The organism is Ruegeria sp. AB7 (assembly GCF_056542625.1).
In genome coordinates, this window is record NZ_JBQGAC010000004.1 from 282,353 (window position 1) to 339,696 (window position 57,344).

The window sequence follows — 57,344 nt, forward strand, 5'->3', positions numbered from 1 at the left end:
AAGGGAGGTGACGAATGAAAACAGCGCTCAGATGGCTGCTGCGTATCCTGTTGACCTTGGCATTGGCAGCGGCGGTTGTCGGATTTTGGAAACGCGAGGAAATCCAGCGCCTGATGGCGGTGAATTCGCTGTTTTCAGAAGAAAAGATCGTCCACAACTTTTCGAATATGGACGAAGCCTTTCTGACGGTCACTCTGCCGCGTGGCAATGGCCCGACCTGGGAGCTGCCGTATGGGCCCGGCTTCGATCTTCCCGATGGAACAGACCAGTGGATCGAAGATCGCTCGGTAACGTCCCTGTTGGTGATGCAGGACGGAGAAATTCGTTTCGAAGAATACTATCTGGACACCGGGCCGGATGATCGCAGGATCTCCTGGTCAATTGCTAAAAGCTATTTGTCTGCCTTGTTCGGTATTTTGCTGGATGAAGGCGCGATCAATTCGCTCGACGATCCGGTTGTGCAATACGCACCTGACCTCAAGGGCAGCGCCTATGAGACCGCCACGATCCGCAACGTGTTGAACATGGCCAGCGGCGTGACCTTTGACGAGGATTATCTGGACTATAATTCCGACATCAATCGCATGGGCCGCGTCGTGGCGCTGGGAGGTGAACTGGACGACTTCGCGGCTTCGTTGAAGGACAGTTTCGTCGCGCCGGGTGAAACATGGCAATATGTGTCGATCGATACTCATGTGATCGGAATGGTCATACGGGGGGCAACAGGACGCAGCGTTGCAGAGTTACTGACCGAGAAGGTGATCACACCGCTGGGATTGGAGCGAGAAGGTTACTATATCACCGATGGAGCAGGCGTTGCATTTGTTCTGGGTGGTCTCAACTTCACAACGCGCGATTTTGCCCGGTTCGGGCAGTTGATTTTGCAGGATGGCGAACGCGATGGACGGCAGATTGTACCCGCGGAATGGATCGACGCAGCTACTTGGCCAAGCGCACCGACCGAACCGGGCAAGATAGGGTATGGCTATCAATGGTGGATCCCGATCGGTGCCCATGAAGGTGAATTCATGGCGCGGGGCGTGTATGGGCAGTACATTTACTTCGACCAGCCACGTGGTGTTCTGATTGTCACGACGGGCGCAGACCGGAAGTTCCGCGATCCCGGTGTCGGTGAGCAAAACATAGAAATGTTCCGCAAAATTGCGCGAAGCCTGTAAGATACCATCATGCAGAAGCAAGACAGCATCAATGTTCTGGGCGGCGTGCTCGCGCCCTGTTCGCGCAAACCATTAACCGGTTTCTTTCGCGACGGTGCCTGCAACACCTGCCCCGAGGATCAGGGGAGCCATACGGTCTGCGCCGTGATGACGGCAGAGTTTCTGGCTTATTCGAAATATGTCGGAAATGACCTGAGCACACCCCGGCCTGAATTCGATTTTCCTGGGCTCAAGCCTGGTGATCGCTGGTGCTTGTGTGCGGGGCGCTTTTTGCAAGCCCATGACGAGGGATGCGCGCCCAAGGCGCACCTTGAAGCCACGCACCAGAGGGCGCTGGATATCGTACCTCTCCATATTCTAAAAATGCAGCGCGCTGAAGACGAGCACTAAATGGCGATCGCCCGATATCCGCGAGACGTGCGCGACGGCGGCCCGGTTGGAAAGCCATGCTCGGCCTGCAGATCCCAGCCCGAACGCGCGAGCATCTCCGCCACAATATCCGGTCGATAGGTTCGGTGCCGCCATTGGAACCAGATGATCGCATTACACCAATGTGGCTTGCTGACTACCAACCAAAGCGTTGCACCCGGTTCAGCCAGATCGCGCATGCGGCGCAAAGCATCTATCGGATCAACGCAATGCTCCAGAACATGCGCAGCCAACAGGCAGTCAAAACGGGATGCCGGATGGAACTCTTCCAAGCGCGATTGGACAGTCTCGGCGTTTCCACCGCGCCGTTGCAACGCTGACCCTGCCAGTTGCAGCATTCGGGCCGAAGGTTCCAAAAGCGTCACATGCCCTTCGCGCCGGATCACGGCGCGTGCTTCGGCAAAGGCTCCCGTACCGCACCCGATATCCAGTGCGTTACGGCCCAATTCGACCTGCGGGTCCGAGGACAGAAAACCCAGATAGGCATCGAAATACCCCAGCAGACGCATCTTGTCTGCCCAGCCCGGGGCGGCCTGATCGTATTTCTGGTCAAGTCGGTCGGGTCCGGCCTTTGAGGAAACACTGCACATGCAATGCAAACTGGCACAGTTCCTCAAAGGCGCAAAGCCTGTTGGGCCTAATCAGTCCGCTGCGCGACCTTCGGTATCCGACATATCAAAGTTCAGGTACCGTGCGACGGTCTGCACATCCTTATCCCCCCGGCCACACATATTCATGCAGATCAGGTGGTCCTTGGGCAATTCCGGCGCGATTTTCATAACATGCGCCAGCGCATGGCAGGGCTCCAGCGCAGGGATGATACCTTCGGTGGCGCAGCACAACTGGAACGCTTCAAGCGCTTCTTTGTCCGTGATCGAGACATAGTTGGCGCGACCGATGTCGTGCAGCCAGGAATGCTCGGGGCCAATGCCCGGATAGTCCAGACCGGCCGAGATCGAATAGCCTTCGAGAATCTGCCCATCATCATCCTGCAGCAGATAAGTGCGGTTGCCGTGCAGCACGCCCGGACGACCTCCGGTCAATGAGGCGCAATGCTCCATCTTCTCGTTCACGCCCTTGCCGCCCGCTTCAACACCGATGATATTCACATCCTTGTCGTCGAGGAACGGGTAGAATAGGCCCATCGCATTCGAACCACCTCCGATGGCGGCGATGATGGTGTCGGGCAAACGGCCCTCGGCCTTTTGCATCTGTTCCTTGGCTTCCTTGCCGATGATCGACTGGAAGTCGCGTACCATCGCCGGGTAAGGATGCGGGCCAGCAACTGTGCCGATGCAGTAAAAGGTATCGCGCACATTGGTCACCCAGTCGCGCAGAGCGTCGTTCATCGCATCTTTCAGCGTACCCCTGCCGGATGTCACCGGGATCACTTCGGCTCCCAGCAGGCGCATGCGGAACACGTTCGGGGCCTGGCGCTGAACGTCATGGGCACCCATGTAGACAATGCACTTCAGGCCGAACTTGGCGCAGACGGTGGCTGTGGCCACGCCGTGCTGCCCTGCCCCGGTCTCGGCGATGATCCGGGTCTTTCCCATGCGCCGCGCCAGAATGATCTGGCCCAGCACATTGTTGATCTTGTGTGCGCCGGTGTGGTTCAGTTCGTCACGTTTCAAGTATATCTTTGCGCCGCCCAGATGTTCGGTCAGGCGTTCCGCGTAGTAGAGCGGCGAAGGGCGGCCCACGTAGTTTGCCCATAGATCGTCCATCTCGGCCCAAAATGTGGGGTCATCCTTGGCTTTGTCATATTCCTCTTCCAGTGACAGGATCAGCGGCATCAGCGTTTCGCTGACAAAGCGCCCGCCGAAGATGCCAAAGCGGCCTTGTTCATCGGGGCCGGACATGAAGGAATTAAAAAGATCGTTGGCCATGGAAGTCTCCCTCGTCGTACCCGATGTTCATAGGAGGTGATGGAGTGATTTGCCATCGCAAAACGTATCATTCCGCCGCCTGAGCGCGCTGTTCCCATACCTGAAGTGCCTGAACTCGACTTGGAACAGCAATGCAGGGAAATTGACAGAACACATTGATATCTGCCAGACGGGTCGACGCGCGTACTACACGGCGATGAGGGCCGGAATGTGCGAATGTCAGCATAGCTTCGACATCATGCCAGACTGTGTATGAAAAATAACAGCCTTGACGCACAAATACCTCGGCATGCAGGCACAGCGCGTCACCGCGTGCCTGCCGCAAGGATTGATGAGCGCGCCAGAAGAACTCGGGCCCGTGATACCATCGTTTAAGTGAAACTCCGCCGATCACTGCCAGCATGCTCTCCCCCATTTTGAGGAGATACGCAGTTTCGTGCTTATCAGATCAACTTGCCGCGTCGATAAAGGCGCGGATCAGCCCGGCATCCTTGACACCCGGAGAGCTTTCGACGCCGGATGAGACATCCACCTGCTGTGCGCCGGTCATTCGCACCGCTTCTGCGACATTGTCAGGGGTCAGACCTCCGGCCAGCATCCATGGCCTACGCCAGTATTTACGACCTGCCAGCAGGCGCCAATCAAAAGACAAACCGTTACCACCAGGCAGCTCCGCGTTTCGCGGTGGCTTTGCGTCGATCAACAGCTGATCCGCCACATCTGAATAGAGATCGATGGCCGCGAGGTCTTCGGCCTCGGCCACACCAATGGCCTTCATTACTGGCAGGCCGAAGTGGTCTCGCACTTGCTGCACACGCTCAGGACTTTCTTTGCCATGCAGTTGCAACATATCCAGAGGCATGATCGAAAGAATGTGGTCCAAATCCTCGTCCGTCGCATTCACTGTCAGCGCCACCTTGGCGACGCCCGCAGGCACCTGCTGTGCCAATGTCGCAGCTGTCTGGGGCTCAACATGCCGCGGGGATTTGGGGAAAAACACGAAGCCAACATATCCCGCGCCCGCATCCACAGCAGCGCGCACGTGGTCAGGGGCGGTCAGGCCGCAGATTTTAACTCGGATATCAGCGGGCATCGTAGGGCCTCAGCTTGCCTCATCCAGAATGGCCAGCACATCATCCTGACCTTCATTCTGCTTTTTCTTGAGCTTCTTAACTTCACGCTCAAGCTTGCGCACTTCGCCTTGCTTCACGGTCACATCCTTGCGGTGTTTATGCTCGCGCAGCCATTCCCACAGGAAGCCGATGACCAGGCCGGCAACAACCCCACCCAGCACGACCAGAAACAGCGGCAAGGAGGTTGACAGGTTGAACCCCAGCAACTCGGACAAAGCATCCGGCATAAGCTTAAGTTCAACAATTTGGCGATTGGCCAGCGAAACCGAGACCAGAACGATCCCCAATGCAGCCAGAAAAGCATAACGAATGTAGCGCATCATGAGGCTAGGCTTTACCGTTCAAACGGTCCCTTAGCAACTTGCCAGTTTTGAAAAATGGAACACATTTTTCTTCAACCTGCACAGTCTCACCGGTGCGAGGATTGCGGCCTACACGTGCGTCACGCTTTTTCACCGAAAACGCGCCGAAACCGCGCAGCTCGACACGGTCGCCGCGTGCCATGGCGTCGGTCACTTCTTCAAAAACGGTATTCACGATCCGCTCGACGTCGCGTTGATAGAGATGCGGGTTTTCGTCGGCAATTTTCTGAATCAATTCTGAACGGATCATACGCAATACCCTCCCAGGCGGACGATGTGACAAGCCTATTGTTCTGACAGTATAGGAAAAAACCCGGATCGGGGGAACGGATACTCTGCCAGCAAAGGCGGCATTTTGCGACAATCTCACGCGAATTCTTGCCCGTTGGCCTGATTTCCACACTTCATGCGCGAACGATAGGCAAATTAAGCCGACTATTTGGAAGATATTGATTCGCAACAAAAACGGCCCCGCACCATGGTGCGAGGCCGAATTTCATGTTTGGGATACGCCCCCGGACTTAGTCGCCCGACTTCAGTGCTGCACCCAGGATATCGCCCAGCGACGCGCCCGAGTCGGAAGAACCGTACTGTTCCACGGCCTCTTTCTCTTCGGCGATCTCGCGTGCCTTGATCGACAGGCCCAGACGGCGGGTCTTGCTGTCAACGTTGGTGACGCGAACGTCGACCTTGTCGCCGACCGAGAAACGCTCGGGGCGCTGCTCAGCACGGTCACGCGACAGGTCCGAACGACGGATGAACGACTTCATGCCTTCGTACTCGACCTCGATGCCGCCATCTTCGATCGCGGTCACTTCGACGGTGATGACCGAACCACGCTTCACGCCGCCCACGGCTTCGGCGAACTTGTCACCGCCCAGGGCTTTGATCGACAGCGAGATACGCTCTTTCTCAACGTCCACTTCCGAGACAACGGCCGAAACCATGTCGCCTTTGCGGTAGTTCTGGATCGCATCTTCGCCACGCTCGTCCCACGACAGGTCGGACAGGTGAACCATGCCATCGATGTCGCCTTCGAGGCCAATGAACAGACCAAACTCGGTGATGTTCTTGACTTCGCCTTCGACCTCGGTGCCCTCGGGGTGAGTTTCTGCAAACACTTCCCATGGGTTGCGCTGAGTCTGCTTCAGGCCCAGAGACACGCGACGCTTGGCGCCGTCGATTTCCAGAACCATGACGTCGACTTCCTGGCTGGTCGAAACGATCTTGCCTGGGTGGACGTTTTTCTTGGTCCAGGACATCTCGGACACGTGCACCAGACCTTCGACACCAGCTTCCAGCTCGACGAACGCGCCGTAGTCGGTGATGTTGGTGACGCGACCCTGATGGACCGAGCCCAGCGGGTATTTCGCAGCAACCAGATCCCACGGATCTTCCTGCAGCTGCTTCATGCCCAGGCTGATACGGTGGGTCTCTTTGTTGATCTTGATGACCTGAACCTTAATGGTTTCGCCGATCGTCAGGATCTCGGACGGGTGGTTCACACGGCGCCATGCCATGTCGGTGACGTGCAGCAGGCCGTCAACGCCGCCCAGGTCAACAAATGCACCGTATTCGGTGATGTTTTTGACAACACCCTCGACGGTCTGACCTTCGGACAGGTTGCCGATGACTTCGGCACGCTGTTCGGCACGCGATTCTTCCAGGATAGCGCGACGCGAAACAACGATGTTGCCACGGCGGCGGTCCATTTTCAGAATTTGGAACGGCTGCTTCAGACCCATCAGCGGGCCAGCGTCGCGCACGGGGCGAACGTCAACCTGCGAGCCGGGCAGGAACGCAACTGCGCCACCCAGATCGACGGTGAAGCCACCTTTGACGCGACCAAAGATTGCACCTTCGACGCGCTGGTCGTCGGCATATGCTTTTTCCAGACGGTCCCATGCCTCTTCACGGCGGGCCATCTCGCGCGAGATGACGGCTTCGCCACGGGCGTTTTCTGCGGCGCGCAGGTATACTTCGACCTCGTCACCAACAGCGATTTCAGGGGCTTCGCCGGGATTTGCGAATTCTTTCAGATCAACGCGGCCTTCCATTTTGTAGCCTACGTCGATGATGGCTTGGCCGGCTTCGATCGCCAGAACCTTGCCTTTGACAACAGAACCCTCTTCGGGCGTGTCCATTTCGAAGCTTTCATTCAGGAGGGCTTCGAATTCCTCCATGGATGCGTTAGCCATTTGGCGTTGTTTTCCTTTACATAACGTTTTTGCTGGCCGAGCGGTTGTCTCCGCCGGTCTTGTTTCATGATGCCTGAATGCGTGATCCAGAACGCGCCCGAGCTAACAAACACAAAGGGCCGAGGTAACCCGGCCCTGCTCAGATACGTCATCCGGACGTTAACCGCCCTTGTTCAGACAGCGCGCGTATAGGCGGATTCCGTGTCATGTGCAAGAGCAAAGCCCTTAAACACTGGCCAATCCCACAAAATCCGAACATCAGGTCCGGGCATCGAAGCAAACGCGATCCGATCCCCGGCCTTCTTTGTCAGTTCTGCCGAATGATACCATGCGGCGCTAGAACAGTTGCAGATCCTTCTTGCCGCTTTGAATCTCAGCGAGGTTTGGCATGTTCTCGATTACCACGGGTGCCGGTTTCGCGCCCGGCATTGCGACAGTCGGCTGCCCCATTGCGGCCTTGCCAAAGGCAGGCTTCTCCAACTCGCCCCGGATATCTCGCAGCAGGGTTTTGTGATCCGGCATGGTCTTGAGGATCTGCGCAAGGTCCATTTTTGCCCCCTTCCACCACTGGAACCAAATCGGTTTCTTCAGCGGTCGCAGACGATCACGGATACCTTCGCCATACCCCGTATCATACACCTGTTTGCCCAGAAGAACCGTCTGATAGACGCGGAAATTGAACAGCGTCGCAAACTCGATATCGTGTTCCATCGGCAGACGATGCTGCCACAGCTCAAGGTTCTCGGCCAACCGATCCGGAATCTTCATCTCGGTGCGGGCGTCGATCCAATATTGATCATCGGTGCGGTTACCCAATCGGTAGTGCAGGCAGATAAAATCCAGTACCTCGTCATAAAGCTTGTTCATCTGCCGGTTATATCGGTTGCGCAGCGCGGGCTCGATATCGCGGGTCGGCAGATGCTCGGCAAACCAGCGGATCGCGTGATCGATCATGTGGATCGCGGTACTTTCAAGCGGTTCGATAAATCCACCAGACAAACCGATCGCCAAGCAGTTCTTAACCCAGGCATTGCGGACACGACCAACACGCATGGGGATCACGCGCGGTGTCAGCCCCTTGCCGCTGTCGCCCAACCACTCAAGATATTCGTCCGCCGCCTGATCATCGGTCCGATGCGCGGATGAATACACATATCCCGTACCTACACGATTGTAGAGCGGCACACGCCACGTCCAACCCGCACCAAGCGCGGTCGAGCGTGTAACGCTTTCGATCTTTTCGGGGTTAGGGTGCTCGATCTGCAAGGCCATGGCACGGTCGTTGGGCAAGTAGTCCGAGTAATCCATGAACGGCTCGCCCAACGCTTGATTGATGATCAACCCCCGGAAACCGGTGCAATCTATGACCATCTCAATGTCATGGCGTCCCTTGCGCTCTAACATCAGGTGGCTGACATTGCCCTGCTCGTCCAGTTCGACCGATTGCACCTCATCCTGAATATGCTCGACGCCGCGCTTGGCGCAGACCTTTGTCAGCATGCCCGCAAATTTCACGGCATCCAGATGATAGGCATAGCCAAACCGCTGTTCGAACTCAGGTGCACCCAACGGGCGCGCACCCTTGCACAACCGGGCCAGATCATCATGCGGTGAGATTGACTGCGTGAAATCCCGATCCCCGTTACCAAAACGCAGAAAATACTCGGCAGCCTCCAACCCCTCCAGCAATTGACCATGGGCAAACGGGTTTACGTAGTCTATCCGATTGCCCTTGGCGTCGTTGTTCCAATTGCAGAACTTAACTCCCAACTTGAACGATGCGTTGGTTTCGCGGAAGAAATCCCGCTCTGATATGCCCGCCTGACGGAGCGTGACCGGCATACGCGGCACCGTCGCTTCACCGACACCCACAGTCGAGATGTTGGGGCTTTCGATCAAGCAAATGCGTGGGCGATCCTTGGGTGCTGACGTGCGGGAGAACACCATGTCCAGGATGAGCGCAGTCATCCAACCCGCCGTACCACCACCCACGATGGTGATCTTACGCAAACGATTATTCATATTTTTTGTCCCTGTTGGCTTGGGATTTTGTAGCTGCCTCCCCTTTTTTTGAGTGTTGGGGATTTAACAGCAGCTTTCCCTTATTTAGCTGTGGGAAGACTATAACAGCTTTCAAGCATCCAGCTAGAGCCTATGACACCCATGGTCGCAGGCACATTCGTCATCAGAATTCAGGCTATGCGCCTACTTTGGACAAGTGTCAGATTTCCTCACCCTTCTTCAGAAGTTCTTCGATCAGCTCACGCTGCAGATCATGGCTGTCGCCCCCTCCGAATTCCGCCGCACCACCGGTGTACAATGTGCCATAGGTGTTGGCGATATTCACAGTCTGGGCCAGCCCCGAGATCAACTGATCCCTTTGCAACAGCGAAAGCGGGTGAATGAACGCAGCCCATAAGGTGCCATTTGCGATCGCATAGCGCGCATCCAGCGTGCTGTCGAAATTTGCCTGCATCATCCGTTGCAAATCGGCTGGCGACAAATCCGCAGCACTGCCGATCGCGACCATCGCCCGCATGCGATCAGCATTGGTATCGGTGACAACCAGCACCGTCACATCAGATATCGTCAACTCAAACCCCGGCCCGATCGGTTGCGCCTCGGGATCTAGCGCAAAGATGATTTTTCCCAGACGCTCGTAAGTCATCGGAGGTTCGGCCTCGGGCACCGGCGCGTCTGATTGCTGCGCAGCTACGCTACCTGCAAGAAAGAACAAAAACAGGGCTAGTCTGATCATGGGCCACTCCTACGGTTGTCCAGCAAGCTTAGGCGGCCATCGGACAGGTGGCCAAACAAAGCTATGTGAACAGTTTTTGCAAAACGCACTGATCTTTGGACGATCTGCAAAATCTCATGACCTATCTGCGATTACCCGTCCGAATAACCTTTTCTAACTTAGTTACATCGGCTTGGGGCGGACCCGAGCCTTGAACCAAAAAGGGAAAGGACCCCTACTATGAAATCGCTCGCACTTACTGCATTAGCCGCAACTCTGGCCCTGGCAGCTCCGGCTTTTGCCGCAGACGAAATCAACGTCTCCAAAGGCCTGTCGGCGGCTGGTGCACCCCTGGCAGCCCATGGCGTCGATCTGGTCGCGCTTGTCAACAATGGCAATCCGGTAGAAGGCTTCGCCAATCATTCGGCGACTTATGACGGCGCATCCTATTACTTCACCAGCGCGGAAAACCTTGAAGCGTTCGAGGCCAATCCGGCGGCTTACTTGCCCCAGCACGGTGGCTATTGTTCGTTCGGGGTGTCTGTTGGCAAAAAGTTCGACGGCGACCCGGATCAGTACCTGATCGCAGACGGCAAGCTGTATCTGTTCCTGAATGCTGATACCCGCGCTGCTTTCCTGAAAGACGTCACCGGCACCGCTAAAACCGCAGATGACCAGTGGGCCAATATCAAGAGCATCGCAGTTGGTGAATTGTAACTGACGGACCCTTGTCCGCAGCCACTTCAGGCTGCGGGCAGGTTCTGTTCTATCGTTTCGAGCGCCCGTGCCAAAGCGGCCTCGATGCTCAGGTTTGACGTATCAAGCTGCACGGCGTCATCTGCAGGTTTCATCGGCGCAGTGTTGCGATCCGCGTCACGTGAGTCACGCTCTTTGACATCCGCAAGCACCTGTTCGCGTGACACGTCCGAACCTTTGGCCGAAAGCTCAAGATATCGCCGTTCCGCCCGGACTTCGGGACTGGCGGTGACAAACAGTTTGACCTCAGCGTTTGGGCAAATCACGGTTCCAATATCGCGCCCGTCCAGCACGGCGCCTCCGGCGCGACGGGCAAACGCCCGCTGAAAATCAACGAGTGCGCTTCGGACTTCAGGAATGACCGCAACTTTCGAGGCCGCCTGTGCGATCTCAGCCGTACGCAGATCACCCTGCTGCAATTCTTCTGCTGTCAGGGACCCTGCCGCTGCAACCGGTTCGTCACCTTGCAGCATACGACGCCCCACCGCGCGATAGAGAAGACCGGTATCCAGATGCGCAAACCCGAAATGCGCGGCAACGCCCTTGGAAATCGTCCCCTTGCCCGCCGCCGCAGGGCCGTCGATAGCTACGGTGAATCTCATGTACGCTCGACCTTGGCACCGAGCGCGGCCATCAAAGGCTCAAAAATCGGGAACGACGTTGCGATCGGTCCGCCGTCATCCACCGAAACCGCCTTTTTAGCCCCCATCCCCATGACCATGAACGACATGGCAATGCGGTGGTCCAAGAAGCTTTCGCAGGTCCCACCACCGGGCACACCGCCGATGCCGCGCCCGTCGACTGACCACCATTCGTCACCCTCGTTCACGGTCACACCGTTGGCGCGCAGGCCACGGGCCATTGCGTCGATCCGGTCACTTTCCTTGACGCGCAGTTCTTTCACGCCGCCCATCATTGTTGTGCCCGTCGCATTTGCGGCCACAACAGACAGCACCGGGTATTCATCGATCATCGACGCCGCGCGCGCGGGCGGGACATTGATCCCCTTCATGTTGGGCGAGTATTTTGCACGCAGATCGGCAACCGGCTCACCCCCTTCTTCGCGCTCGTTTTCGTAGGTCAGATCGGCACCCATTTCGCGCAGCGTGGTGAACAGGCCTGCGCGGGTCGGGTTCAGGCCGATACCGGGGACCAACACGTCCGAGCCCGGTGTGATCAGTGCGGCACAGACCGGGAAGGCCGCACTGGACGGGTCGCGCGGCACGGCGATGACTTGTGGCTTCAGCTCGGGCCGACCGGTCAGCGTAATGACGCGCCCTTCATCCGTGTCCTCGACCGTGATTTCGGCACCAAAGCCCGCAAGCATCCGTTCGGAATGATCGCGGGTCGCTTCCTTCTCGATCACGATGGTCTTGCCGGGAGCGTTCAGCCCTGCCAGCAGAACGGCGGATTTCACCTGCGCCGAAGGCACAGGCACCTCATAGCGCACCGGGGTGGGGTCCGCAGCTCCGACAATGGTCATCGGCAGACGTCCACCGTCTCGGCCGACAGATTGCGTTCCGAACAGCGCCAGCGGATCGGTGACCCGCGCCATCGGACGTTTGTTCAGGCTCGCATCTCCGGTGAAGGTCGCTGTGATCGGAGAAGTCGCCATCGCCCCCATGATCAGGCGCACGCCAGTGCCCGAATTGCCACAATCGATTACCTGATCTGGTTCGCAAAAACCACCAACGCCCACGCCATGCACCGACCATTCACCACCGCCATGATCCGTTACTTCGGCCCCAAAGGCACGCATGGCCTTAGCGGTGTCCAATACGTCCTCGCCTTCCAGCAGGCCCGATATCTTGGTTTCTCCCACAGCCATTGCCCCCAGGATCAGGGACCGGTGCGAGATCGACTTGTCCCCGGGCACCTCTGCGGTGCCTGTCAGCGGGCCGCAAGGCTGCGACGTCATCGGGATGGGCGTGCCGTGTCCGGACATAGGGGCTCCTGTTTTCGCTATCAGTCCTCAGGCCGATTAGCGAATTGGGGCCGGTTGGTCCAGCGACAATCAGTCTTTGCGGCGGAAGGTCAGGTAATGGGGTGTACGGCCTTCGCGCAGCGCCTTCTGTTCGTAGCGCGTGGAAATCCAGTCATCCCACGGCTCACGCCAGTCGGCAGGGCGCTCGACCAGCCATTCGAAGCCCGCCCGCGGCACCTCTTCCAGCGTTTGGCGCACATAGTCAGGGATGTCTGTTGCAACGCGAAAAATTGCGCCCGGCTTTAACGCGCGCGCCAAAGGCTCCAGATGTTCAGGTGTGACAAACCGACGGCGGTGATGCCGTGTTTTGGGCCATGGATCGGGATAGAGCAGAAAAGCGCGCGATATGCTGGCTTCAGGCAAAACGTCGAACAAGTCTCGCGCGTCCCCGGGATGTACGGCAAGGTTTTCAACACCCGCCTGCCGGATTTTACCCAACAGCATTGCAACGCCGTTGATATAAGGTTCAGCCCCGATGATACCGATATCCGGGTTTTGCTGCGCCTGATGCACCAGATGCTCGCCGCCGCCAAAGCCGACCTCAAGCCAGACAGGCTTGCCTCTGAATAGACCGTCGAGATCGAGCGGATCGCGTTCAGGATTACCGTCCCAATCCACCGCACCGGGGGACAAGGCAGCAAGATCTTCCGACAGATAAGTCTTTTGACTGGGCTTCAGGGTTTTGCCCTTAAAGCGGCCATAAAAATTTCTGCGCGGGCGTTGTGGGGTCTTTGTACTCATGGCGCAGCCCTTACTGCGGGGCTGAAATTGTTGCAAGTGGTCGCCGACTTGCAAAAAACGCGCCGAAACCGGCGCGTTTTTCTAATTGTTGATCAGACCGCCTGTTTCAGCGCGTCCACCAGATCGGTGCGCTCCCAGCTAAATCCGCCGTCCGCATCGGGTTCACGACCAAAGTGGCCATAAGCAGCGGTCCTCTGATAAATCGGCTTGTTGAGTTGCAGATGTTGGCGAATTCCGCGCGGAGTCAGGTCCATCACCTGCCCAACTGCTTTTTCGATCACTGCATCGGCAATCTGGCCAGTTCCATGCGTGTCGGCATAGATCGAGAGGGGCTTTGACACCCCAATCGCATAGCTCAACTGAATGGTGCAGCGCTCTGCCATCCCTGCAGCAACGACATTCTTGGCCAGATAACGCGCTGCGTAAGCCGCCGAGCGGTCCACCTTGGTTGGGTCTTTGCCCGAGAATGCGCCACCACCGTGAGGTGCTGCACCGCCATAAGTGTCGACGATGATCTTGCGACCGGTCAGACCCGCATCACCATCCGGACCGCCGATGACGAACTTGCCGGTGGGATTCACGTGCCATTCGGTTTCGGCGGTCAGCCAGCCGTCAGGGAGGGTTTCACGGATATAGGGCTCGACAATGGCGCGAATATCACCCGAGGTCAGCGCCTCATCCATGTGCTGCGTCGACAGCACGATAGAGCTGACACCGACTGGCGTGCCGTCGCGATAGATAACAGACAACTGTGATTTTGCATCCGGGCCAAGGGCGGGTTCACTGCCATTTTTGCGAACTTCAGCGAGACGGCGAAGGATAGCGTGCGAGTATTGGATCGGCGCAGGCATAAGCGCTGGCGTCTCGGTCGTGGCATAGCCGAACATGATGCCCTGATCGCCTGCACCTTCGTCTTTGTTATCGGCAGCATCCACGCCTTGCGCGATATGAGCCGACTGCTCGTGCAACAGGTTGGTCACTTCGACGGTTTCGTGGTGAAACTTGTCCTGCTCGTAGCCGATATCTTTGATACATGCCCGCGCGATATCGTCGATATGCGCCATATAATCATGCAACTTGTCCTGATCCGACAGACCCACTTCTCCGCCAATAACCACACGATCGGTAGTGGCAAATGTTTCACAGGCCACGCGGGCCTCGGGTTCTTCGCGCAGGAATGCGTCTAATACTGCATCAGAAATACGATCGCAGACCTTATCCGGGTGCCCTTCGGAAACGGACTCCGAAGTAAATGTATAATTCTGTCGGGACATGAATGTGCTCCATTAAGTTTACCCCACCACGTCAGGAAGCCGTTGTGACAGGCGTGCGACCGAATACGCTTAGCGTTTGACAGGGTCAATCGGAATTTGGTCGTTTACGCGCAGGGTGTGTCGCCATAGCAGCGCGAATAGCACCAATAGAGCTACTAAAACCGGACTATCACCAATTCGGGAATAAACGGTCGGGGTTTGAGGGCGCGGCAATTTGGCGTCGATAAACCCCGCCTGCCCAAGCGCCAGCGCCTCGGTGATCCGCCCCAATGGGTCAATCATTGCCGAAACTCCGGTATTGGCTGAGCGCAACATCGGTAGGCCTTGTTCGATTGCACGCATCTGCGCCTGGGCGAGGTGCTGATACGGGCCGGAACGCGTTCCGAACCAAGCGTCGTTTGTAATCTGCAAAAGAAAATCCGCACGATCCGGCGCGGATAAAATATCCTGCGTGAATACCGCCTCGTAGCAGATCAGCGGCAGCGCCTTGCCAAGCGTGCCTGCATCCATCAATGCGGCACCCGGTCCCGCGCTAAAGCCATTCCCTGTGGTTGCGGCCATCCCGTAGATGCCGAACTGTGCCATCACTTCACCAAATGGCACATATTCCCCAAAGGGCACCAAGTGGTGTTTATCGTATAGCCCGTCTTGCTGACCCTCCTCATTTAGATAGATCATCGAGTTATAGATCTGCTGCCCATCGGCACGCTGAATGCCCAGGACTACCGGGGTGCCCTGTGCCGCTTCGCCAATGGCTGAAAGATAGGGCTGTGCGCTGCCCAGCCATGCCGGGACCGAGGTTTCCGGCCAGACGATTAGGTCCGGGCGGGGCTCGGCCGCTGTGAATTCAAGTTGGCGTGCGAAAAACACTGACGCATAGGCAGGATCCCATTTCTGGTCCTGGGGTGCATTGGGTTGAATCAGTCGCACGATATGACCAGAGGGCATGACAGGAGGTCGGTTCGCTGCATAGAGCAAAGCCAAGGCCGCACAGCCTGCGGTCAACGCGATCGGTACAACGATGCCGCTTCGGGTACGATTGCTGAACAAGGCTGCGCCCAATGGCAATGTGGCAAGCAGTGTCAGCGCTCCCAATCCATAAGGGCCGACAAGTGACAGAGTCTGGGCAAACGACGTATCCACCCAAATCTGCGCGATGCCTGCCCAAGGAAATCCGGTCAGAATGTAGCCACGCGCAAACTCGACCAGCGCCAGCGTTACAGACAGCAAAGCCCCCTGCAAGACGGGCGCTCCACCGATGCGTTTCGAAACTCCGAAGGCCAACGCCCAGAACAAGGCCAACCCGCCCGACAAGAAGATCAGAGCAAAAGGGGCCATCCACGCATGGCGTTGGACATCAACCAGAAACGGCTCGATTATCCAGCTTAATGCGTGCGCAAAATAGCCCGTTGCAAAGACCCAACCCAGCAAACCCGCTCGACGATTTGTCTCAGCGCTCAGATACAACGGAGCTATCAGCACCAGCGACAGCAAGCTTATTGGCCAATATCCCAATGGTGCCTGACCACTGGCCGCTGCGACACCCAACAGCGCCGCCAGCACCAACCGCAGCCAAAAGGGCCACCCCTCGGCAGGGTTCATGCAACAATATCCGGCAGCATGACACGCAACCGTTTTATGCGGCGCGGATCTGCGTCAATGACCTCGAACTCGGGCCCTTCGGGGTGGCATACAACCTCACCACGCGCCGGAACCCGCCCCGAGAGCATGAAGACCAAACCGCCCAATGTGTCGATCTCTTCTTCGTCTACATCTTCGTGGCTGGTCAGAGAGCGGCCAATCTCGGCCTCGAACTCTTCAAGTGGTACACGCGCCTGAACCACGTAGCAGCCGGGTTTCTCTTGTATCCATAGCTGATCTTCGTCGGCATCATGTTCGTCGGCGATTTCTCCGACAACCTGTTCAATCAGATCTTCGATAGTCAGCAAACCATCGACTCCACCGTATTCATCGATCACCAGAGCCATATGGCGACGTTCTGTCTGCATCTTAGTCAGCAAAACGCCAATTGGCATCGATGGTGGCACGAACAGCAATGTCCGCAGCATCGACCTCAGATCGAACTCGGAGGAGTTGCCGTTAAAGCCATGAGTCAGCGCAAAGTCCCTGAGATGCACAAACCCCAAGGGCGTATCCAAAGTGCCATCGTAAACCGGAATGCGTGACAAGCCGCTGTCGCGGAAAATCTGGACAAGTTCGTCTTTCGGGGTTGTCGAGGGGACCGATACGATTTCGGCTGTTGGGATCGCAACATCTTCGACCCGCATTCTGCGCAGGTTGATCATGCCCCTTGGCTGAGCGCTGACGGCCTCTGCCCCGTTTAGCTGGCTGGTCTCTTCGCCCTGAGAAGAAAATACGTCGATGAGTCGAGAAAAAAGCCCGCCTCTCTCGTCGCTGTCATTGCTGCTGTTCTGAGAATGCGCGCCATGCGCCGCCCTAGAACTGCCGTCTGTTTCGCCCATTATCCTGTTCCAAATGATCGGGCAAAGGTGCCCATGTCATACATTATATGGGTCATCTATACCCAGTTTGCCAAGTATCTCGACCTCGACCCTTTCCATCAAAGTGGCGTCGAGGTCACGAATGTGATCATACCCAAGCAAATGTAGTGTACCGTGAACGATCAGATGCGTCACGTGATCGTCGGTGCTTTTGCCGGCTTCAGCTGCTTCGCGCGCGCAGGTGTCATAAGAGATCGCAATGTCGCCCAGCACGATTTCGCCAGTAAAGTCAGGTTGCGGAGCCGGCGGAGTGTCTCCCGTCCGATCCGGGGCCAGTTCTTCGGCAGGCCAGCTGAGGACGTTGGTCGGCGTGGATTTTTCACGAAATTCAGCATTCAACTCAACGATCCGTGCATCATCGCAGCCCAGCAAGCTGATCTCGCATTGATCCGCCTCAAGATCGCAATACTCAAGAACAGCAGCAATTGCGCGCGTGGCCAAAGGCTCCAGCCCGCGCCAGCGATCATCCTCAAGCGTGATTTCCAGATTCATACCTTTGGCTCCGAGCCCAGCTTCAATCGGCGCCTTGAAAGTTAACCGGTTTCGCGCCCCGCATCGGCCTCATACGCCTCGATAATGGCGGCGACAAGCGGATGGCGGACGACATCTTTCGAGGTGAAATAGTTGAAGCTGATATTCGGGATCGTTTTCAGCAACCGTTCGGCATCCTTGAGACCCGACTGCACACCGCGCGGCAGATCAACTTGAGACCGGTCGCCGGTAATAACCATCCGGCTACCTTCACCAAGCCGGGTCAGGAACATCTTCATCTGCATCGTTGTGGCATTCTGCGCCTCGTCCAGCACCACAAATGCATTTGCCAGCGTACGACCGCGCATGAAGGCAAGCGGAGCAATCTCGATCCGCTTTTCTTCGATCAGCTTGGCAAGTTGTTTTCCGGGCAGGAAATCATTCAGCGCGTCATAAAGCGGCTGCATGTAGGGATCGACCTTATCCTTCATGTCACCGGGCAGGTAACCGAGCTTTTCACCGGCCTCGACCGCCGGACGGCTGAGAATGATGCGGTCAACGTGCCCGCCAATGAACATTGACACCCCGACCGCAACGGCCAGATAGGTTTTGCCGGTGCCCGCGGGACCAATGCCAAAGGCCAGTTCGTTGTTGAACAGCGACTGCACATAGGCCTTCTGGGCGTCGGTGCGCGGCTCGACCAGTTTTTTGCGTGTCTTGATCTCGACCGTGCCACCCTTGAACATCTCAAGCTGGTCACCATCGCGCGTGCCAGTTCCGACCTCGGAATTGCCCATGCGCAACTCGCGGTCGACATCTGCGGCTTCCACATCACGCCCACCTTCGAGCCGTGTATAGAGGGCCTGTAGAACCTCAATCGCCTGCTTTTGCGAATCCTCGTCACCCAGCACGACAAGCTGATTGCCGCGTCGCACAATCTGCACCGAGAGCTTCTGTTCGATATCGGTCAGGTTGCGGTCATATTCACCGCATAAATCGATCAATAATCTGTTGTCGGGGAATTCAACAAGCGCCTCACGCTGGGGCATGTCATCTTGCGGTGGGGTCAGGGCACCGATGGCCAATCCGTTCTCCTGTCTTGGCGTTTCATCTTGAGCGTAGACAAACTGTAGAGGTAGACGCAAGCGGCAGTTTCAAAATTTGCACACCTCATGACAAATGCGCCGATGAACGCTGAAACAGCCAACTTTAAACGCCAATCGCGCGGATATCAGAATGTATAGTTCAACCCGATCCGCAGTCCGCGATAGCTTGGCGTCGATTTGGTCGAGAATGACGGACCCAGTTCGACCGTTTTTGATTCGAACTGCAGATACTCGATCTCGCCGGTGATCGACCAATTTTCGTTCAGTTTGTGTTCAGCGCCCAAGCTGGCCGAGAAACCTTGTCGGCGGTCCTCGCTCTCAAATCGGCTTGTCCCGCTTGCATCAGTTAGTGAGCCTGACGTGGTGATATCGCCGCGGACATAACCCACAGTCACGAAATAGAGGACACTGCCGCTGCGGTTGGTAAGCCCGTTCCGCAGGCGGATGGACAATACATCCGAGATCGCGGATCTGCCGCTGACCTCTGCCCCACCGGATCGGGACGAGGTGATGTCATCGAGCGTGCCAAAGTCATAGCCGACTTCCAGCCCATACACATAGTCGCGCCCACCTCTGGCTGGCAGAATGCCGCGCCAGCCACCGCGAAAACCTGCGAAATTTCCGCTTGGCTTAAGGTCGCCCGCAGCAAACGTGTCTCCGTCGTTCACGCGCAGGCCAAACTCGTCCGAACCGCCCGAGGCATGTCCGGCGCTGACCCCCAGATAGAACGCATTGACGTCGCGCGCGAAACGCTGAGACGAGATTACGTCGGGCTCAGTGACTTCCCCGACGACATCGCCGGCCAAAGTCGGGGCAGCGCAAGATAGAAACACGACAGTCGCCGACAAAACACGGGAAAGGTTTACACTCGGAAAACGTATCCAGCTCACTACTCGTACCCTCCGCAAAGGCGGGCCGTCAGGCGGGGTCGGTGCGTTTGTCGACACCCAAAATTCGGCCCAGAAAAATCTAGCCTTCCTCGGAACATAGTTCCAAGCCATAAATCAAGGGTTAAATTTCAAGGCGAAAACCCTTTGCGGGCAAGCCACAAGGGATCAGACCAACTCACCACCCAGCGAGTTCGCGCCAGACGATTTTATCCTTACCTTACGTAAGTCGCCGCTCGCGATATCAGCGTCCGCGACGTGAACCGCATGCAGATACTCGGATTTTCCAACCATCTGGCCCGGTTGCCGCCCAGGCTTTTCAAACAGGACATTAACTGTCTTTCCGACCATCGAGTCCTGAATCTCGCGCTGGTGGCGCGTGATCAACCCTTGCAAGCGCTGCAGGCGTGCATCCGCCACTTCGGCCTCGACCTGTGGCCGTTCTGCTGCAGGTGTGCCGGGTCGCGTCGAGTATTTGAAGGAATAGGCGTAGCCGTATTTGACCTCTTCGACCAAATCCAGAGTGGCCTGAAAATCCTCTTCCGTTTCTTCCGGGAAGCCCACGATGAAATCGCCGGACATCAGAATATCGGGGCGCGCTTCTCGGATACGCTCGATCAATCGCAGATAGCTTTCAGCCGTGTGGCTGCGGTTCATCCGCTTTAGAATTTTGTCCGACCCCGACTGCACCGGCAAATGCAGATATGGCATCAACTTCTCACAGGTGCCATGCGCTTCGATCAGCGCATCATCCATGTCGTTCGGGTGCGAGGTGGTAAAGCGTATGCGCTCTAGCCCGTCGACCTTGTTCAATTCCCAGATCAGACCGGCAAGGGTCATGTCTCCGTCCGGTCCAGCCCCGTGATAGGCATTTACGTTCTGCCCCAGCAGCGTGATCTCACGCACACCGCGTTCAACCAGATCGCGGGCCTCACGCAGGATGCGATCTGCCGGGCGGCTGACCTCGGCCCCGCGTGTATAGGGCACAACGCAGAAGGCACAGAACTTGTCACACCCCTCCTGCACGGTCAGGAATGCCGTCGGTCCGCGCTTGGCCTTGGGGCGGTTCTTGAGCTTTTCGAATTTGTCTTCTTCGGGGAACTCGGTATCCAGCGCCTTTTCACCCGCGCGCGTCTTCGCCTCCATCTCGGGCAAGCGATGATAGCTTTGCGGCCCCACCACCAGATCGACAAGCGGCTGGCGGCGGATGATTTCCTCGCCTTCGGCCTGAGCGACGCAACCCGCGACACCGATTTTAAGGTCCGGCTTTTCCGCTTTGAGGCCCTTGAAACGGCCCAGTTCGGAATAGACTTTCTCAGCTGCCTTTTCTCGAATGTGGCAGGTATTAAGCAGGATCATATCCGCATCATCGGGCGATTTGGTCTCGACATAGCCCTGTCCGCCCAGCGCTTCGGCCATGCGTTCGCTGTCATAGACGTTCATCTGACAGCCATAGGTCTTGATAAACAGCTTTTTCGGTTCAGACATGGGTTGGCCTTTGCAGTCGCTGGGTCGGCGTCGTCTATACGTATCGAACGCCGCTTGCAATGCTGGCGCAATTACCCGAATTTGGCGGGAATTTCCAGCAAGGCGGCAACGAAACCAACGATGCAGTACGAATCCCTTGATCACCTTCTGAAATCCGATCGGTCGATCCTGAGCAAGGGACCCGTGGCACTGATATTTGCCGAAGATGATGTCGAGCTAGAAGGGACGCTGCACCATCATTTGAAGCTGGGGTTCAAATCCGTGATCACATTCCTGCCCCAGGAATTCACGCTGGATGAAGCGCTGGGGGAAAGGGTTCATCGAGTGACGATGACCTGCGCGCCCAGAACCGTCGTATTTGAGGCCGTCAATCGGATCATTCAGGCGGCTCAAGGCACGTGGGTATACTACTGCTACAACTCTGAATATCTGTTCTACCCTTTCTGCGAGACCCGCTCGGTCGGAGAGTTGCTGGCCTTCCATTCTGAAGAACGGCGCCAGGCCATGCTGACCCATGTGATCGATCTTTATGCGAATGATCTGACGGCCTATCCAAACGGAGTGGCCCCCGACCACGCAATGCTGGACAAGACCGGATACTACGCCCACACGCGGCATGACGCATCTGGCAAGCCGCTAGAGCGGCAACTGGATATGTCCGGTGGTCTGCGTTGGCGGTTCGAAGATCATATCCCGTATGAACGACGCCGTATCGATCGGATTTCGCTGTTCAAAGCAAAAGCCGATCTGAAACTTCTGCCTGATCACACTTTCAATGAGCCGGAATACAACACCTACGCCTGCCCATGGCACAACAACCTGACCGCCGCGATCTGTTCGTTCCGGGCGGCCAAAGCATTGAAGACGAACGCCGGATCGACGTTTGATATCTCCAACTTCTGCTGGAACCATTCAACTCCGTTCGAATGGGACTCGCGCCAATTGCTGGATCTGGGCCTGATCGAATCGGGCCAGTGGTTCTAGGTTCTAACGCTGTAGCAGAACTGGGAACCAGTCCTCGCGCAGCCGCTGCCCCGGCACCATTTCATGTCCCGGAAATGGCGGCGAAGTCCGGCCTGGACGCTCGACATAACGTGCATCATCACCAACCAATCGCAGCGAAAATGCCCTGCGTCGGCTATCGGAAGTATTGCCTCGAGCCCCGTGTAGTGTGCGATAATTGAAGGCCACTGCGTCACCGGGCTCCATTTCAAATTCTACAATCTTCATCCCTTCGGCATCTGGGTCCGGAATCGGCATGTACTGCCCCTCGTCGGGGAAGAAACCTTCTTCCGAGACCCAGCGGGTAGGTAGCACTTCTTTTTCCCAGCGGTGCGAACCGGCAACGCAGCGCAAGGTCGCTTGTTTCACCGGATCCAACGGTGACCAGAAGCTGATATTCTGTTGACCATCCACAAAATAGTATGGCCCATCCTGATGCCACGGCGTTGCCATCGAGGTTCCGGGTTCCTTCACCAGAACATGGTCATGGAACATCTGCACAGATTGCGACTGCATGAGGTCGGCCGCTACTTCAGCAGCAGGAGATTTTTCGATCACTTCACGAAACTGCGGGATACGGGACCAGTTGCAATAGTCGTCAAAAAAACGGCCGGTTTCGCCATCTTTTCTGTTCTCCGAAGCATAAGGACCCGGCTCGGCCATATTCGCGGCAACCCCGGCCCGTAGGGTTTCAATATGATCGGCGAACAGGCCTTTGACCAACACAACGCCGTCCGTCTGGAAGTTGTCGATCATGGCCTGAGAAACAAGAGGGTGGGTCATCGCGGTCTCCTTAGATTTGTCGCCCGATCTGCGCATGAATAAGACATCTGTTCAAATCATATCTTTCAAATTAGGTATTAACTCTATGTTATACCTCACTCTGCGCCAGTACGAATATGTTTGCGCCATCGGCCGGCATGGCAGCCTGTCTGCTGCGGCACAACGCCTAAATGTATCGCAACCTGCCTTGTCCAATGCGCTGACCCGGGTCGAATCACGTTTGGGATATCCACTGTTTGCCCGAAGACGGGGTGCCGCGATGGCGCCGACCCCGCAGGGCCGCAAATTCATCGAAGAGGCCGAGACCTTGTTGAAGCGAGCAGCGCTTTTGGAACAGTCAAAGCAGCCGATAACCGGCGAGCGCCGATTGCGCCTGGGATGCTTTGTCGATCTGGCACCCTTTCTTCTGGCCCAATCTCTGCACCGCCTGCAAGAAGCTTTGCCCGACGTCGTCCTGACACACGGGGTTGAGACGTTCGAAGGCCTGATTTCCGGCCTGATCGATGGCAGATACGATTTTGCACTCACCTATGACCTCGGCATGGATGCCGGTTTTTCCTGCAAGAAGTTGTTCGACAGCACCCCACACGCACTGCTTTCACCTGATCATACACTGGCGGCGGCCAATCAGGTCACCCTGACCGAGCTAGCGTCATATCCACTGATTCTGTCTAAAGAGGGTTTGTCTGCACAGCATGTACTCGCGCTTTTCAGACGCAAAGGTCTGAACCCCACAATCTCGCACCGAGCGGAATCATTGGAGCTTTCGCGCAGTCTGGCCGCTCATGGGGAAGGCATCGGGATAAGCTATACCAGCCCTAAAAACGGCTTCAGTTATGATCAGGTCCGCGTGATAAGCCTGCCGATCACCGATCCAGATGCAACCGAATCTGTTGTATTGGCACGGCATGGCACGGGGCCGACAGATCCGATGATCACACAGGCTGAGCATGCGTTGGTTACGTTGTTATGTAAGGATTAGAGGTTACTTCTTCCGCAGGCGGATCACCACATCGACCGATGCGATTTCGACGCCTTCAGGAGCTTCCGGCAATTGTTGGATCACCAATTGGTCGGATGGTGCATCGCTCAGACGGCTTTCGTCTTCCCAATAGAAATGCGGATGGTCATGCGTGTTGGTGTCGAAATAGCTTTTGGACCCGTCAACAGTGATCTCTTGAAGCACCCCGGCATCGCAAAACGCCCGCAATGTGTTGTATACGGTCGCAAGCGAAACCGCGTCACCTTTGGCTTTTGCGGATTCAAACAGGCTTTCTGCAGTCACATGACGATGCAGACCGTCGCCCACAAGCAATTCGGCCAAAGCAACCCTTTGGCGCGTGGGGCGCAAACCTGCGTCAACCAACCAATTTGCAGCGATCTCACGGCTCTGAGGTGTCATGAATCCGATACCTGTGTTTTGCTGCCCTTAATATAAGTGCGCCCTGCCTGCAATTTCAAATGAAATTCATTCGCAAAGAATATTGTAGTCACAACAAGATATGGAGTGCTGGTCTTGCAGGACCTTGCATACGGGTGATAGACGAGGCCAGATGTAATAAACGGACCCAGGCAGGAGAGGCGGCAGAATGGCCCAATTCCCGAGCAGTTTTGACAAGGACGATCTGCTGAAATGCGCCCGCGGCGAACTATTTGGCCCTGGCAACGCGCAGTTGCCGGCTCCGCCGATGTTGATGATGGACCGCATTACCGAGATTTCCGGCGACGGTGGAGCGCATGGCAAGGGTCATGTGCTGGCCGAATTTGATATCACACCTGACCTTTGGTTCTTTGACTGCCATTTCCCCGGCAATCCGATCATGCCCGGCTGTCTGGGCCTGGACGGTTTGTGGCAACTGACCGGCTTCAACCTCGGCTGGCGCGGCTGGCAAGGACGTGGCATGGCCGTTGGCGTCGGAGAGGTCAAGTTGACCGGCATGGTGCGCCCGGACCGGAAGATGCTGACCTATAAGATTGATTTCAAAAAGGCGATCCAGACGCGCCGCCTGACCATGGGTGTGGCAGATGGCATCGTCGAAGCCGATGGCGAATTGATATACGACGTCAAGGATATGAAGGTCGTTCTGTCAGACGCCTGAGCCTGACCGGCCGCAATAAGGAGTACGCACATGCGTCGAGTAGTCGTCACCGGTCTGGGGGTTGTGTCCTCGATCGGGAACAATGCCGAAGAGGTGCTCGCCTCGCTCAAAGCAGGCAAATCCGGCATCGTAGCAAGCGAACAAATGGTCGAGCACGGCTTTCGCAGCCAAATCGCCGGTTCGCTGAAAATCGATGTGGCCGATCACGTGGACAAGCGGACCCTGCGGTTCATGGGTCCGGGTGCTGCCTATGCCCATATCGCGATGAATCAGGCCATCGCGGACGCCGGGCTGACCGAAGATCAGGTGGTCAATCCGCGCACAGGTCTGGTGGCCGGTTCGGGTGGACCATCGACCAGTGCGATGTTGACCGCGCACCAAACCGTGCTGAAAACCGGCGCAACCAAACGGATCGGCCCGTTTGCAGTGCCAAAGTGCATGTGTTCGACGATTTCTGCGAACTTGGCGACCGCGTTCAAAATCAAAGGTATCAACTACTCGATCACCTCGGCCTGCTCGACCTCGCTGCACTGCATCGGCAATGCGGCTGAACAGATCATGCTGGGCAAGCAGGATGTGATGTTCGCGGGCGGCGGAGAAGAGCTGGACTGGACCCTGTCCTGCCTGTTCGACGCGATGGGTGCGATGTCGTCCAAGTACAACGACACACCTGATAAAGCCTCGCGCGCATTCGATCAGAACCGCGACGGATTTGTGATTTCCGGCGGTGGCGGCATCGTGGTTCTGGAAGATCTCGAGCATGCGCTGGCGCGCGGTGCGAAAATCTATGCCGAAGTAACCGGCTATGCCGCGACATCTGATGGGCACGACATGGTGGCACCATCCGGCGAAGGCGGCGAGCGCGCGATGCGTCTGGCGCTGTCGACCGTGCCCGAAGGCCGCAAGGTCGGCTATATCAATGCCCACGGCACCTCGACCCCAGTGGGCGACGTCGGAGAAGTCGAAGCCGTACGCCGTATCTTTGGTGAAGGCAGTGTGCCTCCGATTTCATCGACAAAATCGATGACCGGTCACGCGCAAGGCGCAGCGGGGGCGCTTGAGGCGATCTTCTGCCTGCTCATGCTGGAACATGATTTCATTACTCCGTCGATCAATGTCGACACACTTGCCGACGGCATCTTGCCCGGTGAAATTGCAACTCAAGTGGTTGAAAACGCAGGCTTGGACAGCGTGATGACCAATAGCTTCGGCTTTGGCGGCACCAACGGATCCATGGTTCTGTCGAAGTATAACGGGTGAACAAGATGTCGGATATTCTCAAGGGTAAACGCGGCCTGATCATGGGCGTGGCTAATGACCGCTCTATCGCGTGGGGCATCGCCAAAGCCATGCACGAAGCGGGCGCTGAGCTGGCTTTCACCTATCAGGGCGAGGCGTTTGGCAAACGGCTTGAACCGCTGGCCCAAAGCTTGGGCAGCGACTTCATGGTCGATGCGGATGTGACCGATGATGATTCATTGGATCGCGCGTTTGGCGAGTTGTCCGCCCGCTGGCCAACAATAGATTTTGTTGTCCACGCTATCGCTTATTCGGACAAGTCCGAACTGACCGGTCGATTCTTGAACACCACGCGGGCAAACTTCAAACACTCGCTGGATGTGTCGGCCTATTCGTTCATCGAAGTTGCCCGTCGCGCCTATCCGCTGATGAAGGACAATGGCGGCACATTGTTGACACTGACCTATCAGGGATCGAACAAGGTTGTACCAAACTACAATGTCATGGGCGTCGCCAAGGCTGCGCTGGAATCGGCGACGCGCTATCTGGCGAACGATCTGGGCCCTGAGGGTATTCGCGTGAACGCCATCTCGCCCGGCCCGATGAAAACATTGGCGGGTGCGGCTATTGGTGGTGCACGCAAGACCTACAAGTTCTGCGACCAGAACGCACCGATGCGTTCGAATGCCACGCTGGAGGCCGTCGGAGGCACCGCCGTTTATCTTGCGTCCGACGCCGGCAGCTATACTTCGGGTGAGATCATCCGCGTCGACGGCGGGTATCATATTCTGGGCATGCCCCAGCCAGAGGCCATGTGACTATATCTTTCCCTGCGGGTGCCAAGATTTGAACATCTTTGCCCCGCAGGGATTACGATATGAGCAAACTTGAACAGATCCTTGCGAGCAACACGCGCTCGCCAGCTTTGAAACGCAAATCAGGAAGCGGACGTGCGCGTCTTTTGCTGCTGATTCTCACATCGCTGCTGATTGCCTTTGTGTTTCTGACCCAACCGCCCGTGCGCGATGCGATTGAGCCGTTGTTGTCACATATCCCGGGCCTTTGATCCAATCAGCATCAGTTGATCGAAACGATTTCGATATCGAAGACCAGATCTTGCCCCGCTAGTGGATGATTTGCATCCAAGGTCACTGTCGCCTCATCTACCTCGACGACAGTCACTGGCAATGCCTGACCGTCAGGAGTTTGCATCTGTAACTGCGTGCCGGGTTCAAGCGGAATGTCATCCGGGATGCCTTCACGCGGGATCTGCTGCCGTATGCCCGGATTGATCGGGCCATAGGCGTCAACGCAATCGATCTCGACACGCTTCTTCTCGCCAATCTCCATGCCCGGCAGGGCAGCGTCCAGACCGGGTATGATCTGCCCGGAACCAACCGCAAACTCCAACGGATCGCGCCCCTCGGAACTGTCGAAGACTTTGCCGTCCAGCAGAGTTCCGGTGTAGTGGATGCGAACCGTGTCGCCTTGTTTGATTGCGGTCATGATGGCCTCCGGCCTGAAAAGAAATGAACGGCGCAGCCTAGAGGCTGACACAGCATTGTAAACCCTGCCCTCTTTAACCCCGGAACCGGTTGTGATTACCTGCGCCCGATCAGGGGAGGATCGGATGGCTATCACCACGTGTGTATTCGACGCTTATGGTACTCTGTTTGACGTGGCCGCCGCCGCCAGGCAGGCCGCAACAGAGCCCGGATTTGAAGCGTTGGCTAGCAAATGGCCCGAGTTGGCCAATCACTGGCGTCTGAAGCAACTGCAATATACATGGTTGCGTGCTGTCGCTGATGCGCATTGTGACTTTTGGGATGTCACGCAAGATGGGCTGGATTGGGCCTTGGAAGCGGTAGGCCTTCAGGGGGATAACACCCTTCGGCAGCGTCTGCTCGATTTGTATTGGGAGTTGCAGGCCTATCCCGAGGTCCCCGATATGTTGAAGGCGCTGAAGGCCGGTGGGTTGCAGACCGCCATCTTGTCCAACGGTTCACCCCCGATGCTGAACGGGGCGGTGCAGTCTGCCGGGATCGGTGATGTGCTGAATGATGTTCTGTCGGTCGAAAGCGTGGGGGTCTTCAAACCCCATGCCAGCGTATACGATCTGGTGCAGAACCGCTTCGGCTGCGCGCGCGATGAAGTGCTGTTCGTCAGCTCAAACGGGTGGGACGCTGCCGGGGCAAGCGGCTATGGATTTGTCACAGCTTGGGTCAACCGCGCTGGCGAACCAATGGATCGCCTGCCGTGGAAACCTGCACATGTGCTGCCGGACCTGACGACGATCCCGCAATTGGCAGGACTTTGATGGCATATTTCACCACCTCGGACGGCAAACGCCTGTACTATGAAGATACTGGCACGGGCCATCCTCTGCTTTGCTTGGCTGGCTTGACGCGCAACTGCCGCGACTTTTCATTTCTTGCGCCACATATGCGTGATCTTCGTATGATTGCGATGGATTATCGCGGGCGCGGCAAGTCCGATTTTGATGCGAACTACATGAATTACAACATCCTGCGCGAGGGGCTGGATGCGATTGAACTGCTGGATCATCTGGGCTTGGAAAAGGTGACCCTGTTGGGCACGTCACGCGGGGGGCTGGTCGCGATGGCCTTGGCCGCCAGCCATCCTGACCGTCTGGCAGGTGTGATATTAAATGACGTTGGTCCGGTAATCGAACCCGCCGGCATTGCCAAGATCATGGACTATGTCGGCAATTCCCCAAGTTCACAAACCTATGATGAGGCTGCGCAGGTCCTGCACGCGATGATGGCACCACAGTTCCCCGGCGTCGCTCAAGATGTCTGGAGACAGCAGGTAGAACATCAGTACATCCAGACGGATACCGGGTTAGAACTGCGTTATGACCCGGCGCTAAGACAAGCGTTGATCGAGCAGGCTGCCATCACCCCGGCACCGGACCTGTGGCCTTTGTTCGACGCCCTGCGTACGATCCCCACCGGTGTGATCAGCGGCGCAAACTCTGACCTTTTAAGCGCGGCCACAGTGCAAATGATGCACGCACACCACCCCGAATTGATCTCGACCGAAGTGCCGGGCCGAGGACATGTCCCGTTCCTGAACGAGCCTCAATCCCTAGACCTGATCCGCAAGATACTGGACGCCAAATGAGCAACATAGACATGATCGAAGCCGCCGCCGAGCGGCTGAAAGGTCACGTGCGCGAGACGCCACTTCTGTCATCGCCTTTCCTGGATGAAATCGCGGGTCGCCGCGTGCTGATCAAACCCGAATGCCTGCAACACACCGGCAGCTTCAAATTTCGCGGCGCGTGGTCAGCTATTTCGGCATTGGATGAGGCGGCGCGCAACCGGGGCGTCATCGCCTATTCCTCGGGCAATCACGCACAGGGTGTTGCCTATGCAGCGGCTCAACATGGAATCTCGTCCGTCATCGTCATGCCCTCGGATGCGCCGAAGCTGAAGATTGAAAATACGCGCGCGCTGGGCGGTGAGGTCGTCCTATATGACCGTGCCAGCGAAAGCCGCGAAGACATCGGCGAGGCATTGGCTGCCGAGCGCGGTTTGACCTTGATCCGGCCTTATGACGAACCGCAAGTGATCGCTGGCCAGGGAACAACGGGACTGGAGCTGGCACGTCAGGCACGGGCGCTGGGCGTGACCGAAGGTGACGTTCTGATCTGCTGTGGCGGCGGCGGGCTGACATCTGGTATCGCGCTGGCGTTAGAGCGTCACGCGCCCGGTCTGCGCCCTCGTCCATGCGAGCCTGAAGGGTTCGAAGACGTGAAACGCTCGCTGGCAAGCGGGACGATCCAAAGCAACGACGCTACTTCGGGAAACATCTGCGACGCAATCCTGACGCCACAGCCGGGACAGATAACCTTTCCCATCCTGCAGCGGCTTTGCGGCCCTGGTCTGTCGGTATCTGAACAGGAATCCCTACGCGCCATGGCCTTTGCGTTTCTGCGTCTGAAGATCGTGCTGGAACCGGGCGGAGCGGTTTCGCTGGCCTCTGCCCTGTTTCGCAAGGATCAGATTGATGGGAATGCGGTGATCGTAGTCGCCTCGGGCGGCAACGTGGATCCGCAGATCTTTGAACGGGCGTTGGAATTCCTTACCTGACAATCGCTTACAGCCGGTGCAAAATCCGGTCGTAGTCGTTTTAATCGACACCCTGAGCAGACGGGGACGCTAAACATGCATATCGCTGACCTCAAAGATATTCGGATACACTACCGAATTGATGGCGACGCCGCTGGCGCCCCCATCGTGTTTGCTAATTCACTGGGCACGGATATGCGGCTGTGGGACCCGATATTGCCGCTACTGCCCAAAGGCCTGCGCATCATTAGGTTCGACAAACGCGGGCACGGATTGTCAACAGCACCCTCAGCGCCCTATTCCATGGGAAATCTGGTGCGCGACGCCGAGCAATTGCTGGATTATCTAGAGGTCAAGGATTGCGTATTCGTGGGTCTGTCCGTCGGTGGCATGATTGCGCAGGGTCTGGCGGTCAAGCGTATGGATCAGATCCGCGCGCTGGTGCTGTCGAATACGGCCGCCAAGATCGGCACTCCCAAGATGTGGCAGCAGCGTATGGATGCTGTCCGTAAAGGCGGGATCGAGGCACTGGCGGATGCCACCATGGATCGGTGGTTCTCGAAATCATTCCGGGCCAGCGCCGAGATGACGCTTTGGCGCAACATGATGGTCCGACAACCGGTCGATGGCTATCTGGGCTGCTGCGCTGCAATCTCTGGCACCGATTTCTATACGCCAACCAGCGGATTGCGCCTGCCGACCTTGGGGATTGCGGGCAGCGAAGACGGCTCAACCCCGCCCGATCTGGTGCGCGAAACGGTCGATCTGATCCCTGGTTCACGCTTTGCGCTGATCCGAAAGGCAGGCCACCTGCCCTGCGTCGAGCGCCCTCAGGACTTTGCCCAATTGATTGGTGATTTTCTGACCGAGATCGGACATATTTGAAGGAGGGATTGTTGGCAGATTTCTTGCTTGTACATGGCTCTTGGCACGGTGCCTGGTGCTGGCGCGATCTGATCCCGGAACTGACCACTTTCGGACATACCGCCCGCGCCATCGATATGCCAAGCCACGGCTCGGACCCGACGCCTATCCGCGATGTCACCCTTGGAACGTGCAGAGATGCCGTGCTGAAGGCTTCGACACCAAAGACCATCATCTTAGGGCACTCGTGGGGTGGATATCCCGTAAGTGCGGCTGCCGAGACCGACCCGAACGCCATGCGAGGTGTGATTTATCTAAGTGCCTATGTTCCGAAATCCGGGCTATCTATGGTCGAAATGCGCAAACGAGCCCCACGCCAACTGATCGGAAATGCCGTCGAAGTATCCGGCGACGGGTTGTCGTATTCGGTGGTACCGGATCAGGTGCACGACCTGCTTTATCACGACTGCGCGCGCGAGGTGGTTGCCTATGCATTCGCGCGCCTGTGCCCCCAGGCGATTGCACCGCAGACTACCCCCCTAGACGTCGGCGATAACTTCGCGCGCGTTCCAAAAGGGTACATCAGAACTACCGATGACCGAATCGTTCCGACCGAATATCAGGCCGAGATGGCGGGTTGTGCGGACCCTGATATGCACCTCACGATAGACAGCTCTCACTCGCCGTTTTTTTCGCATCCTGAGCATCTTGCCGGGTTGATGCACCAGATCTCGCAACGAATGTAGCCAGCCACCGTCGATGTCCCGACCCCGATACGCCGTGCGCCGATCTGTTTGGTTGTCGCACACTGAACCGATGACCCACACAATGCTTATCAATAGGTGGATTCTTTTGCGTCTACCCCACTTTGGCAGAACAACGACACATCCGTGACGGTTTCCACCTTGCAGGTCCCGCCGGGACGGGTCACCGTGATCCCGTTAGGGAGCGGGAAAACACATGCAAACCATCAAAGCAGCCGTATGCCGGGCCTTCGGCGAACCTCTGGTCATCGAAGACATCCTGATTGCACCACCCGGCATGGGCGAGGTCGAGGTCACGCTGGATGCAGTGGCGATTTGCCATTCGGACATTTCCTTTGCAAGCGGCGCATGGGGCGGCCACTTGCCCGCGGTTTACGGGCACGAAGCGGCTGGCATCGTTTCTGCTGTTGGTGAAGGCGCAGGGGATTTCAAACTTGGTGATCCCGTTGTGGTAACCTTGATCCGCGCCTGCGGGTCCTGCCCGTCCTGTGCCGGTGGTATGCCCACCATTTGTGAAACACCTTATGACACGGTGAAAGGTCCGCTGCAGACTGCCGACGGTGATGCGCTGGAACAGGCCATGGCATGCGGGGCCTTTGCCGAAAAGGTAGTTGTCAGCCACCGACAGATCGTCCGCATACCTGAGACCCTGCCCAAGGACCTTGCCAGCCTGCTGTCTTGCGGGGTGATCACCGGTGTTGGCGCAGCGGTCAACGCCGCCCAGCTTCGCCCCGGGCAGGACGTGGTTGTCATCGGCGCCGGGGGCGTCGGCTTGAACGCAATCCAAGGCGCACGTATTGCCGGAGCTCGCCGTATCGTTGCGGTCGATATGACACAGGATAAGCTGGATATCGCAATGGAGTTCGGCGCGACCCATGGTGTTTTGGCCAGCCAGAAAGAGCCGTGGAAAGCCGCCTACAAGGCGCTGGGCGGACGTGGCGCAGACGCCGTCTTAATTACTGTTGGTGCAATCCCGGCTTATGATCAGGCCCCGCGTTATCTTGGTCGGGGCGGTAAGGCGATCATGATCGGGATGCCCCATTCTGGTGACATGTCCAGCTACGAACCCGTCGTGCTGGCCGCGCTTGGCCAGGGCATGGTGGGCTCAAAAATGGGCGATGTAGTGATCCAGCGAGACATCCCCTGGATGATCGATCTGTATGAACAGGGGCGGCTGAAACTGGACGAGTTGATCTCGGGTCGCTGGACCCTGTCGCAGATCAATGAGGCCATCGAAGACACCAAGTCCGGTGCGGCCAAACGCAACGTGATCTTGTTCGATCGCGACTGAACCCGCAAAAGGAACGCCCGATGAAACTGCAAGATCTCGATGTCATCGTTACTGCCCCTCCGGCCCCGGGTTGGGGTGGGCGCTATTGGATTTTGGTCAAGGTCACCACGGATACGGGCGTGATCGGTTGGGGGGAATGCTACGCGTCCTCGGTTGGTCCCGAAGCCATGACCCATGTCATTCGCGATGTATTCGAACGGCACATGCAGGGCGAAAACCCCGAGAATATCGAGTTGATGTTCCGCCGCGCCTATTCCAGCGGCTTCACTCAGCGACCAGACCTGACCGTCATGGGTGCGTTCTCAGGGCTCGAAATTGCCTGCTGGGACATTTTGGGCAAGGATCGTGATCGTCCGGTCTATGCGCTGCTGGGTGGGCGAATGAACGACCGTATCCGGGCGTACACCTATCTCTACCCACTTCCTCAGCATAACCTGACGGACTTCTGGACTTCACCTGAGCAGGCCGGAGAAAGTGCTGCTGAAATGGTCCGGCGCGGCTATACCGCCGTCAAGTTTGATCCCGCCGGGCCTTATACAATCCGCGGCGGGCACATGCCCGCGATGTCCGATATCTCAATGTCGATAGCGTTTTGCAAAGCGATCCGTGAGGCAGTTGGAGACAAGGCCGATCTGCTGTTCGGTACTCATGGCCAGTTCAACACAGCCGGAGCTATACGTCTGGGCCAAGCGCTGGAACCCTTTTCGCCGCTGTGGTTCGAAGAACCCACACCCCCCGACATGATCGAGGATATGGCCCGTGTGGCGCGCAATGCCCGTATCCCTGTCGCGACCGGTGAACGGATGACAACCAAAGCGGAATTTGGCGCGGTCCTGCGCGCCGGGGCCGCCGAAATCCTTCAGCCTGCGTTGGGACGCGCTGGTGGTATCTGGGAGATGAAGAAAGTCGCCGCGATGGCCGAGGTTTTCAACGCCCAGATGGCACCCCATCTGTATGCGGGACCGATCGAGTGGGCGGCGAATATTCATCTGGCGGCGTCGATCCCGAACCTGCTGCTGCTTGAAAGCATCGAGACCCCATTCCACGATCAACTGATAAAGGGAAGCATCCGCGTCGAGAAGGGGTTCGTCACTCCTCCGACCGAGCCCGGCCTTGGTATCGAGGTCGATGAAGGCCTTGCCCGAGCCCATCCCTACAAAGGTGACGGGCTGCACCTACAGATGCAGGAAACCCCATGTGACTATGCAAATGGGAATGCGTTTCAAGGCGGTGCACCCGCAACCGAAGGGTAACAATCGACAGGCGAGCAAGCCGATCAGTTCGAGACATACCCCGCGATGACCTGCAACAGTTTAAAGGCTGTGGCTGCATCGTTCTCGACGACCGCCAGAAATTCCTCCTCACCGATCCGTAGGCAGGACAGTTCCGTTTCAGCCACCATGCTCAACGCCCGAGGCTCTTTTCGGATCAACCCCAGCTCTCCCACCAACGCGCCCGCACCAACCGTTGTGATCAGTTGATTGGCCTCGCCCGAACGCGGCAGGTACAATCCTGCCTCGCCCTCAAGGATGACATAGGCGCCATCGGTTGGCTGATCATCCTTCAGAAACACCACCTGGCCAGGTTTCGCTTCGAACCAGCGCGCACCAAAGGCCAGCAGTCGAAGCTGGCGACGGTCGAGCCCAGAGAACAACGGGGTCTGCTCAAGCGCACGCAATTTGCGTACCAGATCGGCAGACGCCGCACCGTCGCCGTCGACGTCGGTTGGGCCTTCACCCGTCACGACCCGGCCCTGACGGATTTCAACATACATGTCGAAAACATCTGGATTTTCGAACGCATCATTTAGATAGATTACAGTAGTTTCGGGCAGCAATTCACGCAGATTTTTATAAACTGCGACCTGTGTCTCCATATCATAGCTGGCAAGCGCGGTTTCCAGGATCAGAATATCCGGCTTTTTGATCGCAGCGCGGGTAAAGGCCAGCGGTTCGGCAAATACCGCAGGCAAGTTCTGGCCGCCAATCGAGACCGGAACATCATAGATCAGTTCCACCACCATCGGTCGCGCCCCGTTCTCGGCCAGAACATCGACGATCAGTTTGCGCGCCTCGTCGGTCCGCGCACCGCCGATCTGGCTGACCTTGCCAAACAGTGCGTTTTCCATGACCGTCAAACCGGGTGCAAAGGCATCCTCATCCAACGGGACGAATACATCGTGCAACGGTTCCAGCAATTTGGCCGAGTGGCTGTGGCGAAGCTCAAGAATGCGGTTCTTCAGCTCATCCGAAAACGCCGGGCCAATCTGCTCGGCCGAGATCACAAATGGCACCGAAAGCAAGCTAGCCAATTGTTCGTCATCCAGCCCGTTTGCGCCTTCCTTCCGGGTTTGCTCGACCAATTCAACCGCGGCCTCGTAGGTCTGGGCCTCAAGCCCCAGCTTGCGAAACAGAGGATGATCCGTTCCATCAAGCCCAAAGATCTGGCGCAGCATCTCAATTACGTCGCGTGTCAGGCTGATCAGGGTTTCATCCAACCCCAACTCGCGCAACTGGCCCAGAAACACGGTCTGCTGTGCCAGCAATTGCCGTGTCACTGGAACACAAGGGGTGGCAAACAACAGGTTCTCAGCAACGGGTAGCGCAGGGTTATACGCGCAGCGATCGAAAATCAGCGCCTGCTGATCAAGCCCGGCCTCGCGCACCGCCTTCTGAACCCGAGGGCGCAATTCGACCAGCTTTGCTGCCAGTTCCGGGCGCTCATTCGCATCAAACACCTGCTCGGCACCGCGCTGAAACAACGCCGCGCCCGAGCCCATGCCATCGATCAGTTTCAGCCACCAATCGCGCAGCCGCGCCGTATCGTCAAAACCCGCCATTCCGGGGTCAAGCCATTCGGCGTTGAATGGATCAGGACTATTGCCTGCCCTCAGCGTCTCAGGGAAATGCGGATCCTCGGTGGACTTGGACAATGGATGTGACCGCATCGGCATCATCACATTTTCACCCAACGTGCCCTGAAACATTATGGGGCGCGAGGTTGCTAGACCTATTCGTTGGGCAACAACGCTTTGATGCAGGCCAGCCATATTGATGCCGCCGATTTCAATACGGCCAGAGGTTGGCAGTATCTCGCGGGTCAGCAACTCGGTCAGTGCATGGCGATCTTCCTCGCTAGTGGCCGAAATGCCGACCGTTTTACCTGCTGGGAACGTCAGGTCCAGATCATCCAAAACCTGATTGCCGTCGATATCACGAACCGAGACCTGATTCAGTACGATATCGCCATTCAGATGCGGACGATCCGCTGGCTCTCCGTCAAACAGGGCTTCATCAATCATTCCATCCGGTGCGAAACGATCAATCACAACATCCCATCGCAGCGACATGTCCTGCGTTTGATTATAATAGGTCAGCAGTTCTTTCCAGGGTGAGCTCAAGTCTTTGTAAGCCGCCAGCGCAGCCACCAGAGCACCCAGCGAAACAGACCCCTGCAACACCAGCAGGCCACCGACAAGGTAGAACATGAATGGCGTCAGCTGCGATATGAAGTTGTTGATGAACTTCATAAAGAACTTCTTCTGATAGATCTCAAAGCGGATGGCGAACAGGCGCCCCAGCTGATCCGAGATCATCGCCCGCCGATAACGCCAACCGCCATTGGCGCGCAGGGTCGAAGCACCGGCAGCGTTCTCGCCGATCTGGGCAGCCAAAACGCGGACCTCTTGAATGCGCTTCTTGTTCAGAAGATTGATCTGGCGTTGCAATCGCGGGATCAGCCAGGCCTGCAGCGGGATCAACGCCACCGCGGCCAGTCCGAACCAAACGCTTTGGAGGAACAGAAAGGACAGGATCGTGATCATTTGTCCGGCCTGCAGCACGGGCTGACTGATCGCATCCCCCATCAGCCCACCCATCGGTTCGCTTTCAGCGGTTATCATCGAGACCATTTCGCCCTGACTGACCCGCTCAAAATATGGTTGTGGGAAGCGAAGCGCGCGGTTGATCAACTGATAGCGAAAGCGACGCAGCATACGCTCACTCAGAACACCCTTCATGGTGTTGATACGCATCTTCATCAGCCCGTGCGCCAGCACCGCAGCCAGAAAGGCAAAGCACAGGATCATCAGAAAAGTGGTCTGTGTCAGGCTATAACCCCAGACATCGACAATCTGACTTGTCGCGCCGATTGCGTCATTGATGATGCGCTTGGGCAGCTCCAACGTCAGGTAAAGCAAAGGAAACAAGGTCGACGTCACGGCCAGCAAAATCAACTGGTCGCGCTTCGAGTATTTCCAGATGAACTGAAAGATCGATCGTTCTATTGAACCCGCCCCTACTAACGATCCGCCGCTCAAATCACTGATTTTGGCGTGAATACAACGGGCCGAATTTACCGCAATCGTATCCTCGGAAGCAAATGAATTTCCGATTTGCGCCTAATTTGCGTTGTGTGAACAAGTTCATTTGCGCGTTTCGCGTTTACCCCCTAATCTCCTGATTCAGGACGATATCGGGAGGATTCATTTGCCTGCCAGCTTTGGCGCTGTGTTTCTGTTGCTGTGCCTGCTTCAGATCAAACACATGTTCGCCGACTATTATTTACAGACGCCCAAGATGCTTTCCGGGCGAGGCACGTATTTCCACATGGGGCGCGCGCAACATGCTGCTGTGCATGTTGTGGGTTCGGTCGTGATTTTCGCGCTCTTTCGCGCCCCGATTGAATTCATACTGATCATCGCTGCGTTGGAATGGATCGTGCATTTTCACATCGACTTTGCCAAAGCCAACTATTCTGACCGCAAACAGTTGCAACCCAATCAGGCCGCTTTTTGGCGTGCCGCTGGTCTGGATCAGTTGTTTCACAACCTTACTTATATTGGCATGGCCTGGGCTTGGGTGGCTTTCGCGGCTTAAGCTTCAGGGTACCACCGGTCGGTTCCGCTTGATCGTCCGCAGCACGACATTCGTTTGCGCGCTGGCGACGGCGGGCAATCGAAACAAGAAATCTTCCAGAAACGTGTTGTAAGCCGACAGATTCCTGCACAAGACACGCAGATGATAATCCGCCTGACCTGTCGTGGCGTAGCATTCCTGCACTTCGGGGCTGATCTCGACGGCCCGGATGAAGTCGACAATCTTGTCCGGGTCATGCCGGGTCAGGTGAACATGCACGATTGCTTCGAACGTCAACCCCATCTCGGCAGGGTTCACCAAAGCGCCATACCGTTCGATCACCCCAGCCTCTTCCAGCGCGCGCACCCTGCGCCACAGGGCGGAGGCTGACATGCCGACAGCATCTGCCAATTCGGCGTTTGAAACCCGGCTGTCATTTTGAAGCAGCGTCAGAATGCAGTGGTCCCGATCATCAAGAGTGGTCATCTTGGAAAGATTCATCCGTAAATATAACTAAATCTGGTGAATCCTATCATATTTTGCAGAACTCGCACAAACTCTGAAACAGAAATTCACCTGCGGGGGGTTAAAATAACCGAACACCAAAGACAAAAACCCATGGACGCGCAGCAATGAGCCACCACGAACCCTCCCCCCGCACCTATCGGCTTGAAGACCGCTATACCCTGACGCAGGGCCGGGTTTTTCTAACAGGCACGCAAGCCTTGGCGCGGATTATGATGGACCAGGCCCGACGCGACCGTCAGGCCGGGCTGAATACGGCAGGGTTTGTCTCGGGGTATCGCGGATCGCCACTGGGCGGGCTGGATCTTGAGCTATGGCGCGCAAAGGACCGACTGAAGACGGATCGCATCACGTTTATGCCTGCCGTGAACGAAGACCTCGGCGCAACGGCGGTTCTGGGTGCGCAACAGGCCATTTTGGACCCGCATTGCGAGGTCGAGGGCATCTTTTCGATGTGGTACGGTAAAGGCCCCGGTGTCGACCGATCAGGCGATGCATTGAAACATGGGAATGCATATGGGTCTGCGCCAAAAGGTGGCGTGCTGGTCGTGGCAGGCGATGATCATGGTTGCGTCAGTTCTTCGATGCCCCATCAGTCGGATGTGGCCTTCATGTCGTGGTTCATGCCGACATTGAACCCAGCCTCGGTCGAGGAATATTTGGAATTCGGCGAGTACGGGTTCGCTCTGTCCCGTTTCTCAGGCACGTGGGTCGGGTTCAAGGCGGTCTCGGAAACGGTCGAAAGCGCGCGGTCCGTCGATCTGCACCCGGATCGCAGCTTTTCCCTGCCGCAGATCGACTTGCCCGAACGCGGCTTGCACGTACGCAGCGCCGATTTGCCCTCGCCCGAGATCGAGACCCGCATCCAACACAAGTTGCGCGCCGTTCGGGCCTTTGCCGAAGAAAACCCCATCGACCGGCGTATTTATGACATCGACAGTGCGAAGTTCGGCTTCGTGACCACCGGCAAGGGGCACCTCGATCTGATGGAGGCGCTGCGTTTGCTGGACCTTGATGAAGCCGCCTGTCGCCGCTTGGGGATCGACATCTACAAGGTTGGCATGGTCTGGCCGCTGGCCCGTCGCAACGCGTTGCGCTTTGTGAAAGGCAAGGCCGAGGTTCTGGTCGTCGAGGAAAAGCGCGGCATCATCGAAAGCCAGTTCAAAGAATATTTCTATGACTGGCCCGGCGACAAACCCCATAAGATGGTAGGAAAATATGACAGCCATGGCGAACCGCTGATCCCATGGACCGGGGAACTCAGCCCTTTGATGCTGGCCCCTATTGTTGCCGCCCGACTTAACACGTTCTTCCCTGAAGAAAACCTGCCTGCCAAAGCGCGTGCACTGACTGAGACAGAACCGCCCGTGATCAATGTCCCGGGCGCAACACGGACACCCTATTTCTGCTCGGGCTGCCCGCACAATACATCAACCAAAGTTCCAGAAGGCTCTACCGCTGCCAGCGGCATTGGTTGTCATGTAATGGCATCTTGGATGGATCGCGAGACGGTCGGCTATGCACAGATGGGAGGCGAAGGCGTACCCCATGTGGTGGCCTCACAATTCAATGGCGGAAAGCATATCTTCCAGAACCTTGGCGAAGGGACGTGGTACCATTCGGGTTCGCTCGCAATCCGTCAGGCGGTCGCGGCCGGGACAAATATCACGTATAAAATACTCTACAATGATGCGGTCGCAATGACCGGAGGGCAACCAGTGGATGGACCCGTCAGCGTTGCAGGCATCGCCCAAACCTGCCGGGCTGAAGGCGTTGCGCGGATCGCGCTGGTCTCGGACAACATTGCCAAGTTTCACCGATCCGATTTCCCGGCTGGCACCACATTCCACGACCGGGCAAAGATGGACAGCCTGCAACGCGAATTGCGCGACATTCCCGGTGTTACGGTCCTGATCTACGAACAGACCTGCGCCACCGAGAAACGCCGCCGCCGCAAGCGCGGTACGATGGAGGACCCCTCGACCTTCGTCTGGATCAACGATCTGGTCTGCGAAGGTTGCGGCGATTGTTCGGTCGCATCGAATTGCCTGAGCGTTGAGCCGCGAGAAACCCCGCTAGGGCGCAAGCGCAAGATCAATCTAAGTTCGTGCAACAAGGATTTTTCGTGCTTGAACGGGTTCTGTCCGAGTTTTGTGACCGTTGAGGGCGCAACCCGACGAAAGCGCGCCATCGAAATGGACTTCAATGCGCTTGAAACAGGCCTGCCGGACCCAAAGCTTCCATCTTTGGACACACCGTTTGATCTGCTTGTGACAGGCGTGGGTGGCACTGGGGTTGTCACGGTTGGGGCCCTGATCACTATGGCCGCGCATCTGGAAGGCAAAGGTGCCTCGGTCCTGGATTTCACCGGATTTGCGCAGAAATTCGGCACGGTACTCAGTTACATCCGCCTTGGCGCAGCTCCGGATGCGCTTAACCAAGTACGCATAGATCAAGGCGCTGCGGATGCGGTGATTGGCTGTGATGTGGTGGTGAGTTCGGCCCCCAAAGCCTCAGCTCATTATGCCCGCGGGACACGCGTTGTGCTGAACAGGGCTGAGATGCCCACCGGCGATCTTGTCCTGCGTCGCGATGCCCAATTGCGGGTCGATAAGCGGGAACAGGCGATCGCAGATGTGGTTGGGGTGGACAATCTCGCCAGCCTTGACGCAAATGCAATGGCTGAGGCGCTACTGGGGGATTCCGTCTTCGCCAACGTCATTTTGCTGGGTTATGCATGGCAAAACGAGCTGGTTCCGGTGTCGCATCTTGCATTGGCTCAGGCCATCTTGCTGAACGGTGTTGCCGTCGAAAAAAACCGGCTGGCCTTTGCTCTTGGGCGTTGTCTGGCGGCTGACCCCGACCGCATTCACGGGCTGGCACTACCCGAAGAGGCAAACGGCACCTTGGATCAGGTGATTGCGCGTCGGGTGGCGTTTTTGACCGATTATCAGGATGCCGCATATGCGGATCGCTATGCGCAACAGATTGAAGCAATCCGCGCGTCGAACCCGAAAATATCCGACGATATTCTAGAATCCGTAGCCCGTAACCTGTTCCGCTTCATGGCCTATAAGGACGAGTTCGAAGTGGCCCGGCTGCAAACGTCCCAAAACTTCGACAACGAACTGAAGCAAAAGTTCGAGGGAGATTTCAAAACCAGTTACCACTTCGCCCCGCCAATGCTCAGCTGGCGCAAGGACGAACGGGGCCGCCCCCTCAAGTTTGCACTGGGTCCATGGATGCGCCCGGTTCTGCGGGGACTGTCCCGTCTACGTGGTTTGCGTGGCTCGGTCCTGAACCCCTTCGGCTATCACTCCGAAGCGCGACTGCATCGAGATATCCTAAACTGGTACCAATCGCTGTTGGACATGTATCTGACAAACCCCTCCGCCCATTCCGAGGCTGAGTGGCTGGACGTGCTGTCAGCTGCGGACCAGATACGCGGTTTCGGTCCAGTACGGGAAGAAAGCTATGAGAACGCGCGCGCGATGGCGCGTTAACCAAGCACCGAGAAACTGCTATCGGTATTGACCGGTCGCTTGCGGGAATAAAAACCGGTGTCGATTGTGCGCCCAATGTAAGGCAGTTCAAACTGCATCGGCTTGTCGTCATGATCCGCACCGCCTTCGACGTAGTCGATCAGCGCAGCCATCATTTTGCCCGCAATCGGCGCGTTCTTGTATTGGTTACCGCTGGTGCCGCAGGCCATGTAAAACCCCGGCAGGCTGGACTTGTCATAGATCGGAATCCAGTCAGTCGAGGCATCATACAAATCCACCACCCCACGGGTTCTGGAGGGTATCCCCAAGCTAGGGACCCGTTGGGCATAACGCATGGCCTGCGTGGTCCATTGATCCGTAAAATCGTGGTTATAGCTTACATCATCTTCGCACCATTGATGCGGATCACAAGCCGGATCCTCGGAACCGATCAGAATATGATTGCCATGTTCTGGACGGCAATACAGCGCGATATCACTATCCGAGACAATTGTTCCTTGCGTTTCGAAATCAAATCCTTCGGGCGCGGGTACATGCACCACCTCCTGCCGCAGCGGGCGGGTTTGAATGGTCATGTCACCCAGAACCCCGGCCATTTCGTTGACAAACGCTGACCCGGGACCGGCAACATTCACCACCACTTTGGCGTGGATTTCTTCACCAGAGGCAAGTCTGACACCTGCGACGCGCCCCTGCTGCGACAGGATTTCGCGCACGTCTGCGCCCGTTCGCACTTCGGCACCATGCAGCTTGGCGGCATCCATCAGGTTTTGCGCCGACAACGCCGGATCGGTCACATAACCTGCTTTCGGCCAGAACACTGCGCCCTGAATCCGATCTCCGTTCGGTTGGCCAAACTCCGGATCATCCATGCGCCGCGCCGGGGCAAAGCTGTCCAGAGAATAGATCGGCAGACGTTCGGTAATCCGCTCAGGTGTCCATTCTTCAAACGGACAATCCAGTTCGGCGCTGTACTTCTTATGTTTCTCAAGAAACCCATTGGCCTCGGTCTTGACGACCAAACAACCGGTCTCACGAAACTGCGCCAAATCGGCTGTGTCGGGCAAGCCCAGATAGTTCGCCCAATCACGCCAATAGTGATAGCCTTCCCAAGCGAACGCGGTTCCATCGAGGGTCGAATAATGCATCCGAATTATCGCGCAAGAGCCTGCGGTCGAGCCATGCCCAACCTGCGCATTGCGATCCAACGACAGAGTTTTCCAACCGGCCTTGGACATCTCGAACGCGATGGCGGCTCCGATCACACCGGTGCCAATGATGATTGCGTCAGGTTGGTTCATGTCCTGCCCCTTCCCAGAAACGTTTCGCATACGCGCTGAATTCGGTGATTTCCTCGGGTCGCGGTTCGACCCCTGTAAAAACATAAAGGTAGTGTGGAACCATCGACAGCCTGATCGCCAATGGTTCGTTTAACTGCGCCAGATCATATCCGATCTGCATATAATATAGCACCCGCGCCCGCGTCTCTGCCTCGGTCTCATCATAGTTGAACCGGATGAACATCGCGCGCAGCGCGGCCAGGCGACGGGCATCGGACTGGTCCAGCATACGCCGCACCTTTCCCGATCTTCGTGCCCAATCCCGCACAGCAAAATCAAGCGCCGTATCAAATAGTTCGGTATTCACAACGCAGCGCTGAACATTGCAAACCGCAGCCGTGATCGTTTCAGCAGGCAATTCGGATTGCGCGATCAAGGCCGCGGTATTTGTCGCCTGCCATCGCGCCAGCAGCGCATCCAGTAATTCCTGCCGCGACTTGAAGTACCAGTAGAATGATGAGCGCGAAACCGCCATCCGCTCGGCAAGGTTCATGACTTTCACCTGCTCGACCCCGTCCGAAATCAGGACGTCCATGGCCACGTTCAGCCAATCATCGCGCGTGACCTTGACGTTACCAATCAGTGGCTCAGCTTCGGGATCGTCCCTGTGCAGGATGGGTTTGGTGCTCATTCAACTCTCCGGCGGTGCGCCGCCCTCTTCTGTACGGCGCGCTATGAAATCCTTCAACGCACCAAGGCGATTCGTATCTGATGCCGGTGCTTTGAAATTTGCCAGGATTTCCTTCCAAACACCGGTCGCGCGGTGGTTGGCGTCGATCGCGCCACGCTCGGTCCAGGTGCCGAAGTTGGCGTAGTCATGCAGGTGCGGTTCATAAAACGCGGTATTATAGCGCTCCATTGTCTGGCTCGTGGCGAAGAAATGTCCGCTGGGTTCAACCTCGCTCAGCGCAGTATCAAACCCGATCTCTGCACCATTGGCCTGTGCCCCTGCACAAAGCTCGGCCACCATGTTCAACACCTCGGCATCGCAGATCATCTTCTCGAAAGATACGGTCAGGCCACCTTCGAGCCATCCGGCCGAATGAATGATCACCGTCGCCCCGGCCATCAGGCAGCCCCAAAGGCCAAACTGGTTTTCATTGGCGGCCTGAACGTCGTTGATATTTGCCGCAGACCCCGCCGCAGACCGCCAGGGCAGGCCCAGATACCGGGCCAACTGGCCCGCTGCCAAAGACGCCTGAAAATGCGAGGGTGTCCCGAATGCAGGCGCCCCTGATTTCATGTCGACATTGCTGGTAAAGGTCCCATAGCACACCGGCGCACTGGGGTTGGTAAGCTGGGTCAGCGTCAAGGCCGCAAGTGCCTCGGCATGGGACAGCGTGATGGCCCCGGCCACCGTGATCGGAGCCATTGCGCCCATCAGGGTAAAGGGTGTGATGATCGACATCTGCCCATGGCGCGCAAAATCGATCAGCCCCTGCGCCATCGGAATATCCAGCGTCCGCGGACTGTTGGTGTTGATAATCGTGTAACAATGGGCGTTAGCGCGGAACTCCTTGTCAGACAGACCTCGCGCCGTCGAGAGCATCTCGAAGCAGTCCATCACTTGCGGTGTGCCCCGTGAGAAGAAGAACGGGAACTTATCCGTCAATTCCATCTGCGCTTGGGTGGTGAAATAGTGCCGTACATTGGTTGGCACGTCCTGCGGTTCGACCTGCGGCGAGATCATCTGGAAGACATCAAAGTGGTGGGTGAGCTTTAGGAACTCCAGATAATCCTGCCCGCTTGCCGGCCGCCGACCGCGTTCCAGATCGGTCGCGTTTGGAGCGCCAGCCCCGGGTTGGAACACCAAAGAGCCCAGCTCCAAAGTGAAATCCCGGTGCCGAGCGCCTGCACGGCAGGCTATGGATTTCGGGGCCGAGGCAACGGCGGCCTCAACCATATCCCGCCCGATAAAGACCATCTCGCTGTCTTCATCCACACGCGCGCCACCCTGCGCGTAGATTCGCCGCGCTTCGGGCAACAGAACTTTCACGCCCAACTCTTCCAGCGTGCGCAAAGCGGTGTTGTGCATTTCTGCGATTTGATCTGCGGGGAACACTTCCATCTGCGGAAACGGATTGCGCAATTGGCGATAATTCACATCGCGAGTGGGTTGCGGGGCAGCCTCTGTTCCGCGCCCACGCCGTCGGCGTCTTTGACCCAAGTCCGACATGGTCAACCTCGCATCGCTTTGCCCAGCGGGTCATAGGGCGACGGCGCAATCACGCGGGCCGGGCGTTCGACACCGACCACATGCACCGACAACTCGGTGCCCGGTTCAGCCTTGTCGCGGTTGACCAAAGCCATGGCCAGCGACTTGCCCGTGTAGTGGCCATAGCCACCCGAAGTCACAAAACCCACTCGCTCTTCCCCGGCCCAAATCGGTTCATACCCGCTGGCATCGGCATCCAGCGCGTCAACCTCAAGCGTCACTTGAACTTGCGCCGGACCGTTGCCATCGCGTTCAGCCAGCGCAGCCTCTTTGCCAACGAAATCCTTGTTCCAGTCGATCCAGCGGTCCATTCCGGTCATGCCTGGCGTGTAAAGCTGAGTGAATTCTGCAGACCAGATACCAAAGCTCTTCTCAAGCCGCGTCGACAGCATCGCGTTGAATCCGCATTCGCGGATACCGTCCCCGGCCCCGGCCTCTAGCAGCATCCGGCGCAGTTTGATGTGGTCGCCATAGCGGCAGTTTATCTCATACCCTTTTTCGCCCGTCACAGACATACGCGCCACACGGGCACGCACCAGACCGATATCAAAGTCGCCGCAGCCCATGAATTTCAGGCCCGAGATATCTTGTTCTGCCAGTTTCTCGACCACAGCCTGCGATTTCGGCCCAACCACGGCAAAGCCGCAATATTCCTCGCCCAGATCGCGGATGTTCACAGCGTCCATCATGTGATCATCGAACCAGCGCATATGCCATGCGCGCAGATAGTAGCTGCCCATGATCCACCAGGTCCCGTCGCCCCAGTTCAGCACAGTCAGATCACCCTTGAGGCGGCCGTTTTCACCCAGCATTGGAGCCAGTTTGGCACGCCCCGGTGCAGGCAGTTTCGACGCCATGATCCTGTCCAGCCAAGCCTCGGCATTTGGGCCTGTGACCTCGAAGCGCGAAAAGCCCGAGATATCCAGTAGTCCCACGCCTTCGCGGATGGTTTTGCACTCCTCAGACACGATGTCGTGCGCATTCGAGCGTTTCAGCGTCGGCGTCTCTTCAAAGCCCTTGGGCGCAAAGTAAAGCGGTACTTCCAGATCCCAGCTGACGCCCCATTTGCACCCCGCCTCGGTCATTGCATCATGGGCTGGGGCCATCTTCAGCGGGCGACCTGCGGGCAGTTGCTCGTTCGGGTAAGTCATCACGAAACGACGGGAATAGAACTGACCGGTTGTTTCGCGGATGTAGCGTTTGTTCTGAGCGAAATCGCCATAGCGCGCCACGTCCATAGGCCATGCGTCGGCCTCAGGCTCGCCATGGATCATCCATTCGGCCAGCGTCTTACCAACGCCGCCACCCTGCAGGAATCCGGCCATCACCGCACAAGCTGACCAATAACCGCGCTTGCCTGGGACCGGACCGACCAGCGGGTTGCCATCGGGTGAGAAGGTGAACGCGCCGTTCACCCATGTTTTGATGCCAACATTCTGGATCGACGGGTACCGTTCAAAGCCCAGCGTCAGCTCGTTCTCGATCCGGTCGAGCTGTTCCTGGAACAACTCTTCACCGTAGTTCCACGGCGCACCGTCCATAGCCCAGTGCTCGTGATCGACCTCGTAGATGCCCACCAGAACGCCCTTCTGGTCCTGTCGCATATAGGTGAAGCCTTCAAGATCAACCGTCATCGGCATCTCGAAATCCGCCTCGGCCACCTCAGGCACCGTATCGGTGATCAGATAGTGGTGTTTCAGCGGCGAAACCGGCAGCTCCACTCCGGCCATGCGCCCCACCTGTTTGGCCCAGAGGCCAGCAGCGTTGACCACATGTTCACAAGTGATAGTGCCTTTGTCGGTCACAACTTCCCAACCATCCGCAGTCTGTGTCAGGCTTTCGACCTTGGTTTCTTCGTAGTATTCCGCGCCACGTTTCTTGGCCGCAGTTGCATAAGCCTGAACCGTACCGGTTGTATCGATGTAACCTTCGCGATCCGCCCACATCGCGCCCAGCACGCCGTCGGTGGACATGATCGGGCAGCGTTTCTGCGCCTCCTCTGGCGACAACAACTCACAGTCGTCAATGCCGATGGACTGAAAAATGCGGTAGTTGGCCTGCAGCCACTCCCACCGTTCGGGCGTGCCCGCCAGCGTCAGGCCGCCGGTCATGTGCAGGCCGATATTTTGGCCCGATTCTTTTTCGATCTCGCTCAGCAGATCGATCGTGTAGGCCTGAAGTGATGCCATGTTCGGATCGGCGTTCAACGCATGGATACCGCCCGCCGCGTGCCACGAAGACCCCGAGGCCAAACGCCGCCTCTCCAGCATGACCACATCTGACCAGCCAAACTTGGCGAGATGGTACAGAACCGAGGCGCCGACAACGCCGCCACCGATGACTACGACACGATACTGAGATTTCATCCTGCGCTCCCCTGCATGACTCGCAGAGGACGCTAGAGGCACTGTTCACTTCTGTCTAGACATTTCTGTACAGTTCGAGGGACAGCACCCGGATCAGCTTAAAGCCGGGCGCTCGGGCGTGTCTGAACGGCATCAAACCAGGCGCGTATGGCCGTGTTCTCTTCTGGGATACGCATCTTGATGACACGTGCGAAATCGACAAACACAAATGTGGTGATATCGGCCAGTGAAAACATGTCACCCGCAACGAAACCGCTCACTTGCAGACGGGCCTCAAGCAAATCGAAGAAGGCACGCACCCGCTCAGCCCCCCGCTGCGCTAGTTCAGGGATTTGCGCGTGGTTTGCAGGCCCGGTGATCGCGCGGCCTTTGAACGAAGGATGGGTGTTGCGCAAAGTTTCCGCGATTGGTGCGCCACATTGCTGTTCGGCGATGGCATTCCACATCAGAATTTCGCCTTTTTCATCCGGCGTATGCCCCATCAAGGCAGGTTCCGGAAAGCGCGCTTCGAGATAGGCGGCGATGCCAAGATTTTCGGTCAGCGTGGTGCCTTCATCCGTGACAAGAACAGGGATCGTTGCACCGGGGTTCACGGCCCGGAAGGCATCGCTAAACTGTTCACCTTTGGCGATTGAGATATCGCGGGTTTCAATCTCCAGCCCCTTTTCCGCAATAAACATCCGGGCACGGCGCGGGCTTGGCGCGGTTGAGCAATCGTAGAACAACATATTTGACGGTCCCCTCCAAAGCATCACACCTCAGACGTTAGACCGGCCCGGCACTACAGCGCGAGTCGGATCACACAGTGACCCTACGGCAGATCAACGCCGGTAGATGAAACAGCGCCCCTCCACCGCGCCTGCAGGCAGCGGCACTTCGGTCAGTGTTTCGAAATACATACGATCGCTGGAAACCATCAGTCCATCCCGCGCCAGAAGCGGTTCGATCAAAGGTGAGACGAGGCGGGCAAAAGCATCATTCTTTTGCCGGTTGTGTCCCCCAAGATCGGCATGGATCAGACTGGCTGACGCGCCAAATCGCGTAACCGAAGCAGGCAATGTTTCGCGCACATCACCGAGAATCACCAGATCATCGGGCGGTGTCGAATCGGGATGAGACGCAACGGCCCGTTCAAAAACATAAACAGGACGGTCCTGAATGTGCTTAACCATGTGGTGATATGTGCGCCCATTTCCCAATCCCAGCTCAAAAACCGGACCGGGCTGCCCCGTGGTCTGCGCGATGGCAAAGTCCAGACAAGCACGTTGCGAGACCATTCGGTCAATGAACAGATCCAATCGGCTTTGTTGCTCGGACACGGGGCACCTCTTTCAAAATCATTCGACACCAGTCGGGGGGCGATTGCGCCTTTGATGGCAAAAACTCAAGACTTTGTGTAGCCATACGGCCCGAGTTTCACGATTCCGCGACAATTCGGGTGAAGAAGGTGTTTGACTACGCCGCCCCAACCGCGCGAAACTGCTCAAAAAAGACAGGGAGTTCACAAAGCCGATGTTTTTTAGCGGCCAGACGGGTGGAAAACCCGCATGAGTGCGTTGTTGTCCGTTCGGGATCTCAGCATCGGCTTTGGCACGGGTCCATCCGTTGTCCAAGATGTCAGCTTCGAGGTCGAACCCGGGCAGACACTTGCATTGGTTGGAGAATCCGGTTCGGGCAAAACGATTTCCTGTCGCGCTGCACTGCGTATTCTGCCGCGTACCGCCCAGATCCGTAGCGGAACGATCACGCTGAACGATTCCAAAGGCACCGCTAATCTGATCGAACTGAGTGAAAGACAGATGCGTGGTATTCGCGGCAATCGGGTTTCTATGATTTTTCAGGAACCGATGCGATCTCTGTCACCGCTTCACAAAATCGGAAATCAGGTCAGCGAAGTTCTTTGGTTGCATCGCGGCGCATCCGATGCACAGGCCCGCAAAGAAGTTCTGACCCAGTTTGAGAGGGTTGGTTTCCCCGACCCTGCCCGCGCCTACGACAGCTATCCGTTCGAGCTGTCCGGCGGCATGCGCCAGCGTGCCATGATTGCCATGGCCATGGTGTCCAAGCCTGAATTGCTCATCGCGGACGAGCCGACAACAGCGCTGGATGTTACCACCCAAGCGCAGGTTCTTGGGCTGATCAAAGAGCTGCAGCGCGAGACCGGTATGGCGCTGATCCTTGTCACCCATGACCTGGGTGTAGTTGCTAACATGGCCGAGCGGGTGGTCGTCATGCACAAAGGCCGCGTGATGGAAGCTGGCCCGGCAGCACCAATTCTGAACGATCCGGCGCACCCCTATACGCAGCAGCTGTTCGACGCTGCGCCTGAGATACCCGATCAGGATGCCGTCGGCATACCGATGCCCGATGAGGACCTAATTCTGCAGATGACCGGGGTCTCAAAGACCTACACGATGCGATCGAGCAAAGGTTGGAAAGCCGACAAACTGATCCATGCCTGCCGGGGCGTAGATATGAAGCTGGCGCGCGGCAAGACGCTTGCAATCGTTGGCGAAAGCGGGTCTGGCAAAACAACCGCCGCCAGAATCGCTCTGGGCGCTGAACTGCCCGACCCGGGCGGCGAAGTTCTGTTCAGAACAACAAGGGATTCCGAACCGATAACGGTTCACAGTATGACACGGACCGAACGCACCGCGTTTCAGCGCAAGGCGCAAATGGTGTTTCAGGATCCCTATAGCTCTCTTAGCCCCCGTATGCGCATTCAGGATGCCATGACCGAGCCGTTGGAGATACACCGCCTCGGTACCGTGGCAGAGCAGCGCGACAAAGCGGCCGCGATGTTGCAGCGGGTCGGGCTGAATGCCGATATGCTCAAACGCTATCCGCATGCGTTTTCTGGTGGACAACGACAGCGCCTATCTATCGCCCGCGCGATGATGCTGGACCCGGCGCTGATTGTTTGTGACGAGCCAACCTCGGCGCTGGATGTATCCGTTCAAGAGCAAATTTTGACCCTGCTCGAAGAACTGCAGGACAGTCTGAACCTGTCTTACCTGTTCATCTCACATGATCTGGCCGTCGTCGCGCGCATTGCCGACGAGGTCGCCGTCATGCGCCGGGGTCTTGTGGTGGAACAAGCCCCACCCGAAACTCTGTTCTACAATCCACGTCATCCCTATACCAAGGCACTGATTGCCGCCCAGCCGGAACCAGATATCAATCGCCCGATTGATCTGAAACTGGTTGCGTTAGGTGCCGGTTCTCCCGACAGTTGGGATGACGCCTTTCGATTTTCCGACTCCGTGATACCTTCTTTGGTAGAGTTGGAGCCCGGCCATAAGGTACGTTGCCATGTTTAAGACCACTCACCGATTGATTCTGGCCGCGTCGCTGGCCATCGCAGGAATGCTGCCCGCTGTGGCAGAAATTCCGTCTAATCTTCAGGAAAACGCGTTCTGGCAAACCGAGGTTGAAAGCGGCGACCTGCCACCGGTTGCTGAACGTATTCCGCAAGATCCGCTGATCGTGGACTTAGCCGCCAAAGGTCGCGAATTCGGCGTACCCGGCGGTACACTGCGCACGATGGTCACCCGGTCCAAAGACATTCGGCAAATGGTGGTCTATGGCTACGCAAGGCTTGTGGGCTTCGATCAGGATTACAACATCGTCCCGGATTTGCTGGCTTCTTTCGAAAACGAAGACAATCGCAAATTTACTTTGAACCTGCGACCCGGCCACAAATGGTCAAACGGATCCGCGTTCACATCCGAAGACTTCCGGTATTGGTGGGAGGATGTGGCCAACAACGAATTGCTCAGCCCTTCAGGCCCACCAGATTTCCTGCTGGTTGAAGGCAAAACACCCACCGTCACCTTCCCCGACGAAACAACAGTTGTATTCGAATGGGATGACCCCAACCCGAATTTCCTGCAATCACTTGCTCAGGCGCGGCCGCCCTTTATCTATCGACCGTCTGAGTTCCTTAAGCAGTATCACGAGAAGTTTGCAGACCCCGAAGAACTGGCATTCAAGGTCGAAGATGCGCGGGTAAAAAGCTGGGCGGCGCTGCATAACAAGTTGGACAATCTATATAAGTACGACAATCATGAACTGCCGACGTTGCAGCCATGGCTCAACGCAAGTTCGGGCAAGAAAATCCGGCACAACTTTGTCCGTAACCCTTATTACCATCGGGTGGATTCAAATGGGGTTCAGCTGCCCTATATCGACGTAGTCGAAATGGAAATCGTCGCACCGGGTTTGGTTGCGGCCAAAGCAAATGCGGGTGAAACTGACTTGCAAGGTCGCGGATTGGCATTCCGCGATGCCTCGATCTTGAAAAAGGGCGAGGCTGAAGGTGGATACAAGACGCTTCTGTGGAAAACAGGCGTCGCGTCGCAGATCGCGATTTATCCCAATTTGAATTACACTGACGATGCATGGCGCGAGGTTCTGCGCGATGTACGTGTACGCAGGGCACTGTCGCTCGCCATTGATCGCAAGACGATCAATCAGGCGCTCTATTTCAAGCTGGCCCAACCCGGCGCGATGTCGGTTCTGCCCGCATCGCCCTTCTACGACGAAGCGAATGCGCAGGCTTGGGCACAGTATGACATCGACAAGGCGAATGCTCTGCTTGATGAGGCTGGGCTGACCGAGCGTGACAAAGATGGTATCCGATTGTTGCCCGACGGGCGTCCGATGGAGCTGATCATCGAAACCGCAGGTGAGCGGCAAGAGGTTGAAAATGCCCTGCAGATCGTCACGGATACCTGGCGTGAGATCGGAGTCGAACTGGTCATGCGACCATTGGATCGAGACATTCTGCGCAACCGGGTCTTCTCGGGCAATACAATGGCGTCGGTCTGGTTCGGCTGGGATGACGGCATTCCGCAAAGCCACACATCGCCGGCCTATCTCGCCCCGACCGATCAGGTCTTTCTGGCATGGCCTAAATGGGGCCAATACTATCAGACAAATGGAGGGTCGGGCGAACCACCAGACATGCCCGAGGCCGAACTTCTCATGAAGCTTGCCCACGATTGGGAAATCGCCTCCACGGATGAAGAACGCGGCGCAGTCTGGTCTGAGATGCTGAAAATTCACGCCGACCAGCTTTATGCGATCGGCATCCTGAACGGCGCACCGCAGCCTATTGTCGTGTCGAACCGCCTGCGCAATGTGCCTGAGCAGGCCATGTGGGCATGGGAACCCGGCGCACATTTCGGCATTCACCGTCCCGACGAGTTCTTCTTCGCCGACTAATTCAGGAGCAGCTAAATGGTCATGCTGCGCTACGCGGTGTATCGCTTTTTCACGATGCTGCTGACATTGCTGGTGGTGTCGGTTCTGATTTTCGTGATCATCAACCTGCCCCCCGGCGACTATCTCAGCAACCAGATCGCCGAACTGCAGGCTTCAGGACAGTCCGCCGGTGTCGCCAAGGCCGAGTTTCTGCGCAAGGAATACTCATTGGACCGGTCGTTGCCCGAGCAGTACCTGATCTGGATGGGCTTCTGGCCCGGACCGCATGGGTTCGAAGGCTTGTTACAGGGCAATTATGGCTGGTCCTTCGAATTTGACCGCCCCGTGCGCGAGATCGTGGGCGATACGCTGTGGTTGACGGTTGTGGTCAATCTGGCTGCCATTCTATTCGTCTATGCCGTTGCTCTGCCATTGGGGGTCATCGCTGCGGCCAGATCACGGACGTGGATTGACTATACCTCGGCCTTTGTAGGCTATCTGGGTCTTGCGACCCCGAACTTCCTGTTGGCGCTGATCCTGTTCTACTATGGCCATCGCTATTTCAACCTGCCCATCGGCGGACTGATGGACCCTTCCTTTGAGGGACAACCGATGAGTTGGGACAAGTTGAAATCCATCCTTGTCCACCTGATCGTTCCGACCTTCGTCATCGGAACCTCGGGTGCTTCGGCCATGATGCAGCGCCTGCGCGCCAATATGCTGGATGAACTAGGGAAACCTTATGTCGAAACAGCAATCGCCAAGGGCATGTCCCCATCGCGGATGCTGACGAAATACCCATTGCGCGTGGCCTTCAACCCGTTTGTCGCCGACATTGGCAACCTGCTGCCCTCGATGGTTTCAGGGTCGGTTTTGGTCTCGGTAGTTCTGGGTCTGCAAACAATCGGCCCGACCCTGCTGACTGCCTTGAAAACGCAGGACCAGTTCCTGTCGGCCTTCATTCTTATGTTCGTGGCTCTGCTGACGCTGATCGGCACCATGATTTCCGATATCCTGCTGGTCATGCTTGATCCGCGCATTCGTTATGAGGGGCGCGAAGCATGACCGACAAACCCGATGGTCGCTATGTCGACGACGCACCATTTGACCCGCAGGCCTCTATTCAGCAGCTTGAGCGCGCAGATCTCGATGCCCCTAATTGGGTGCTGGTCTGGCGCAAGTTCAGGACCCACAAGCTGGGTCTGATTTCTGGCCTCTTCTTGCTGCTCTGTTACTTGATGCTGCCTTTTGCGGGCTTTATTGCCCCCTACGGCCCCAATGACCGGAACGGAGAGCACCTGTATGCTCCACCCCAGTCGGTCAACTGGTTTCATGAGGGGAAGTTCATCGGCCCCTACGTTTATCCAATAGTTGCAGAGGCAGACCTTGAAACTTTCCAGTGGAAATTCGTCGCTGACACGGAAGACCCGCGCCCAATCCAGTTCTTCTGCGAAGGGTCAGAATACAAACTCGCAGGCTTGATCAAATCCGATACGCACCTGTTTTGCGCACCCGAAGGGGCCACGCTGTTTCTGTGGGGCTCGGACCGTCTGGGCCGCGATGTATTCAGCCGCATCCTATATGGCGCGCAACTGTCGCTGACAGTGGGCCTGATCGGCATTTCGGTATCCTTCTTCCTCGGCATCCTGTTCGGATCAATGGCCGGGTATTTCGGAGGGCGCATCGACTGGACCATCAACCGTGTGATCGAAATCCTGCGCTCGCTGCCGGAACTTCCCCTCTGGCTGGCCTTATCCGCCGCGGTGCCATCAAATTGGAGCCCGGTCGCGGTATTCTTCATCATCTCGATCATCCTCGGTATTCTCGATTGGCCAGGCCTTGCCCGATCTGTCCGCGCAAAATTCCTGTCTCTCAGAGAAGAGGAATACGTACGTGCGGCCGAGATGATGGGCGCAAGTTCCGGTCGTGTGATCCGAAAGCACCTGCTACCCAATTTCATGTCGCATCTGATTGCCTCGGCCACGCTATCAATCCCTGCGATGATCTTGGGCGAAACCGCCCTCAGCTTCCTTGGCCTTGGACTGCGGGCCCCGGCGGTCAGTTGGGGCGTGATGCTGAACGATGCGCAGAACCTCGCCTCAATCGAAATCTATCCATGGACCGCGATCCCGATGCTGCCAATCATCGTCGTCGTGCTGGCCTTCAACTTCCTTGGCGACGGGTTGCGCGACAGCCTTGATCCCTATCAGCAATGAGCTTGCTGTCCGCCCTCCCCTCACCTGACACCTACAGGGTCAATGGGGCGGGTGCGCGGCCCAGCGCCTTTGCGGTCTCGGAACTGGCGACGGCCAGTTTTGCGGCAGTCGGGCAGGAGCTGTCGCGCCTTGTGACAGCCTTGAACCTGGCGCCTGCACCTCCGGAGGTGGCCGTAGATCATCGACTGGCCTCCTTGTGGTATGGCTTTTCCTTCAAACCCGAAGGGTGGGATATGCCCAGCCTTTGGGACGCGATTGCTGGTGACTATCAGGCCTCTGATGGGTGGATCAGGCTGCACACCAACCTGCCCAGTCATCGCGCCGCCGCCCTTAGTGTTTTGCAAGTCGCGCCGGACCGTGCGCTGGTATCGCGCGCGGTTCGGGATTGGAGCATCTCTGAACTGGAAGCCGCGATTGTCGCCGAGGGCGGCGTCGCTGCCGCAATGCGCAGCCGCTCTGAGTGGCATGACCATCCGCAAGGACGCATATTGGCCCGCGAGCCGTTGATCGGATGGCAGGGGCCACGCAATATTCAGCTACGTGATCGACCTCAGGCGACTGCCGCGCGACCTCTTGCTGGGCTGCGTGTGCTCGATCTGACCCGCATTCTGGCTGGGCCCGTCTCAACACGAACACTCGCGGGATTCGGCGCCGAGGTCCTGAGGATTGATCCACCCGGCTGGGATGAACCTGGCGTCATTCCTGACATTTCTCTCGGCAAGCACTGCGCCTATCTGAACCTGAAATCACCCGATGGAAAAGCAAAACTGCAAGAGCTGCTGGCCCAAGCGGACATATTTGTCCACGGGTATCGGCCCGGCGCTTTGGACGCACTCGGTCTGGGCAAAAACATGCGGGATCAGCTTGCCCCCAACAGGGTTGAAGTCACGCTCGACGCCTATGGCTGGCAAGGACCATGGGCAGCGCGCCGCGGTTTTGACAGCCTTGTACAGATGAGTTCCGGAATCGCACATGCAGGGATGGGTTGGGCGGGGGCCGACAAGCCAACTCCGTTGCCTGTTCAGGCGCTGGATCACGCAACTGGTTACTTGATGGCTGCCGCCCTGCTCTCGGCGCTCGCCGAAGCCGCATCTGGACACGCTGTTATGGATGCCAGGCTCTCGCTGGCGCGCACCGCCGAATTGCTGGCCACCCTCGCCAAGAGCGAGCCCGGTGACGAAATTACCGAGGCGCTGCCTGTCGATTATGCGGATGCGCTCGAACCTTCCGGGTGGGGGCCCGGCTATCGATTGAAGCCGGCGCTAACCGTTGGATCCGCAAAGATGCACTGGGCTTTGCCTGCGTCCAAACTGGGAACTTCGCAGCCCACTTGGCCGTCACTTACCGCTTAAAGCTGCCGCCGCGCGGAACGCGCGGCCTCGCCCAACGCTTTGGATGGCCTCTCGTCAGAGACGCATTCCAAAGGGGCGGGAGCCCTCCTAGCGATCATCACCAACGCCGGGGCCGATATCGTCCAGATAGTCTTCGTCAATCGCGGCCTGAACGGCCCCTGTGACAGCCTCGCGTTGTTTGGGAGTCAGGTCTTCGGCCTCTTTGTCATCCGCCAGTCGCACGGTGACTTCCCGATGCGCAAACCGGATACCTTCTCGGGCAAACAGCTCGCGAATATCCTGATAGACTTTTTTGCGCACCAGCCACTGATCGCCCGGCTTGGTCATAAACTTGACCCGGATAATCATTGCAGAATCCTGCATTTCGATCACACCCTGCGATTTCAGCGGCTGGATGAAGTTATCACCAATCACCGGATCGCTCAGCAGCTCTTGACCCAGCTTCTTGATCAGCTTCCGCACCTTTTCGACATCG

At 57.2% G+C, this 57,344-nt stretch carries 54 protein-coding genes and 1 riboswitch (1 of these 55 cut by a window edge); of the genes, 23 read left to right on the top strand and 31 right to left on the bottom strand.

Annotated features, from left to right (window positions below):
• The first annotated feature begins 14 nt into the window (after positions 1–14).
• Entirely contained in the window at positions 15–1,178 is a 1,164-nt protein-coding gene (locus tag ACR0EN_RS13195) for a serine hydrolase domain-containing protein (RefSeq protein ID WP_170626502.1), read from the top strand.
• A 9-nt stretch (positions 1,179–1,187) separates the two neighbouring features.
• Positions 1,188–1,568 (top strand): DUF2237 domain-containing protein, encoded by a 381-nt coding sequence (locus ACR0EN_RS13200; RefSeq protein WP_170818108.1) that lies wholly within the window; start codon positions 1,188–1,190, stop codon positions 1,566–1,568.
• Here ACR0EN_RS13200 and ACR0EN_RS13205 read toward each other — a convergent pair.
• The 9 genes from ACR0EN_RS13205 to ACR0EN_RS13245 all read right to left on the bottom strand — a co-directional run bounded on the left by ACR0EN_RS13205 (position 1,565) and on the right by ACR0EN_RS13245 (position 9,947).
• Positions 1,565–2,197: a class I SAM-dependent methyltransferase gene (locus ACR0EN_RS13205; RefSeq protein WP_170424383.1), complete on the bottom strand. Its 633-nt coding sequence runs from the start codon at positions 2,195–2,197 to the stop codon at positions 1,565–1,567. The two genes, ACR0EN_RS13200 and ACR0EN_RS13205, sit on opposite strands and share 4 nt — an antisense overlap.
• Before the next feature lie 51 nt (positions 2,198–2,248).
• Positions 2,249–3,496, bottom strand: coding sequence for a tryptophan synthase subunit beta (gene trpB, locus ACR0EN_RS13210; RefSeq protein ID WP_170397508.1), 1,248 nt, complete (start codon positions 3,494–3,496; stop codon positions 2,249–2,251).
• Between the two features lie 67 nt (positions 3,497–3,563).
• Positions 3,564–3,899, bottom strand: a complete 336-nt coding sequence (locus tag ACR0EN_RS13215; protein ID WP_170397511.1) for a hypothetical protein — start codon at positions 3,897–3,899, stop codon at positions 3,564–3,566.
• 45 nt (positions 3,900–3,944) lie between these two features.
• Complete coding sequence (locus ACR0EN_RS13220; protein WP_170511324.1) at positions 3,945–4,589, bottom strand: phosphoribosylanthranilate isomerase; 645 nt, start codon at positions 4,587–4,589, stop codon at positions 3,945–3,947.
• Between the two features lie 9 nt (positions 4,590–4,598).
• Positions 4,599–4,949, bottom strand: a complete 351-nt coding sequence (locus ACR0EN_RS13225; RefSeq protein ID WP_170397774.1) for a LapA family protein — start codon at positions 4,947–4,949, stop codon at positions 4,599–4,601.
• Positions 4,950–4,956: 7 nt separating this feature from the next.
• Positions 4,957–5,241, bottom strand: a complete 285-nt coding sequence (gene ihfB, locus ACR0EN_RS13230; RefSeq protein WP_050603110.1) for an integration host factor subunit beta — start codon at positions 5,239–5,241, stop codon at positions 4,957–4,959.
• A gap of 271 nt (positions 5,242–5,512) precedes the next feature.
• On the bottom strand, positions 5,513–7,189 hold the full coding sequence (gene rpsA / locus ACR0EN_RS13235; protein ID WP_039532111.1) for a 30S ribosomal protein S1: 1,677 nt from the start codon (positions 7,187–7,189) through the stop codon (positions 5,513–5,515).
• Positions 7,190–7,525: 336 nt separating this feature from the next.
• A complete protein-coding gene (locus tag ACR0EN_RS13240; RefSeq protein ID WP_170404526.1) occupies positions 7,526–9,211 on the bottom strand; it encodes a tryptophan halogenase family protein in 1,686 nt (561 codons plus the stop codon).
• Positions 9,212–9,410: 199 nt separating this feature from the next.
• Positions 9,411–9,947, bottom strand: coding sequence for a hypothetical protein (locus ACR0EN_RS13245; protein WP_170397520.1), 537 nt, complete (start codon positions 9,945–9,947; stop codon positions 9,411–9,413).
• A gap of 219 nt (positions 9,948–10,166) precedes the next feature.
• On the opposite strand from ACR0EN_RS13245, the gene ACR0EN_RS13250 reads away from it, so the two are divergent.
• A complete protein-coding gene (locus tag ACR0EN_RS13250; protein WP_170397523.1) occupies positions 10,167–10,643 on the top strand; it encodes a YHS domain-containing (seleno)protein in 477 nt (158 codons plus the stop codon).
• Between the two features lie 26 nt (positions 10,644–10,669).
• On the opposite strand, the gene cmk is transcribed toward ACR0EN_RS13250, so the two are convergent.
• From cmk to miaB, 10 genes are all read right to left on the bottom strand, one after another.
• A complete protein-coding gene (gene cmk / locus ACR0EN_RS13255; protein WP_170397526.1) occupies positions 10,670–11,284 on the bottom strand; it encodes a (d)CMP kinase in 615 nt (204 codons plus the stop codon).
• Positions 11,281–12,627 carry a 3-phosphoshikimate 1-carboxyvinyltransferase gene (gene aroA, locus ACR0EN_RS13260; RefSeq protein ID WP_480587133.1) on the bottom strand — a complete coding sequence of 449 codons (1,347 nt, stop codon included), beginning with the start codon at positions 12,625–12,627 and terminating at the stop codon, positions 11,281–11,283. Before aroA ends, cmk begins: the two co-directional genes overlap by 4 nt.
• A 69-nt stretch (positions 12,628–12,696) precedes the next feature.
• On the bottom strand, positions 12,697–13,407 hold the full coding sequence (gene trmB, locus ACR0EN_RS13265; RefSeq protein ID WP_480587136.1) for a tRNA (guanosine(46)-N7)-methyltransferase TrmB: 711 nt from the start codon (positions 13,405–13,407) through the stop codon (positions 12,697–12,699).
• Positions 13,408–13,499: 92 nt separating this feature from the next.
• Positions 13,500–14,681 carry a methionine adenosyltransferase gene (metK, locus tag ACR0EN_RS13270; protein WP_170511314.1) on the bottom strand — a complete coding sequence of 394 codons (1,182 nt, stop codon included), beginning with the start codon at positions 14,679–14,681 and terminating at the stop codon, positions 13,500–13,502.
• 5 nt (positions 14,682–14,686) lie between these two features.
• Positions 14,687–14,735: riboswitch (SAM-SAH riboswitch) on the bottom strand.
• A gap of 15 nt (positions 14,736–14,750) precedes the next feature.
• Positions 14,751–16,283 (bottom strand): apolipoprotein N-acyltransferase, encoded by a 1,533-nt coding sequence (lnt, locus tag ACR0EN_RS13275; RefSeq protein WP_170818114.1) that lies wholly within the window; start codon positions 16,281–16,283, stop codon positions 14,751–14,753.
• Positions 16,280–17,164 carry a hemolysin family protein gene (locus tag ACR0EN_RS13280; protein WP_480587140.1) on the bottom strand — a complete coding sequence of 295 codons (885 nt, stop codon included), beginning with the start codon at positions 17,162–17,164 and terminating at the stop codon, positions 16,280–16,282. Before ACR0EN_RS13280 ends, lnt begins: the two co-directional genes overlap by 4 nt.
• A 36-nt stretch (positions 17,165–17,200) precedes the next feature.
• Positions 17,201–17,695, bottom strand: coding sequence for an rRNA maturation RNase YbeY (ybeY, locus tag ACR0EN_RS13285; RefSeq protein WP_480587143.1), 495 nt, complete (start codon positions 17,693–17,695; stop codon positions 17,201–17,203).
• Positions 17,696–17,736: 41 nt separating this feature from the next.
• Positions 17,737–18,759 carry a PhoH family protein gene (locus tag ACR0EN_RS13290; protein WP_170404555.1) on the bottom strand — a complete coding sequence of 341 codons (1,023 nt, stop codon included), beginning with the start codon at positions 18,757–18,759 and terminating at the stop codon, positions 17,737–17,739.
• A 146-nt stretch (positions 18,760–18,905) separates the two neighbouring features.
• Positions 18,906–19,670 carry an outer membrane protein gene (locus tag ACR0EN_RS13295; RefSeq protein ID WP_170511305.1) on the bottom strand — a complete coding sequence of 255 codons (765 nt, stop codon included), beginning with the start codon at positions 19,668–19,670 and terminating at the stop codon, positions 18,906–18,908.
• A 165-nt stretch (positions 19,671–19,835) separates the two neighbouring features.
• Positions 19,836–21,155 carry a tRNA (N6-isopentenyl adenosine(37)-C2)-methylthiotransferase MiaB gene (gene miaB / locus ACR0EN_RS13300; protein WP_170647436.1) on the bottom strand — a complete coding sequence of 440 codons (1,320 nt, stop codon included), beginning with the start codon at positions 21,153–21,155 and terminating at the stop codon, positions 19,836–19,838.
• Positions 21,156–21,275: 120 nt separating this feature from the next.
• On the opposite strand from miaB, the gene ACR0EN_RS13305 reads away from it, so the two are divergent.
• Positions 21,276–22,139, top strand: coding sequence for a hypothetical protein (locus ACR0EN_RS13305; protein ID WP_170397568.1), 864 nt, complete (start codon positions 21,276–21,278; stop codon positions 22,137–22,139).
• 3 nt (positions 22,140–22,142) lie between these two features.
• Here the strand turns inward: ACR0EN_RS13305 and ACR0EN_RS13310 are convergent, their stop codons facing one another.
• The gene (locus ACR0EN_RS13310) at positions 22,143–22,940 is read right to left on the bottom strand and encodes a phytanoyl-CoA dioxygenase family protein (protein WP_170397571.1); all 798 of its coding nucleotides are present in this window, start codon (positions 22,938–22,940) and stop codon (positions 22,143–22,145) included.
• An 85-nt stretch (positions 22,941–23,025) separates the two neighbouring features.
• Here ACR0EN_RS13310 and ACR0EN_RS13315 point away from each other — a divergent pair, with 85 nt between their 5' ends.
• Positions 23,026–23,922, top strand: a complete 897-nt coding sequence (locus ACR0EN_RS13315) for a LysR family transcriptional regulator (protein ID WP_170818116.1) — start codon at positions 23,026–23,028, stop codon at positions 23,920–23,922.
• Between the two features lie 3 nt (positions 23,923–23,925).
• On the opposite strand, the gene irrA is transcribed toward ACR0EN_RS13315, so the two are convergent.
• A complete protein-coding gene (gene irrA, locus ACR0EN_RS13320) occupies positions 23,926–24,342 on the bottom strand; it encodes an iron response transcriptional regulator IrrA (RefSeq protein ID WP_170397577.1) in 417 nt (138 codons plus the stop codon).
• Between the two features lie 187 nt (positions 24,343–24,529).
• On the opposite strand from irrA, the gene fabA reads away from it, so the two are divergent.
• Genes fabA through ACR0EN_RS13340 form a run of 4 tightly spaced genes read left to right on the top strand, consistent with a single transcriptional unit; the run spans position 24,530 to position 27,344 of the window.
• On the top strand, positions 24,530–25,039 hold the full coding sequence (gene fabA, locus ACR0EN_RS13325) for a bifunctional 3-hydroxydecanoyl-ACP dehydratase/trans-2-decenoyl-ACP isomerase (RefSeq protein WP_039538618.1): 510 nt from the start codon (positions 24,530–24,532) through the stop codon (positions 25,037–25,039).
• 30 nt (positions 25,040–25,069) lie between these two features.
• Positions 25,070–26,299, top strand: coding sequence for a beta-ketoacyl-ACP synthase I (fabB, locus tag ACR0EN_RS13330; protein ID WP_170397584.1), 1,230 nt, complete (start codon positions 25,070–25,072; stop codon positions 26,297–26,299).
• Positions 26,300–26,304: 5 nt separating this feature from the next.
• The gene (locus ACR0EN_RS13335; RefSeq protein ID WP_170397587.1) at positions 26,305–27,096 is read left to right on the top strand and encodes an enoyl-ACP reductase FabI; all 792 of its coding nucleotides are present in this window, start codon (positions 26,305–26,307) and stop codon (positions 27,094–27,096) included.
• Positions 27,097–27,155: 59 nt separating this feature from the next.
• Positions 27,156–27,344: a hypothetical protein gene (locus ACR0EN_RS13340; RefSeq protein WP_170397589.1), complete on the top strand. Its 189-nt coding sequence runs from the start codon at positions 27,156–27,158 to the stop codon at positions 27,342–27,344.
• Positions 27,345–27,355: 11 nt separating this feature from the next.
• On the opposite strand, the gene ACR0EN_RS13345 is transcribed toward ACR0EN_RS13340, so the two are convergent.
• Positions 27,356–27,784: an FKBP-type peptidyl-prolyl cis-trans isomerase gene (locus tag ACR0EN_RS13345; RefSeq protein ID WP_480587147.1), complete on the bottom strand. Its 429-nt coding sequence runs from the start codon at positions 27,782–27,784 to the stop codon at positions 27,356–27,358.
• A 124-nt stretch (positions 27,785–27,908) separates the two neighbouring features.
• On the opposite strand from ACR0EN_RS13345, the gene ACR0EN_RS13350 reads away from it, so the two are divergent.
• The 7 genes from ACR0EN_RS13350 (at position 27,909) to ACR0EN_RS13380 (ending at position 34,544) form a co-directional block, all read left to right on the top strand.
• Positions 27,909–28,595 (top strand): haloacid dehalogenase type II, encoded by a 687-nt coding sequence (locus ACR0EN_RS13350; RefSeq protein WP_170511492.1) that lies wholly within the window; start codon positions 27,909–27,911, stop codon positions 28,593–28,595.
• On the top strand, positions 28,595–29,422 hold the full coding sequence (locus ACR0EN_RS13355) for an alpha/beta fold hydrolase (RefSeq protein WP_170511494.1): 828 nt from the start codon (positions 28,595–28,597) through the stop codon (positions 29,420–29,422). The genes ACR0EN_RS13350 and ACR0EN_RS13355 overlap by 1 nt, the downstream gene beginning before the upstream one ends.
• Positions 29,419–30,393 (top strand): threonine/serine dehydratase family protein, encoded by a 975-nt coding sequence (locus ACR0EN_RS13360; protein WP_170424423.1) that lies wholly within the window; start codon positions 29,419–29,421, stop codon positions 30,391–30,393. The genes ACR0EN_RS13355 and ACR0EN_RS13360 overlap by 4 nt, the downstream gene beginning before the upstream one ends.
• Before the next feature lie 75 nt (positions 30,394–30,468).
• On the top strand, positions 30,469–31,257 hold the full coding sequence (gene pcaD / locus ACR0EN_RS13365) for a 3-oxoadipate enol-lactonase (RefSeq protein ID WP_480587150.1): 789 nt from the start codon (positions 30,469–30,471) through the stop codon (positions 31,255–31,257).
• An 11-nt stretch (positions 31,258–31,268) separates the two neighbouring features.
• Positions 31,269–31,982 carry an alpha/beta fold hydrolase gene (locus ACR0EN_RS13370; protein ID WP_170397608.1) on the top strand — a complete coding sequence of 238 codons (714 nt, stop codon included), beginning with the start codon at positions 31,269–31,271 and terminating at the stop codon, positions 31,980–31,982.
• A gap of 214 nt (positions 31,983–32,196) precedes the next feature.
• Positions 32,197–33,291 carry a Zn-dependent alcohol dehydrogenase gene (locus ACR0EN_RS13375; RefSeq protein ID WP_170397613.1) on the top strand — a complete coding sequence of 365 codons (1,095 nt, stop codon included), beginning with the start codon at positions 32,197–32,199 and terminating at the stop codon, positions 33,289–33,291.
• Between the two features lie 20 nt (positions 33,292–33,311).
• Positions 33,312–34,544 (top strand): mandelate racemase/muconate lactonizing enzyme family protein, encoded by a 1,233-nt coding sequence (locus tag ACR0EN_RS13380; protein ID WP_480587153.1) that lies wholly within the window; start codon positions 33,312–33,314, stop codon positions 34,542–34,544.
• 23 nt (positions 34,545–34,567) lie between these two features.
• Here the strand turns inward: ACR0EN_RS13380 and ACR0EN_RS13385 are convergent, their stop codons facing one another.
• Positions 34,568–37,609, bottom strand: a complete 3,042-nt coding sequence (locus tag ACR0EN_RS13385) for an ABC transporter transmembrane domain-containing protein (protein ID WP_480587156.1) — start codon at positions 37,607–37,609, stop codon at positions 34,568–34,570.
• Between the two features lie 169 nt (positions 37,610–37,778).
• On the opposite strand from ACR0EN_RS13385, the gene ACR0EN_RS13390 reads away from it, so the two are divergent.
• Positions 37,779–38,168 carry a DUF3307 domain-containing protein gene (locus tag ACR0EN_RS13390; protein ID WP_170397621.1) on the top strand — a complete coding sequence of 130 codons (390 nt, stop codon included), beginning with the start codon at positions 37,779–37,781 and terminating at the stop codon, positions 38,166–38,168.
• Between the two features lie 3 nt (positions 38,169–38,171).
• Here the strand turns inward: ACR0EN_RS13390 and ACR0EN_RS13395 are convergent, their stop codons facing one another.
• Positions 38,172–38,633: an Lrp/AsnC family transcriptional regulator gene (locus ACR0EN_RS13395; protein WP_480587159.1), complete on the bottom strand. Its 462-nt coding sequence runs from the start codon at positions 38,631–38,633 to the stop codon at positions 38,172–38,174.
• 146 nt (positions 38,634–38,779) lie between these two features.
• Here ACR0EN_RS13395 and ACR0EN_RS13400 point away from each other — a divergent pair, with 146 nt between their 5' ends.
• Positions 38,780–42,175 (top strand): indolepyruvate ferredoxin oxidoreductase family protein, encoded by a 3,396-nt coding sequence (locus ACR0EN_RS13400; RefSeq protein ID WP_480587162.1) that lies wholly within the window; start codon positions 38,780–38,782, stop codon positions 42,173–42,175.
• On the opposite strand, the gene ACR0EN_RS13405 is transcribed toward ACR0EN_RS13400, so the two are convergent.
• From ACR0EN_RS13405 to ACR0EN_RS13430, 6 genes are all read right to left on the bottom strand, one after another.
• Entirely contained in the window at positions 42,172–43,476 is a 1,305-nt protein-coding gene (locus ACR0EN_RS13405; protein WP_170424435.1) for an FAD-dependent oxidoreductase, read from the bottom strand. The genes ACR0EN_RS13400 and ACR0EN_RS13405 overlap by 4 nt on opposite strands.
• On the bottom strand, positions 43,463–44,146 hold the full coding sequence (locus ACR0EN_RS13410) for a TetR/AcrR family transcriptional regulator (protein ID WP_170404600.1): 684 nt from the start codon (positions 44,144–44,146) through the stop codon (positions 43,463–43,465). The genes ACR0EN_RS13405 and ACR0EN_RS13410 overlap by 14 nt, the downstream gene beginning before the upstream one ends.
• Complete coding sequence (locus tag ACR0EN_RS13415) at positions 44,147–45,691, bottom strand: trimethylamine methyltransferase family protein (protein WP_480587165.1); 1,545 nt, start codon at positions 45,689–45,691, stop codon at positions 44,147–44,149. It lies immediately after the preceding gene.
• 2 nt (positions 45,692–45,693) lie between these two features.
• Positions 45,694–48,096: a GcvT family protein gene (locus ACR0EN_RS13420; protein ID WP_480587168.1), complete on the bottom strand. Its 2,403-nt coding sequence runs from the start codon at positions 48,094–48,096 to the stop codon at positions 45,694–45,696.
• Between the two features lie 98 nt (positions 48,097–48,194).
• On the bottom strand, positions 48,195–48,824 hold the full coding sequence (locus ACR0EN_RS13425; protein ID WP_480587171.1) for a glutathione S-transferase family protein: 630 nt from the start codon (positions 48,822–48,824) through the stop codon (positions 48,195–48,197).
• A 93-nt stretch (positions 48,825–48,917) separates the two neighbouring features.
• Entirely contained in the window at positions 48,918–49,415 is a 498-nt protein-coding gene (locus ACR0EN_RS13430; protein WP_170397645.1) for a class I SAM-dependent methyltransferase, read from the bottom strand.
• 228 nt (positions 49,416–49,643) lie between these two features.
• Between ACR0EN_RS13430 and ACR0EN_RS13435 the strand changes: the two genes are divergently transcribed.
• From ACR0EN_RS13435 to ACR0EN_RS13455, 5 genes are read left to right on the top strand one after another with little or no spacing between them, the layout of a single operon-like run.
• Positions 49,644–51,416 carry an ABC transporter ATP-binding protein gene (locus tag ACR0EN_RS13435; protein ID WP_170397648.1) on the top strand — a complete coding sequence of 591 codons (1,773 nt, stop codon included), beginning with the start codon at positions 49,644–49,646 and terminating at the stop codon, positions 51,414–51,416.
• A complete protein-coding gene (locus tag ACR0EN_RS13440; protein WP_170818128.1) occupies positions 51,409–53,322 on the top strand; it encodes an ABC transporter substrate-binding protein in 1,914 nt (637 codons plus the stop codon). The genes ACR0EN_RS13435 and ACR0EN_RS13440 overlap by 8 nt, the downstream gene beginning before the upstream one ends.
• Positions 53,323–53,337: 15 nt before the next feature.
• On the top strand, positions 53,338–54,366 hold the full coding sequence (locus ACR0EN_RS13445; RefSeq protein ID WP_170397654.1) for an ABC transporter permease: 1,029 nt from the start codon (positions 53,338–53,340) through the stop codon (positions 54,364–54,366).
• On the top strand, positions 54,363–55,517 hold the full coding sequence (locus tag ACR0EN_RS13450; protein ID WP_170424449.1) for an ABC transporter permease: 1,155 nt from the start codon (positions 54,363–54,365) through the stop codon (positions 55,515–55,517). The genes ACR0EN_RS13445 and ACR0EN_RS13450 overlap by 4 nt, the downstream gene beginning before the upstream one ends.
• Positions 55,514–56,869 (top strand): CoA transferase, encoded by a 1,356-nt coding sequence (locus tag ACR0EN_RS13455; protein ID WP_480587176.1) that lies wholly within the window; start codon positions 55,514–55,516, stop codon positions 56,867–56,869. The genes ACR0EN_RS13450 and ACR0EN_RS13455 overlap by 4 nt, the downstream gene beginning before the upstream one ends.
• An 87-nt stretch (positions 56,870–56,956) precedes the next feature.
• Here the strand turns inward: ACR0EN_RS13455 and ACR0EN_RS13460 are convergent, their stop codons facing one another.
• On the bottom strand, positions 56,957–57,344 hold the 3' portion of the coding sequence (locus ACR0EN_RS13460) for a mechanosensitive ion channel family protein (protein WP_170636474.1). It continues 2,009 nt past the right edge of the window; the window shows 388 of its 2,397 coding nt (coding positions 2,010–2,397); its start codon lies off the right edge, out of view — the gene reads right to left on this strand; it ends in the stop codon at positions 56,957–56,959.

Excerpts from the sequence above, each read along its gene's own strand:
- ACR0EN_RS13425 (WP_480587171.1), bottom strand. The coding sequence starts at position 48,824 with ATGTTGTTCTACGATTGCTCAACCGCGCCAAGCCCGCGCCGTGCCCGG.
- ACR0EN_RS13245 (WP_170397520.1), bottom strand. The coding sequence starts at position 9,947 with ATGATCAGACTAGCCCTGTTTTTGTTCTTTCTTGCAGGTAGCGTAGCT.
- ACR0EN_RS13455 (WP_480587176.1), top strand. The coding sequence starts at position 55,514 with ATGAGCTTGCTGTCCGCCCTCCCCTCACCTGACACCTACAGGGTCAAT.
- ACR0EN_RS13345 (WP_480587147.1), bottom strand. The coding sequence starts at position 27,784 with ATGACCGCAATCAAACAAGGCGACACGGTTCGCATCCACTACACCGGA.
- ACR0EN_RS13340 (WP_170397589.1), top strand. The coding sequence starts at position 27,156 with ATGAGCAAACTTGAACAGATCCTTGCGAGCAACACGCGCTCGCCAGCT.
- trmB (WP_480587136.1), bottom strand. The coding sequence starts at position 13,407 with ATGAGTACAAAGACCCCACAACGCCCGCGCAGAAATTTTTATGGCCGC.
- fabA (WP_039538618.1), top strand. The coding sequence starts at position 24,530 with ATGGCCCAATTCCCGAGCAGTTTTGACAAGGACGATCTGCTGAAATGC.
- ACR0EN_RS13395 (WP_480587159.1), bottom strand. The coding sequence starts at position 38,633 with ATGACCACTCTTGATGATCGGGACCACTGCATTCTGACGCTGCTTCAA.
- metK (WP_170511314.1), bottom strand. The coding sequence starts at position 14,681 with ATGTCCCGACAGAATTATACATTTACTTCGGAGTCCGTTTCCGAAGGG.
- ACR0EN_RS13315 (WP_170818116.1), top strand. The coding sequence starts at position 23,026 with ATGTTATACCTCACTCTGCGCCAGTACGAATATGTTTGCGCCATCGGC.
- ACR0EN_RS13195 (WP_170626502.1), top strand. The coding sequence starts at position 15 with ATGAAAACAGCGCTCAGATGGCTGCTGCGTATCCTGTTGACCTTGGCA.
- fabB (WP_170397584.1), top strand. The coding sequence starts at position 25,070 with ATGCGTCGAGTAGTCGTCACCGGTCTGGGGGTTGTGTCCTCGATCGGG.
- ACR0EN_RS13215 (WP_170397511.1), bottom strand. The coding sequence starts at position 3,899 with ATGCTGGCAGTGATCGGCGGAGTTTCACTTAAACGATGGTATCACGGG.
- ybeY (WP_480587143.1), bottom strand. The coding sequence starts at position 17,695 with ATGAATCTGGAAATCACGCTTGAGGATGATCGCTGGCGCGGGCTGGAG.
- ACR0EN_RS13415 (WP_480587165.1), bottom strand. The coding sequence starts at position 45,691 with ATGTCGGACTTGGGTCAAAGACGCCGACGGCGTGGGCGCGGAACAGAG.
- ACR0EN_RS13355 (WP_170511494.1), top strand. The coding sequence starts at position 28,595 with ATGGCATATTTCACCACCTCGGACGGCAAACGCCTGTACTATGAAGAT.
- rpsA (WP_039532111.1), bottom strand. The coding sequence starts at position 7,189 with ATGGCTAACGCATCCATGGAGGAATTCGAAGCCCTCCTGAATGAAAGC.
- ihfB (WP_050603110.1), bottom strand. The coding sequence starts at position 5,241 with ATGATCCGTTCAGAATTGATTCAGAAAATTGCCGACGAAAACCCGCAT.
- miaB (WP_170647436.1), bottom strand. The coding sequence starts at position 21,155 with ATGTCTGAACCGAAAAAGCTGTTTATCAAGACCTATGGCTGTCAGATG.
- pcaD (WP_480587150.1), top strand. The coding sequence starts at position 30,469 with ATGCATATCGCTGACCTCAAAGATATTCGGATACACTACCGAATTGAT.
- cmk (WP_170397526.1), bottom strand. The coding sequence starts at position 11,284 with ATGAGATTCACCGTAGCTATCGACGGCCCTGCGGCGGCGGGCAAGGGG.
- ACR0EN_RS13250 (WP_170397523.1), top strand. The coding sequence starts at position 10,167 with ATGAAATCGCTCGCACTTACTGCATTAGCCGCAACTCTGGCCCTGGCA.
- aroA (WP_480587133.1), bottom strand. The coding sequence starts at position 12,627 with ATGTCCGGACACGGCACGCCCATCCCGATGACGTCGCAGCCTTGCGGC.
- ACR0EN_RS13420 (WP_480587168.1), bottom strand. The coding sequence starts at position 48,096 with ATGAAATCTCAGTATCGTGTCGTAGTCATCGGTGGCGGCGTTGTCGGC.
- ACR0EN_RS13445 (WP_170397654.1), top strand. The coding sequence starts at position 53,338 with ATGGTCATGCTGCGCTACGCGGTGTATCGCTTTTTCACGATGCTGCTG.
- ACR0EN_RS13280 (WP_480587140.1), bottom strand. The coding sequence starts at position 17,164 with ATGGGCGAAACAGACGGCAGTTCTAGGGCGGCGCATGGCGCGCATTCT.
- lnt (WP_170818114.1), bottom strand. The coding sequence starts at position 16,283 with ATGAACCCTGCCGAGGGGTGGCCCTTTTGGCTGCGGTTGGTGCTGGCG.
- ACR0EN_RS13350 (WP_170511492.1), top strand. The coding sequence starts at position 27,909 with ATGGCTATCACCACGTGTGTATTCGACGCTTATGGTACTCTGTTTGAC.
- ACR0EN_RS13310 (WP_170397571.1), bottom strand. The coding sequence starts at position 22,940 with ATGACCCACCCTCTTGTTTCTCAGGCCATGATCGACAACTTCCAGACG.
- ACR0EN_RS13400 (WP_480587162.1), top strand. The coding sequence starts at position 38,780 with ATGAGCCACCACGAACCCTCCCCCCGCACCTATCGGCTTGAAGACCGC.
- ACR0EN_RS13405 (WP_170424435.1), bottom strand. The coding sequence starts at position 43,476 with ATGAACCAACCTGACGCAATCATCATTGGCACCGGTGTGATCGGAGCC.
- ACR0EN_RS13410 (WP_170404600.1), bottom strand. The coding sequence starts at position 44,146 with ATGAGCACCAAACCCATCCTGCACAGGGACGATCCCGAAGCTGAGCCA.
- ACR0EN_RS13240 (WP_170404526.1), bottom strand. The coding sequence starts at position 9,211 with ATGAATAATCGTTTGCGTAAGATCACCATCGTGGGTGGTGGTACGGCG.
- ACR0EN_RS13360 (WP_170424423.1), top strand. The coding sequence starts at position 29,419 with ATGAGCAACATAGACATGATCGAAGCCGCCGCCGAGCGGCTGAAAGGT.
- irrA (WP_170397577.1), bottom strand. The coding sequence starts at position 24,342 with ATGACACCTCAGAGCCGTGAGATCGCTGCAAATTGGTTGGTTGACGCA.
- ACR0EN_RS13305 (WP_170397568.1), top strand. The coding sequence starts at position 21,276 with ATGCAGTACGAATCCCTTGATCACCTTCTGAAATCCGATCGGTCGATC.
- ACR0EN_RS13435 (WP_170397648.1), top strand. The coding sequence starts at position 49,644 with ATGAGTGCGTTGTTGTCCGTTCGGGATCTCAGCATCGGCTTTGGCACG.
- ACR0EN_RS13380 (WP_480587153.1), top strand. The coding sequence starts at position 33,312 with ATGAAACTGCAAGATCTCGATGTCATCGTTACTGCCCCTCCGGCCCCG.
- ACR0EN_RS13200 (WP_170818108.1), top strand. The coding sequence starts at position 1,188 with ATGCAGAAGCAAGACAGCATCAATGTTCTGGGCGGCGTGCTCGCGCCC.
- ACR0EN_RS13220 (WP_170511324.1), bottom strand. The coding sequence starts at position 4,589 with ATGCCCGCTGATATCCGAGTTAAAATCTGCGGCCTGACCGCCCCTGAC.
- ACR0EN_RS13205 (WP_170424383.1), bottom strand. The coding sequence starts at position 2,197 with ATGTGCAGTGTTTCCTCAAAGGCCGGACCCGACCGACTTGACCAGAAA.
- ACR0EN_RS13225 (WP_170397774.1), bottom strand. The coding sequence starts at position 4,949 with ATGCGCTACATTCGTTATGCTTTTCTGGCTGCATTGGGGATCGTTCTG.
- ACR0EN_RS13440 (WP_170818128.1), top strand. The coding sequence starts at position 51,409 with ATGTTTAAGACCACTCACCGATTGATTCTGGCCGCGTCGCTGGCCATC.
- trpB (WP_170397508.1), bottom strand. The coding sequence starts at position 3,496 with ATGGCCAACGATCTTTTTAATTCCTTCATGTCCGGCCCCGATGAACAA.
- ACR0EN_RS13450 (WP_170424449.1), top strand. The coding sequence starts at position 54,363 with ATGACCGACAAACCCGATGGTCGCTATGTCGACGACGCACCATTTGAC.
- ACR0EN_RS13375 (WP_170397613.1), top strand. The coding sequence starts at position 32,197 with ATGCAAACCATCAAAGCAGCCGTATGCCGGGCCTTCGGCGAACCTCTG.
- ACR0EN_RS13335 (WP_170397587.1), top strand. The coding sequence starts at position 26,305 with ATGTCGGATATTCTCAAGGGTAAACGCGGCCTGATCATGGGCGTGGCT.